At 73.4% G+C, this 56,089-nt stretch carries 54 protein-coding genes (1 of these 54 cut by a window edge); 33 read left to right on the top strand and 21 right to left on the bottom strand.

Features of this window, described 5'->3' with window-relative positions; genetic code table 11:
• The first annotated feature begins 22 nt into the window (after positions 1-22).
• Genes eccB through NYF13_RS25955 form a run of 3 tightly spaced genes read left to right on the top strand, consistent with a single transcriptional unit; the run spans position 23 to position 2,789 of the window.
• Positions 23-1,438 (top strand): type VII secretion protein EccB, encoded by a 1,416-nt coding sequence (eccB, locus tag NYF13_RS25965; protein WP_315660251.1) that lies wholly within the window; start codon positions 23-25, stop codon positions 1,436-1,438.
• A gap of 14 nt (positions 1,439-1,452) precedes the next feature.
• Positions 1,453-2,139 carry a response regulator transcription factor gene (locus NYF13_RS25960; protein WP_315660250.1) on the top strand — a complete coding sequence of 229 codons (687 nt, stop codon included), beginning with the start codon at positions 1,453-1,455 and terminating at the stop codon, positions 2,137-2,139.
• Positions 2,136-2,789, top strand: coding sequence for a response regulator transcription factor (locus NYF13_RS25955; protein WP_315660249.1), 654 nt, complete (start codon positions 2,136-2,138; stop codon positions 2,787-2,789). The genes NYF13_RS25960 and NYF13_RS25955 overlap by 4 nt, the downstream gene beginning before the upstream one ends.
• 72 nt (positions 2,790-2,861) lie before the next feature.
• Here NYF13_RS25955 and NYF13_RS25950 read toward each other — a convergent pair whose 3' ends face one another.
• Positions 2,862-3,917, bottom strand: coding sequence for a YafY family protein (locus tag NYF13_RS25950; RefSeq protein WP_315660248.1), 1,056 nt, complete (start codon positions 3,915-3,917; stop codon positions 2,862-2,864).
• Between the two features lie 133 nt (positions 3,918-4,050).
• The gene (locus tag NYF13_RS25945; protein WP_315660438.1) at positions 4,051-4,845 is read right to left on the bottom strand and encodes a carbon-nitrogen hydrolase family protein; all 795 of its coding nucleotides are present in this window, start codon (positions 4,843-4,845) and stop codon (positions 4,051-4,053) included.
• Positions 4,846-4,929: 84 nt separating this feature from the next.
• Between NYF13_RS25945 and hisD the strand changes: the two genes are divergently transcribed.
• From hisD to NYF13_RS25925, 4 genes are all read left to right on the top strand, one after another.
• A complete protein-coding gene (hisD, locus tag NYF13_RS25940) occupies positions 4,930-6,255 on the top strand; it encodes a histidinol dehydrogenase (RefSeq protein WP_315660247.1) in 1,326 nt (441 codons plus the stop codon).
• Positions 6,252-7,391, top strand: a complete 1,140-nt coding sequence (locus NYF13_RS25935) for a histidinol-phosphate transaminase (protein ID WP_315660246.1) — start codon at positions 6,252-6,254, stop codon at positions 7,389-7,391. Before hisD ends, NYF13_RS25935 begins: the two co-directional genes overlap by 4 nt.
• A complete protein-coding gene (gene hisB / locus NYF13_RS25930) occupies positions 7,388-8,005 on the top strand; it encodes an imidazoleglycerol-phosphate dehydratase HisB (RefSeq protein ID WP_315660245.1) in 618 nt (205 codons plus the stop codon). Before NYF13_RS25935 ends, hisB begins: the two co-directional genes overlap by 4 nt.
• Before the next feature lie 70 nt (positions 8,006-8,075).
• Entirely contained in the window at positions 8,076-8,234 is a 159-nt protein-coding gene (locus NYF13_RS25925; RefSeq protein ID WP_315660244.1) for a hypothetical protein, read from the top strand.
• A gap of 93 nt (positions 8,235-8,327) precedes the next feature.
• Here NYF13_RS25925 and NYF13_RS25920 read toward each other — a convergent pair whose 3' ends face one another.
• Complete coding sequence (locus NYF13_RS25920; protein WP_315660243.1) at positions 8,328-10,511, bottom strand: MMPL family transporter; 2,184 nt, start codon at positions 10,509-10,511, stop codon at positions 8,328-8,330.
• A 209-nt stretch (positions 10,512-10,720) separates the two neighbouring features.
• Here NYF13_RS25920 and NYF13_RS25915 point away from each other — a divergent pair, with 209 nt between their 5' ends.
• Positions 10,721-11,320: a TetR family transcriptional regulator gene (locus tag NYF13_RS25915; RefSeq protein WP_315660242.1), complete on the top strand. Its 600-nt coding sequence runs from the start codon at positions 10,721-10,723 to the stop codon at positions 11,318-11,320.
• 346 nt (positions 11,321-11,666) lie between these two features.
• Here NYF13_RS25915 and soxR read toward each other — a convergent pair whose 3' ends face one another.
• Positions 11,667-12,128, bottom strand: a complete 462-nt coding sequence (gene soxR / locus NYF13_RS25910) for a redox-sensitive transcriptional activator SoxR (protein ID WP_315660241.1) — start codon at positions 12,126-12,128, stop codon at positions 11,667-11,669.
• 53 nt (positions 12,129-12,181) lie between these two features.
• On the opposite strand from soxR, the gene NYF13_RS25905 reads away from it, so the two are divergent.
• Positions 12,182-12,862 (top strand): thiamine pyrophosphate-dependent enzyme, encoded by a 681-nt coding sequence (locus NYF13_RS25905; protein WP_315660240.1) that lies wholly within the window; start codon positions 12,182-12,184, stop codon positions 12,860-12,862.
• A 5-nt stretch (positions 12,863-12,867) separates the two neighbouring features.
• A complete protein-coding gene (locus NYF13_RS25900) occupies positions 12,868-13,758 on the top strand; it encodes a transketolase (protein WP_315660239.1) in 891 nt (296 codons plus the stop codon).
• A gap of 3 nt (positions 13,759-13,761) precedes the next feature.
• On the opposite strand, the gene NYF13_RS25895 is transcribed toward NYF13_RS25900, so the two are convergent.
• Positions 13,762-14,934, bottom strand: a complete 1,173-nt coding sequence (locus NYF13_RS25895; protein WP_315660238.1) for an acyl-CoA dehydrogenase family protein — start codon at positions 14,932-14,934, stop codon at positions 13,762-13,764.
• Positions 14,935-14,995: 61 nt separating this feature from the next.
• On the bottom strand, positions 14,996-15,172 hold the full coding sequence (locus NYF13_RS25890; protein WP_315660237.1) for a hypothetical protein: 177 nt from the start codon (positions 15,170-15,172) through the stop codon (positions 14,996-14,998).
• A gap of 149 nt (positions 15,173-15,321) precedes the next feature.
• Between NYF13_RS25890 and hisH the strand changes: the two genes are divergently transcribed.
• Entirely contained in the window at positions 15,322-15,942 is a 621-nt protein-coding gene (hisH, locus tag NYF13_RS25885) for an imidazole glycerol phosphate synthase subunit HisH (protein WP_315660437.1), read from the top strand.
• A gap of 45 nt (positions 15,943-15,987) precedes the next feature.
• The gene (gene priA / locus NYF13_RS25880; protein WP_315660236.1) at positions 15,988-16,719 is read left to right on the top strand and encodes a bifunctional 1-(5-phosphoribosyl)-5-((5-phosphoribosylamino)methylideneamino)imidazole-4-carboxamide isomerase/phosphoribosylanthranilate isomerase PriA; all 732 of its coding nucleotides are present in this window, start codon (positions 15,988-15,990) and stop codon (positions 16,717-16,719) included.
• Positions 16,720-16,778: 59 nt separating this feature from the next.
• On the opposite strand, the gene NYF13_RS25875 is transcribed toward priA, so the two are convergent.
• The 3 genes from NYF13_RS25875 to NYF13_RS25865 are packed head-to-tail and all read right to left on the bottom strand — an operon-like array spanning position 16,779 to position 18,731.
• Complete coding sequence (locus tag NYF13_RS25875) at positions 16,779-17,174, bottom strand: PPOX class F420-dependent oxidoreductase (protein ID WP_315660235.1); 396 nt, start codon at positions 17,172-17,174, stop codon at positions 16,779-16,781.
• Between the two features lie 28 nt (positions 17,175-17,202).
• A complete protein-coding gene (locus NYF13_RS25870; RefSeq protein ID WP_315660234.1) occupies positions 17,203-18,189 on the bottom strand; it encodes a hypothetical protein in 987 nt (328 codons plus the stop codon).
• Complete coding sequence (locus NYF13_RS25865) at positions 18,186-18,731, bottom strand: SigE family RNA polymerase sigma factor (protein ID WP_315660233.1); 546 nt, start codon at positions 18,729-18,731, stop codon at positions 18,186-18,188. Before NYF13_RS25865 ends, NYF13_RS25870 begins: the two co-directional genes overlap by 4 nt.
• A 51-nt stretch (positions 18,732-18,782) precedes the next feature.
• Here NYF13_RS25865 and hisF point away from each other — a divergent pair, with 51 nt between their 5' ends.
• From hisF to NYF13_RS25850, 3 genes are read left to right on the top strand one after another with little or no spacing between them, the layout of a single operon-like run.
• A complete protein-coding gene (hisF, locus tag NYF13_RS25860) occupies positions 18,783-19,556 on the top strand; it encodes an imidazole glycerol phosphate synthase subunit HisF (RefSeq protein WP_315660232.1) in 774 nt (257 codons plus the stop codon).
• Positions 19,553-19,918: a phosphoribosyl-AMP cyclohydrolase gene (gene hisI / locus NYF13_RS25855; RefSeq protein WP_315660231.1), complete on the top strand. Its 366-nt coding sequence runs from the start codon at positions 19,553-19,555 to the stop codon at positions 19,916-19,918. Before hisF ends, hisI begins: the two co-directional genes overlap by 4 nt.
• Positions 19,915-20,277 carry a DUF1304 domain-containing protein gene (locus tag NYF13_RS25850; protein ID WP_315660230.1) on the top strand — a complete coding sequence of 121 codons (363 nt, stop codon included), beginning with the start codon at positions 19,915-19,917 and terminating at the stop codon, positions 20,275-20,277. The genes hisI and NYF13_RS25850 overlap by 4 nt, the downstream gene beginning before the upstream one ends.
• Positions 20,278-20,290: 13 nt before the next feature.
• Here NYF13_RS25850 and NYF13_RS25845 read toward each other — a convergent pair whose 3' ends face one another.
• A complete protein-coding gene (locus NYF13_RS25845; RefSeq protein WP_396287673.1) occupies positions 20,291-20,905 on the bottom strand; it encodes a TetR family transcriptional regulator in 615 nt (204 codons plus the stop codon).
• Positions 20,906-20,992: 87 nt separating this feature from the next.
• Here NYF13_RS25845 and NYF13_RS25840 point away from each other — a divergent pair, with 87 nt between their 5' ends.
• The 11 genes from NYF13_RS25840 (at position 20,993) to NYF13_RS25790 (ending at position 38,133) form a co-directional block, all read left to right on the top strand.
• Entirely contained in the window at positions 20,993-22,555 is a 1,563-nt protein-coding gene (locus tag NYF13_RS25840; RefSeq protein ID WP_315660228.1) for an anthranilate synthase component I, read from the top strand.
• A 64-nt stretch (positions 22,556-22,619) separates the two neighbouring features.
• Complete coding sequence (locus NYF13_RS25835; RefSeq protein WP_315660436.1) at positions 22,620-23,132, top strand: Trp biosynthesis-associated membrane protein; 513 nt, start codon at positions 22,620-22,622, stop codon at positions 23,130-23,132.
• Positions 23,133-23,294: 162 nt separating this feature from the next.
• The gene (gene trpC / locus NYF13_RS25830) at positions 23,295-24,104 is read left to right on the top strand and encodes an indole-3-glycerol phosphate synthase TrpC (protein WP_315660227.1); all 810 of its coding nucleotides are present in this window, start codon (positions 23,295-23,297) and stop codon (positions 24,102-24,104) included.
• Positions 24,105-24,109: 5 nt separating this feature from the next.
• Positions 24,110-25,336 carry a tryptophan synthase subunit beta gene (gene trpB, locus NYF13_RS25825; RefSeq protein ID WP_315660226.1) on the top strand — a complete coding sequence of 409 codons (1,227 nt, stop codon included), beginning with the start codon at positions 24,110-24,112 and terminating at the stop codon, positions 25,334-25,336.
• Positions 25,333-26,124, top strand: coding sequence for a tryptophan synthase subunit alpha (gene trpA, locus NYF13_RS25820; RefSeq protein WP_315660225.1), 792 nt, complete (start codon positions 25,333-25,335; stop codon positions 26,122-26,124). Before trpB ends, trpA begins: the two co-directional genes overlap by 4 nt.
• Before the next feature lie 229 nt (positions 26,125-26,353).
• On the top strand, positions 26,354-27,493 hold the full coding sequence (locus tag NYF13_RS25815; protein ID WP_315660224.1) for an amidohydrolase family protein: 1,140 nt from the start codon (positions 26,354-26,356) through the stop codon (positions 27,491-27,493).
• Entirely contained in the window at positions 27,490-28,665 is a 1,176-nt protein-coding gene (locus NYF13_RS25810) for a M20 family metallopeptidase (protein ID WP_315660223.1), read from the top strand. Before NYF13_RS25815 ends, NYF13_RS25810 begins: the two co-directional genes overlap by 4 nt.
• A 97-nt stretch (positions 28,666-28,762) precedes the next feature.
• Positions 28,763-29,854 (top strand): prolipoprotein diacylglyceryl transferase, encoded by a 1,092-nt coding sequence (lgt, locus tag NYF13_RS25805; protein ID WP_315660222.1) that lies wholly within the window; start codon positions 28,763-28,765, stop codon positions 29,852-29,854.
• Between the two features lie 623 nt (positions 29,855-30,477).
• Positions 30,478-35,028: a glutamate synthase large subunit gene (gene gltB, locus NYF13_RS25800; protein ID WP_315660221.1), complete on the top strand. Its 4,551-nt coding sequence runs from the start codon at positions 30,478-30,480 to the stop codon at positions 35,026-35,028.
• A 65-nt stretch (positions 35,029-35,093) separates the two neighbouring features.
• The gene (locus NYF13_RS25795) at positions 35,094-36,602 is read left to right on the top strand and encodes a glutamate synthase subunit beta (RefSeq protein ID WP_315660220.1); all 1,509 of its coding nucleotides are present in this window, start codon (positions 35,094-35,096) and stop codon (positions 36,600-36,602) included.
• 139 nt (positions 36,603-36,741) lie between these two features.
• On the top strand, positions 36,742-38,133 hold the full coding sequence (locus NYF13_RS25790; protein WP_315660219.1) for a class II 3-deoxy-7-phosphoheptulonate synthase: 1,392 nt from the start codon (positions 36,742-36,744) through the stop codon (positions 38,131-38,133).
• Between the two features lie 71 nt (positions 38,134-38,204).
• Here NYF13_RS25790 and NYF13_RS25785 read toward each other — a convergent pair whose 3' ends face one another.
• From NYF13_RS25785 to pknB, 3 genes are all read right to left on the bottom strand, one after another.
• The gene (locus NYF13_RS25785; protein WP_315660218.1) at positions 38,205-38,939 is read right to left on the bottom strand and encodes a hypothetical protein; all 735 of its coding nucleotides are present in this window, start codon (positions 38,937-38,939) and stop codon (positions 38,205-38,207) included.
• Positions 38,936-39,142: a hypothetical protein gene (locus NYF13_RS25780; RefSeq protein ID WP_315660217.1), complete on the bottom strand. Its 207-nt coding sequence runs from the start codon at positions 39,140-39,142 to the stop codon at positions 38,936-38,938. The genes NYF13_RS25785 and NYF13_RS25780 overlap by 4 nt, the downstream gene beginning before the upstream one ends.
• Positions 39,143-39,280: 138 nt before the next feature.
• Positions 39,281-41,317, bottom strand: a complete 2,037-nt coding sequence (gene pknB, locus NYF13_RS25775) for a Stk1 family PASTA domain-containing Ser/Thr kinase (RefSeq protein ID WP_315660216.1) — start codon at positions 41,315-41,317, stop codon at positions 39,281-39,283.
• 101 nt (positions 41,318-41,418) lie between these two features.
• Here pknB and NYF13_RS25770 point away from each other — a divergent pair, with 101 nt between their 5' ends.
• Entirely contained in the window at positions 41,419-41,787 is a 369-nt protein-coding gene (locus NYF13_RS25770; RefSeq protein ID WP_315660215.1) for an Rv2175c family DNA-binding protein, read from the top strand.
• Here the strand turns inward: NYF13_RS25770 and NYF13_RS25765 are convergent.
• Positions 41,756-42,907 (bottom strand): MFS transporter, encoded by a 1,152-nt coding sequence (locus tag NYF13_RS25765; RefSeq protein ID WP_315660214.1) that lies wholly within the window; start codon positions 42,905-42,907, stop codon positions 41,756-41,758. The genes NYF13_RS25770 and NYF13_RS25765 overlap by 32 nt on opposite strands.
• Before the next feature lie 23 nt (positions 42,908-42,930).
• Here NYF13_RS25765 and NYF13_RS25760 point away from each other — a divergent pair, with 23 nt between their 5' ends.
• Positions 42,931-43,488, top strand: coding sequence for a CGNR zinc finger domain-containing protein (locus NYF13_RS25760; protein WP_315660213.1), 558 nt, complete (start codon positions 42,931-42,933; stop codon positions 43,486-43,488).
• Positions 43,489-43,509: 21 nt separating this feature from the next.
• On the opposite strand, the gene NYF13_RS25755 is transcribed toward NYF13_RS25760, so the two are convergent.
• From NYF13_RS25755 to NYF13_RS25740, 4 genes are read right to left on the bottom strand one after another with little or no spacing between them, the layout of a single operon-like run.
• A complete protein-coding gene (locus NYF13_RS25755) occupies positions 43,510-44,298 on the bottom strand; it encodes an LLM class F420-dependent oxidoreductase (RefSeq protein ID WP_315660212.1) in 789 nt (262 codons plus the stop codon).
• A complete protein-coding gene (locus tag NYF13_RS25750; RefSeq protein ID WP_315660211.1) occupies positions 44,295-45,233 on the bottom strand; it encodes a phytoene/squalene synthase family protein in 939 nt (312 codons plus the stop codon). The genes NYF13_RS25755 and NYF13_RS25750 overlap by 4 nt, the downstream gene beginning before the upstream one ends.
• A complete protein-coding gene (gene crtI / locus NYF13_RS25745) occupies positions 45,230-46,708 on the bottom strand; it encodes a phytoene desaturase family protein (protein ID WP_315660210.1) in 1,479 nt (492 codons plus the stop codon). The genes NYF13_RS25750 and crtI overlap by 4 nt, the downstream gene beginning before the upstream one ends.
• Entirely contained in the window at positions 46,708-47,799 is a 1,092-nt protein-coding gene (locus NYF13_RS25740; protein ID WP_315660209.1) for a polyprenyl synthetase family protein, read from the bottom strand. The genes crtI and NYF13_RS25740 overlap by 1 nt, the downstream gene beginning before the upstream one ends.
• Positions 47,800-48,262: 463 nt before the next feature.
• Between NYF13_RS25740 and NYF13_RS25735 the strand changes: the two genes are divergently transcribed.
• On the top strand, positions 48,263-49,147 hold the full coding sequence (locus NYF13_RS25735; protein ID WP_315660208.1) for a methylenetetrahydrofolate reductase: 885 nt from the start codon (positions 48,263-48,265) through the stop codon (positions 49,145-49,147).
• Between the two features lie 42 nt (positions 49,148-49,189).
• Positions 49,190-50,875, top strand: a complete 1,686-nt coding sequence (locus tag NYF13_RS25730; protein ID WP_315660207.1) for a DUF885 domain-containing protein — start codon at positions 49,190-49,192, stop codon at positions 50,873-50,875.
• Between the two features lie 231 nt (positions 50,876-51,106).
• On the opposite strand, the gene NYF13_RS25725 is transcribed toward NYF13_RS25730, so the two are convergent.
• Both NYF13_RS25725 and NYF13_RS25720 read right to left on the bottom strand, forming a co-directional pair.
• Positions 51,107-51,679 (bottom strand): GNAT family N-acetyltransferase, encoded by a 573-nt coding sequence (locus NYF13_RS25725; protein ID WP_315660206.1) that lies wholly within the window; start codon positions 51,677-51,679, stop codon positions 51,107-51,109.
• Positions 51,676-52,200 carry a YbaK/EbsC family protein gene (locus tag NYF13_RS25720; protein WP_315660205.1) on the bottom strand — a complete coding sequence of 175 codons (525 nt, stop codon included), beginning with the start codon at positions 52,198-52,200 and terminating at the stop codon, positions 51,676-51,678. Before NYF13_RS25720 ends, NYF13_RS25725 begins: the two co-directional genes overlap by 4 nt.
• 222 nt (positions 52,201-52,422) lie before the next feature.
• Between NYF13_RS25720 and NYF13_RS25715 the strand changes: the two genes are divergently transcribed.
• The 3 genes from NYF13_RS25715 (at position 52,423) to NYF13_RS25705 (ending at position 55,803) form a co-directional block, all read left to right on the top strand.
• A complete protein-coding gene (locus tag NYF13_RS25715) occupies positions 52,423-52,887 on the top strand; it encodes an SAV_6107 family HEPN domain-containing protein (protein ID WP_315660204.1) in 465 nt (154 codons plus the stop codon).
• A complete protein-coding gene (locus NYF13_RS25710; RefSeq protein ID WP_315660203.1) occupies positions 52,877-53,644 on the top strand; it encodes a maleylpyruvate isomerase N-terminal domain-containing protein in 768 nt (255 codons plus the stop codon). Before NYF13_RS25715 ends, NYF13_RS25710 begins: the two co-directional genes overlap by 11 nt.
• Positions 53,645-54,720: 1,076 nt before the next feature.
• Positions 54,721-55,803: a GNAT family N-acetyltransferase gene (locus NYF13_RS25705; RefSeq protein ID WP_396287668.1), complete on the top strand. Its 1,083-nt coding sequence runs from the start codon at positions 54,721-54,723 to the stop codon at positions 55,801-55,803.
• A 78-nt stretch (positions 55,804-55,881) separates the two neighbouring features.
• Here NYF13_RS25705 and def read toward each other — a convergent pair whose 3' ends face one another.
• A protein-coding gene (def, locus tag NYF13_RS25700) for a peptide deformylase (protein ID WP_315660202.1) crosses the window boundary here: on the bottom strand, positions 55,882-56,089 show its 3' end. It continues 293 nt past the right edge of the window; 208 of the gene's 501 nt are visible here — the last part of the coding sequence; its start codon lies beyond the right edge, outside the window — the gene reads right to left on this strand; the stop codon is at positions 55,882-55,884.

Here is a 56,089-nt window from a genome sequence, read left to right as displayed (position 1 = left end):
CAACAAGAGGGGCCGGGACAGCGTGTGGACGCAGCGGGACCAGATCCAGGCGTACCAGTTCCTGCGGCGCCGGCTGGTCTCCGCGCTGGTCGCGGCCGATGCGAACCATCCCACCTCGCCCAGCCGGCGGCTGGTCCTCGGCACGGTGCTGGGGCTGGGGGTGGCCGTCCTGGTCACCGCGGTGTTCGGGGTGATCGGGCTGCTGAACCCGTCCGGGGGCAAGGACTGGCTCGCGGGCGGACGCGTGATCGTCGAAGACGGCACGGGCGCGCGGTTCGTGCTCGGCGCTGACGGGGCCGTGCATCCCGTGCTCAACTACGCCTCCGCCCGGTTGCTCGCGGGCGGCAACGGTGATGCGACCGTCTCCGTCTCCTCCGCCAACCTCGGCACCGCGCCGCGCGGGCCGCAGATCGGCATCCCCGGCGCTCCCGATTCGCTGCCCGCCGCCGCGGTGCTCGCCACCACGCCGTGGAGCAGTTGCAGCCGCACCACGCAGGATGCGCCCGCGTCGGCCGAACCGCTGGTGGCGGTGCTCGTGGGCGTGCCGGGGAACGGGGTCGAGCTTCCCCGTGACGCGGGGGTGATCGTCCGGCTGCCCGCAGGCGACCGGTACCTCGTGACCGGCGGACGGCGGTACAAGCTCAGCAACGAGGCCGCCGCCGCGCTGCAGTTCGACAGCTACCCGACCATCGCCGTCTCCTCCCGGTGGATCGACACCGTGCCCGCGGGACGCGACCTCGGCGCGATCCCGGTGCCGGGCGCCGGCGAACCCGGGCCTCGGGTCGGGACGGCGGGCACCCGCGTCGGTGAAGTGCTCGCGGTCGTGGACGCGATGGCCGCGCCCGGCGCCGCGAACTCCTACTACCTCGTGCTGAGCGGGGGTCTCCAGCCGATCGGCCAGACCGAGGCGAGTCTGCTGGTCACCACCTCTGCCAACGAAGCCGCGTACGACGGCCGCCCCGCCCCTGTGTCCGTACGGGCCGCAGACGTCGCTTCGGTTGCGAAGGTGGCGGAGCCGCGTACAGCGGACCCGGCCGCGTACCCCGACCGGATTCCCGGGAAGGCGCCGATCACCGGTAATTCCGTGACCCTGTGCGCCCAGGGCGGGAGGATTTTCGTCTCCGCGGACTTCCCGCTGCCCTCCGGTGGCCGCGCGATCACCGCGGCCGGCCGTGGTGACGCCCGGGTCGCCGACCAGGTCTTCGTGCCGCCGTCCGGGGGAGCGGTGGTCACGGACGCGGGTTCCGGCACGACCTACCTGGTCACGGACATGGGCCGGAAATATCCGGTCGCGAGCGCCCCGGCGCTGGCTTCGCTCGGTTACGGTTCCGTGGCCGGGTCGCCGCTTCCGAGCGGGTTACTGGCACTGGTGCCGACAGGCCCCGCGCTGGACCCGGCCGCGGCCGGGCAGCCGGTTCCGTCGGGTGGAACGGGGTGAGTGGGTCGGTGTCGATGACTGAAGCAGTGGCTGGAGAACTGGTGGAGCCCGGTCCGGTCCGGGTCCGGGTGGCCGTCATCGAGGACCACCCGCTGTACCGGCGGTCGGTGGAGCGCGTGCTCGAAGAGGCGCCGGACGTGGAGCTGGGCGCGGTGGTCGACTCCGTCGCCCGCTTCCACGTGCAGCAGCAGCCGGCGGGCAGCGTCGTCCTGCTGGACCTGGGGCTGCCCGGGGTCGCGGGCGCGGCGGCGGTGCTGGAGGTCTGCGAGCTCGGGCACCACGTGCTGGTGGTTTCGGCGCAGGCGGAGTCGGAGCAGGTGCTGGGCGCGATCGCCGCCGGGGCCAAGGGCTTCCTGTCCAAGGACGTGGACGTCGACGAGTTGCTGATCGCCATCCGCGCGGTGGCCGAGGGCGGCGCGTACGTCTCGGCCGTGGTCGCCGGGATGATCATCAAGGACAACACCGAGCGTTCGGCGCCGCGGGCGGAGATGGAGCTTTCCCCGCGCGAGGAGCAGGTGCTGCGCCTGGTCGCGGCGGGTGAGCGTGACATCGACATCGCCCGGATCCTCGGCATCGGCGTGCGCACCGTGCGCGGCTACCTGGACCGGATCCGGGACAAGACGGGGGAGCGGCGGCGTCCGGGTCTGGTGAAGGAGGCCATCCGCCGTGGCCTCGTGGGCAGCCCGGGGAGGAAGGCGTGACGGTCGAAGACGGCCAGGAGCAGCCGGCGCGGATCAACGTCGGCGTGATCGAGGACCACCCGCTCTACCGGGACGCGGTCGCGCGGGTGCTGAACGAGGCGCCGGACATCGAGCTGGGCGCGGTGGCCGATTCCGTCGCGCGCTTCGCCGTGCAGGCCCAGCCGCGCGGGAGCGTGGTGGTGCTGGACCTCAAGCTGCGCGGCGTGCAGGACGCCGCGGCGGTGCTGGAGGTTGGGCAGATGGGGCACAAGGTGCTCGTGGTGTCCGCGCACGCCGAGCAGCCGGAGGTGCTGGGCGCGATGCAGGCGGGCGCCAAGGGCTTCCTGTCCAAGGACGTCGACGGTGACGAGCTGCTGCGCGCGATCCGCACCATCGCCGAGGACAACGCCTACGTCTCGCCGACGCTGGCCGGGATGATCATCCAGGACAGCGAAGACCGCCACGCCGGGCCGAAGATCGTCCTGTCCGAACGCGAGCGGCAGGTGCTGCGCCTGGTCGCCGCGGGCGAGCGCGACGTCGACGTGGCCGAGATCCTGAACATCAGCGTCCGCACGGTCCGCTCCTACCTCGACCGGATCCGGGACAAGACGGGGGAACGGCGGCGCGCGGGCTTCGTGCGCGTGGCCATCCGCGAAGGTCTGCTGCGCTAGGTCTCGTCGACTCGGGCTTCCGCGGCTGGGAGGATTGGTGACCGGGCTGGTCGGCGATCGAGCCGCGAACACTCACGAGTCCTGGTCGCGGGGTGGGCGCGCGTCGGCGTTCTCGGCCAGCCTTCGCGCCAGCGCGTGCACGTGGTCGCGCAACTCGTCGGGCTGCTCGATCACGAAGGGGTGGTCGAGGCGCGCGAGCACGCCCGGGATCCAGTCCAGCCGTTCGGCCCGCAGGCGGACCCGCACCCACCCGGCGGCCGCCGGAATTCCCCGCACCGTGGCGATCCCGGCGGGGAACCGGGCGCGGACGTCTTCCGCGGCGCCGTGGACCTGCAGCGAGACCTCGTGCCGGTAGGGCACCTCGGCCAGCCCGGAGAGCACGCGCTCGCCCGGGTCGAACCCGGCGGGCACCTCGAACTCGCCCGCCAGCACGGTCGCCGCCCCGATCCGGTCCAGCCGGAAGGTGCGGACCTCGCCGCTGGCCGAGTCGGCGCCGGTCACGTACCAGCGCCCGGAGTGCGCGACGATCCCGTACGGGTGCACGGTCCGCTCACTGCGCCGCCCGCCCCAGGCGGTGTAGGCGAACGCGACCGGACGGCGTGCCCGCGCGGCTTCCGCGAGCGTGAGCAGGACCCCGGTTTCGGGGCCGGGCGGGGCAGCGGGCCCGGTCGTGGTGGCCTCAGCCGCGGCTGCGCTCGGCTCGGCGGTGGTCCCGGAACTGGTGGTCCCGGAACCGGTGAACTCGGCCGTGGCCAGCAGCGCGTCCAGCCGGCGTCCGAGCTTCCCGGGCAGCACCCTCCGGATCTTCGCGGTCGCGCTCTCCACCGCGGTCGCCGGGGCGGGCACCAGCCGGTCGCGCCCCGCGGCGACCAGGCCGAGCAGCACGGCGACCGCCTCGTCGTCGGTGAGCATCAGCGGCGGCATCCGGAAGCCGGGGGCGAGGCGGTAGCCGCCGTATCGTCCCCGCACCGACCGGACCGGCACGTCCAGGTCGGTCAGGTGCTCCGCGTACCGCCGGACGGTGCGCTCGTCCACCCCGAGCCGTTCCGCCAGCTCGGCGGCGGTGCGGGTGCCGCCGGACTGGAGGATCTCCAGCAGCGCCAGCACCCGGGCGGTCGGCCGGGTCATGGCCGTAGTGTGCCACGGATACCGGGCCGAATCTGTCCGGTATTCGCGACGGCGGGGCCGGAACAACACCGAAACCGGCGGCCGGGCCCTTCCACGCGACCCGTCCCAGCTCGACCGGCCCCGGGCGTCGGACCTACAGCCGCCGGTTGGCCAGCGCCCCCGTCGCGGTCCGGGCCGTCCCGGCGACGGCCGGGTCGAGATCGAGCACCGCGGTTTCCGGCCCGTCGCGCAGCTGGGCGGTCACGCGGCCGAAGCCGTCGGCCACCGTCGACCAGCCGATGCCGGTCGGGGCCTTCGGGTTGACCTCGGTGCCGGTGGCCGCGGGGTCGGCCTGGCCGCAGGCCGCGACCCAGCAGCCCGAGTCGAGCGCGCGGGCGCGGACGAGCACCTCCCACTGGTCGCGCTTGCCCTCGCCCGCGCCCCAGGACGCCGGGACCAGGACCACGTCCGCGCCGTCGTCGGCGAGGCGGCGGAACAGCTCCGGGAAGCGCAGGTCGTAACAGGTGGCGACGCCGAACACGGTGCCCTCGGCCTCGAACGTCAGCGGCGCGGCGCCCGGTGCGACGGTGTCGGACTCGGCGAAGCCGAACGCGTCGTAGAGGTGGATCTTGTCGTACCCGAGGTGGTGCCCGAGCCCGGTGACCAGCAGCGTGTTGCGCACGCGCCCGTCCTCGGCCGGGGTGAACATGCCCGTGACCACCAGCACCCCGTGCTCGGCCGCGATCGCCGCGACGGACCGGGCCCACGGGCCGTCGAGCGGCTGCGCGACCGGGGCCAGCGGGCGGCCGAAGCGCGCCATGGTGGCCTCCGGGAACACGATCACCCGCGCGCCGTCCGCGGCCGCGGCCTCGACCCCGGAGCGAACCAGTTTCAGGTTGGCCTCCGGATCGTCGCCCGACGTGAGCTGGCACAACCCGATCCGCGGCACCGCGGCCTCCTCGTCCTCCGGACAACTGGTCGTCACCGAGTATCCCTGCCCGGACTGTCGGGGCCACCTCGTACCCTGGTGCCCATGCTGAACCGCACCGACCTGCGAGGGCAGGTCCCGTCCGCTGCCGAACTGCGTGCCGCGCTGCCACGCGCCGAATACGACGTGGACGCGGCGCTGCACCACGTGCGGCCGGTGGTCGAGGCGGTGCGCGATCGCGGGGTGGAAGCCGTCCTCGAGTACACCGAGAAGTTCGACCGGGTCCGGCCGGCCACGGTGCGCGTGCCGGCCGCCGAGCTGACCCGGGCGCTCGGCGAGCTCGACCCCGAGGTGCGCGCCGCGCTGGAGGAGTCGATCGAGCGCGCCCGGAAGGTGCACCCCGACCAGCGCCGCCAGGACGTGACCACCGAGGTGGTCGAGGGCGGCACGGTCACCGAGCGCTGGGTGCCGGTCGACCGCGTCGGGCTCTACGCGCCGGGCGGGCTGGCCGTGTACCCGTCCACCGTGGTGATGAACGTCGTCCCGGCGCAGCTCGCGGGCGTGCGCTCGCTGGTGGTGTGCTCGCCCCCGCAGGCCGCCTTCGGCGGGCTGCCGCACCCCACCATCCTGGCCGCCGCCGCCCTGCTGGGCGTCGACGAGGTGTGGGCCGTGGGTGGCGCGCAGGCCGTCGCGCTGGTCGCCTACGGCGGCACGGACACCGACGGCGCGGAGCTGGCCCCGGTCGACATCGTCACCGGGCCCGGCAACATCTACCTCACCGCGGCCAAGCGGATGGTCCGCGGGGTGATCGGCATCGACTCCGAGGCCGGTCCCACCGAGATCGCCGTCCTGGCCGACGAGACGGCCGATCCGGCGCACGTCGCGGCCGACCTGATCAGCCAGGCCGAGCACGACCCGCTCGCGGCCAGCGTGCTGGTCACCACCTCCGAAGAGCTGGCCGACTCGGTGGAGCGGGAGCTGGCCGGCCGGATCGCCGCCACCAAGCACGCCGAGCGGGTGAGCGAGGCCCTGGGCGGCAAGCAGTCCGGCATCATCCTGGTGTCCACTGTGGATGACGGGCTGCGGGTGGTCGACGCGTACGCCGCCGAGCACCTGGAGATCCAGACGGCGGACGCGCGGGCGGTCGCCGCCCGGGTGCGCAACGCCGGGGCGGTCTTCGTCGGGGCGTACGCGCCGGTTTCGCTCGGCGACTACTGCGCCGGCTCGAACCACGTGCTGCCCACCGGCGGGTTCGCCCGGCACTCCTCGGGGCTGTCCGTGCAGAGCTTCCTCAAGGGCATCCACGTGGTGGACTACAGCGAGCAGGCGCTGCGCGAGGTGGCCGGCCGCGTGGTCGCGCTGGCCAACGCCGAAGACCTGCCCGCGCACGGCGAGGCGGTCACCGCCCGTTTCGAGGGGGAGCGACGATGACCGAGAACACCACCGGCACCACCGATGCGGCCGGAGCCGTCCCGGGGGCCGAAGTCACGCTCGAGGCGCTGCCGCTGCGGGAGGACCTGCGGGGCAGGAGCCCGTACGGCGCGCCGCAGCTCGACGTGCCCGTCCGGCTCAACACCAACGAAAACCCGTACCCGCCCCCGGACGAGCTGGTGGCCGACGTCGCCGAGGCGGTGCGCGCCGAGGCCGCCTCGCTGCACCGGTACCCGGACCGCGACGCGGTGGCGCTGCGCACCGACCTGGCCGATTACCTCACCGTGTCCACGCGGGTGGTGCTGTCCGAGGCGAACGTCTGGGCGGCCAACGGGTCCAACGAGATCCTGCAGCAGATCCTGCAGGCGTTCGGCGGCCCCGGCCGCAGCGCGCTCGGCTTCGAGCCCTCGTACTCGATGCACCCGATCATCGCCTCCGGCACCCGCACCGACTGGGTGCCGGCCCCGCGCCGGCCCGACTTCGCGCTGGACACCGCGGGGGCGGCCGAGCTGGTGGCCGAGCGGCGGCCGGACATCGTGTTCGTGACCAGCCCGAACAACCCGACCGGCGGTTCGATCCCGCCGGACGGGCTGCGCGCGGTGCTCGAAGCGGCGCCGGGCGTCGTCGTGGTGGACGAGGCGTACGCGGAGTTCTCCTCGCAGCCCAGCGCGGCCGGGCTGATCCCGGAGTACCCGGCGAAGCTGATCGTCTCGCGCACGATGAGCAAGGCCTTCGCCTTCGCCGGCGGGCGGCTGGGCTACCTCGCGGCCGCGCCGGCGATCGTCGACGCGCTACAGCTCGTGCGGCTGCCCTACCACCTCTCCAGGCTCACGCAGGCGGCCGCGCGTGCCGCCCTGCGCCACGCCGATGCCACCCTCGCCACCGTGCACAAGCTGGCGGCCGAGCGCGAACGCGTGGTGGAGTCGTTGCTGGGCCTGGGCTTCGCCCCGGTGCCGAGCGACGCGAACTTCGTCCTGTTCGGACGGTTCGCCGACGCGCCGGCCAGTTGGCAGTCCTATGTGGACCAAGGTGTGCTGATCCGCGACGTCGGCATCGAAGGCCACCTGCGGGTGAGCATCGGCACCCCGGAAGAGAACGACGCTTTCCTCGAAGCCAGCAAGGAGGTACCGCGATGAGCGAATCGACCGCCACCGCGCGGGTCGGCCGGGTGGAGCGCACCACCCGGGAGTCCTCGATCCTGGTCCGGCTGGACCTCGACGGCACCGGACAGGTCGAGATCAGCACCGGCGTGCCGTTCTACGACCACATGCTGACCGCGTTCGGGGTGCACGGCTCGCTGGACCTCGAGGTGGAGGCGACCGGTGACGTCCACATCGACGCCCACCACACCGTCGAGGACACCGCGATCGTGCTCGGCCAGGCCATCCGGCAGGCCCTGGGCGACAAGAGCGGCATCCGCCGGTTCGGCGACGCCTGGATCCCGATGGACGAGACCCTGGCCCACGCCGCGATCGACGTCTCGGGGCGCCCGTACTGCGTGCACGTGGGCGAGCCGGAGCAGTTCACCACGTTCACCATCGGTGGCAACTACCCGTTCGTGCTGACCCGGCACGTGTTCGACTCGCTGTCGTTCCACGCCCAGCTGGCCCTGCACGTCCGCGTGATCCACGGCCGCGACCCGCACCACATCGCGGAGGCGCAGTACAAGGCGGTCGCCCGGGCGTTGCGCGCGGCCACGGAGCCGGATCCGCGGGCCGGCGGCATCCCGTCGACCAAGGGCGTGCTGTAGCGGCGGCCGCGCTTGCGGGCGAAGCGGCCTGGTACCGGCGCGGCGGAGGCCGTGTGGCACGCTGACCGGCGTGAGCAAAGAGGTCATCGCCGTACTGCTGCTGGCGCTCGGCGGCTTCCTGATCGGCGGGGTCTACTCGACCTGGAAGACGGCCAAGTTCGTCGCGATCGCGCTGGGCGTGGCCGCGGTCCTCGCCGTCGGCGGCGCCATCGCCTGGCTGGCCGGCTGAGCCGTCGCCGCACCGCCGGTCCCCGGCCCGAAGCCGGTCAAGGCCCCTTCACCCCGTCCGTTGCGGGTGAGGGGGCCTTGACCGCGTCCGGGCTCACGCGTGGGTCAGCTCGTGGTCCCCGGGTGCGTCGAGCTGCTTGGTCAGGCCCTCGCCCTCCACGTCGACGTTCGGCAGGATCCGGTCGAGCCAGCGCGGCAGCCACCAGGCCCCGCGGCCGAGCAGGGACATCACCGCGGGCACGATCGTCATCCGGATCACGAAGGCGTCCACCAGCACGCCGAAGGCGAGCGCGAACCCGATCGACTGGATCAGCGTCGACTCGGCCAGCACGAAGCCCGCGAACACGCTGATCATGATCAGCGCCGCCGCCACGACCACCCGCGCACCGTGCCGGAAACCGGTGACCACGGCCTCCTGCGGGTCGGCGCCGTGCACGTGCTCCTCGCGCATCCGCGTCACCAGGAACACCTGGTAGTCCATCGCGAGTCCGAACAGGACGCCGATCAGCAGGATCGGCAGCATGCTCATGATCGGCCCGGTCGACTCGACGCCCAGCAGACCGGTCAGCCAGCCCCACTGGAACACCGCGACCACGGCGCCGAACGTGGCCGCCACGGAGCCGAGGAAGCCCAGCGTCGCCTTCAGCGGCACCACGACCGAGCGGAACACCAGCATCAGCAGGATGAACGCGAGCCCGACGATCAGCGCGAGGTAGGGCAGCATCGCGTCGGACAGCTTGTCGGAGACGTCGATGTTCGCGGCGGTCTGGCCGGTGACGGCGAGGCTCGCGCCGGTCGTCTCGTGCAGGGGCCCGGACTGCGCCCGGATCGCCGCGACCAGGTCCTCGGTCTGCTGGCTGCTCGGCCCGCTCTTCGGGATCACGCTCAGCAGCGCGGTGTCCCCGGAGGCGTTCACGTTCGGCGGCGTGACCGCGGCGACGTCCGGCAGGGTGCTGATGCCGGCGACCGCCTGCTTGAGCGCCGCGGGGCTGTGGTTCACCCCGGTGTCGATGACCACCAGCAGCGGGCCGTTCGCGCCTTCGCCGAAGCTCCGGCTGACCAGCTGGTAGGCCTTGTGCTGCGTCGACTCCGGCGGGGCGGTGCTGTCGTTCGGCAGGCCGAGCTGCATGCCCAGGGCGGGCAGCGCGACGACCACGAGCCCGGCCAGCGCCGCGAGCAGCACGGGCCCGCGATGCCGGGCGACGAACCGGGCCCAGCGCTCGCCGTGGGTCGCGGCCGGCGCGGAAGGCTTACGGCGCAGGCGGATCCGGTCGCCGAGCACGCGAGGGCCGGCGAAGCCGAGCACGGCGGGCAGCAGCGTCAACGCGATCAGCACGGCCACTGCGACGGTCACCGCCGCGGCGACGCCCATCTGGCCGAGGAACGGGATGCCGACCACGGTCAGCCCGGCCAGCGCGATGATCACGGTGAGCCCGGCGAACACCACCGCGGACCCGGCGGTGCCGGCGGCGCGGCCGGCCGCCTCCTCGGGTTCGCGCCCGAGGCTCAGCTCGTGCCGGTAGCGCGAAACGATGAACAGCGCGTAGTCGATGCCCACGGCGAGGCCGATCATCAGCGCGAGGATCGGGGTGTTGGAGTTCAGCTCCAGGAAGCCGGAGGCCAGGGTGATGCCCGCGAAGCCGATGCCGACGCCGATCAGCGCGGTGAGCAGCGGAATGCCCGCGGCGAGCAGCGAGCCGAAGGTGATGATCAGCACGACGGCCGCGACGGCGACACCGAGGCCCTCGGTCGCACCGGTCTCGGGGATCGCTTGCGCCGCGTCGCCGCCGTACTCGACGTCGTAACCGCTCCGCTTGGCGTTGTCGCCGCTGCTGAGCAACGCTTGACGGTCACTGTCAGTGAGTTCGAAGCCCTTGACGGTGTAGCTCGCCTGGGCGAGCGCGAGGTGGCCGTCGGGGGAGATGGTCTTGGCCTGAAACGGGTCGACCACGGACGCCACCTTCGGCGCGGCCTTGAGGTGCGAGACCACGGTCTCGACCGCGGCCCGGCCGGCCGGATCGGCGATGGTGTGGCCCGGCGGTGCGGCGATCACCACCCGCGCGGTCGCGCCACCGGCCGAGGCCTGTGGGAACTTCTCCGCGAGCCGGTCGATGGCCTGCTGGGACTCCGTGCCCGGGATGGTCACCGAATCCGAAAGCTGCCCGGACAGGGTCAGCGCGCCGAGGCCGAGAGCCACGAGGACGGCCGCCCACACGGCCGTGACGAGGGCTCGCCGCCGGAACGACAGCCGGCCGAGCCGGTAGAGGAAAGTCGCCACGGGTGTTGTCTCCGTTTCGCCCGAATAGGGTCTACGTCACTCGTACTGGTGATATCAAAGCTAGCCGATCGGCAAGGTTCGCGCCAAGCCGATCGGCAAGGGTGTGACTGGCCGCACGGCTAGGATTGGGCTAGCCGATCGGCAGGGAATCCGGTTTGCCGGTCGGCTGGGCGTGACGTAAGCTCCCCCCGCTTCGACGAGGAGGAACGATGACGACCGCCGCCCGGGCCGAGGACACGCGCACGCGGTTGCTGGGCACCGCGCTGAGGCTGTTCGCCGAACACGGCGTGGAGGGCACGTCGCTGCAGATGATCGCCGACGCGTTGGGCGTGACCAAGGCGGCCGTGTACTACCACTTCAGGACCAAGGCCGAAATCACCGAGGCGGTGGCCGAGCCCGGTATCCGCGAGCTGGACGTGCTGGTGGTCGAGGCGGCCGGGCACCGCCGCCGCGGGGCGCAGGTGGACCACCTGCTCGACGGTTTCGTGGACCTCGTGGTGCGCCACCGGGTGCTGGTCGCGCTGTTCTCCAGCGATCCGGGCATCAACCGCGCGATCGAGAAGTCGGCGCACGGGATGGAGGGTTTCAAGGACGCCTTCATCGGCATCCTGGCCGGCCCGGACCCGGACGTCGCGGCCCGGGTGACCGCGATGGTGGCGCTGACGGGCATCGCCATGGCCGGTGGCTCCCCGGACCTGGCCGAGCTGGACGACGAGACCCTGCGCCACGAACTGGTCGACGTGGGTCGACGGCTGATGGGGCGGCCCCGGCGGCATCGAGGGGCGCCGACCGGCACCGGCCGGTACTGACCGGCACCGGCCGGTACTGACCGGCACCGGCCGGTACTGACCGGCACCGGCCGGTACCGACCGGCACCAGCAGCGCCGACCGGCACTGCCAGCACTGACCGGCACCAGCAGCGCCGACCGCTACCCCGGTACTGACCGGCGTCAATGGACGCTGACGGTCACCAACCGGTACCGGACAGCGTCAGCCAGCACCAACCAGCGCTGGCCGCGCCCGTGTGAGTCGGCCGGTCGCGGCACCGGCCGGGTTCACGGCCGCGGACAGGTGCACAACGTCGCAGCGGGCGCAGCCCCTCGGCGAAGACTGCCGAGGCGAAGCGGGTCGCGGTGCCGGACGCGCCGGCGACAATCAGATGCCGCCCTCCGCGACCGGGCGGAGTTTGCCCGCGCCGGGGCCGAATCGGGCCAGCTCGTCGTCCGCGTTGTACAGACCGCAACTGCGCAGGGAAAGGCAGCCGCAGCCGACGCAGCCGGTCAACCGGTCCCGCAGGCGCTGCAGCGCGTCGATCCGGGCATCCAGCTCGTCCTGCCACTCGCGCGACAGACGGGCCCAATCGGCCTTCGTCGGCGCGTGGTCGTCGGGCAGGGTGGACAGGGCCTGGCTGATGTCCTCCAGCGAGAGCCCCACCCGTTGCGCGGCGCGCACGAAGGCGATCCGCCGCAGCACCGAGCGCGGGTACCGGCGCTGGTTGCCCGCCGACCGCTCCGAGCTGATCAGCCCCTTCTCCTCGTAGAACCGCAGAGCCGTGTGCGGGACCCCACTCCGCTCGGCCACCTGCCCGATGCTCAGATGCTCGGCCAACCTCGTCATTGGTCCAGGTTAACCCTTGACCTGGACATTGGTCGAGGTTGCAGGCTGGACCGATGACCACCGCCGATTACGCGGATCTGCCCCGGCTGATCTCGCTGATGACCGGGGACGGTAAGCACGCCGCCGCCGCACAGTCCACAGTAGACGTCCTCTGGGTACTCTACGACCGGGTGCTCGACCTGACGCCCGAGACCTTCCGCGAGCCCGGCCGCGACCGGTTCCTGCTCTCCAAGGGCCACGGCCCGATGGCCTACTACGCGGTGCTCACCGCCAAGGGCTTCCTGGACGAGGCGGAGCTGGCCAGCTGGTCCTCGGCCCGCTCCCGGCTGGGCCACCACCCGGACCGGCGCCGCGTGCCCGGGGTCGAGATCTCCAGCGGCTCGCTCGGGCACGGGCTGCCGATCGCCGTCGGCACCGCGCTCGGTGCCCGGGCCCGCGGCCACACCGGGCGCGTGGTGACGCTGATCGGCGACGCCGAGTTCGACGAAGGCTCCAACCACGAGGCCGTCGTGCTGGCCGGGCGGCTGGGGCTCGAACAGCTCACCACCGTGGTCGTGGACAACCAGTCGTCCTCGCACGGCTGGCCCGGCGGGATCGCCCGGCGCTTCGAAGTCGAAGGCTGGCAGGCACGCACCGTCTCCGGCCGAGATCACGAAGCGCTGTACGAGGCGTTCACCACCGCTCACCCGGGCCGGCCGCTCGCCGTGGTCGCCGTCGTGGAACCGAAGGGCTGAAAGACATGCTGAACATGCGGGACACCTTCCTGGCCACCGCCGAGGAGATCGTCGACGCCGACCCGGACGTCGCGGTGGTGCTGGCCGAGATCTCCGCGGCGCAGCTGGCCGGCGCGGCGCGCCGGCACCCGGACCGGGTGCTCAACGTCGGGATCCGCGAACAGTTGCTGGTCAGCGTCGGCGCGGGCCTCGCGCTGGCCGGGCTGCGCCCGATCGTGCACACGTTCAACGCGTTCCTGGTGGAGCGGGCGTTCGAGCAGATCAAGCTCGACCTCTCGCACCAGGAGGCGGGCGCGGTGCTCGTCTCCTACGGTGCCTCCTACGACATGCCCGCGGAAGGCCGGACGCACCAGGCACCGGGCGACGTCGCGCTGATGGACTCGCTGCCCGCCTGGACGATCCACGTGCCCGGTCACCCGGACGAGGCGCGCCGGCTGCTGCTCGACTCGATGCCGGGGGACAGCCACGTGTACCTCCGGCTTTCCGCGCAGCAGAACGCTTCGCCGCACCTCGGCGTCGGATTCCAGACGCTGCGCCAAGGCTCGCGCGGGGTGGTCGTGGCGGTGGGCCCGATGCTCGACCGGGTGCTGGCGGCGACCGAGGGCCTGGACGTCACGGTGCTCTACACCGCCACCGTGCGCCCGTTCGACGCCGCGGGCCTGCGCGCGGCGGCCGGTGACCCGGCGGACGTCGTGCTGGTCGAGCCGTACCTGGCGGGCACCTCGGCCCACTGCGTCGCCGATGCGCTGCTCGACCGGCCGCACCGCCTGCTCAGCCTGGGCGTGCGGCGGGACCGCGAGGTCCGCGGCTACGGCGAGCTCGCCGACCACGATCTGGCGCACGGACTGGACGCGGGCTCGATCGCCTTGTCGCTGAAGGACTTCCTGCGGTCGTGACGGTCAGCGGAACGCCGCGATCCCGGTCACCGCCTGGCCGAGGGAGAGCGCGTGCATCTCCTCGGTGCCTTCGTAGGTGAGCACCGTTTCGAGGTTCACCATGTGCCGCATCACCGGGTACTCCAGCGAGATCCCGTTCGCGCCCAGCATCGAGCGCGCGGTGCGGGCCACTTCGATGGCCGAGCGCACGTTCGCCAGCTTGCCGAAGCTGACCTGGTCGCGGTGCAGCTTCCCGGCGTCCTTGAGCCGGCCGATCTGCAGCGCGACGAGTCCGGCCCGGTTGACCTCCACCAGCAGGTCCGCGAGCTTGCGCTGGGTCAGCTGGAACGAGGCCAGCGGCTGGCCGAACTGCTCGCGGGCCAGCGTGTACTCCAGCGCCGAGCGGTAACAGGCGCGCGCCGCGCCGACCACGCCGAACAGGATCCCGTACCGCGCCTCGTTGAGGCACGAAAGCGGCCCGCGCAGGCCGCGGACCTCGGGGAAGGCGGCCGAGCCGGGAAGCCGGACGTCTTCGAGTACCAGCTCCGCGGTCAGCGACGCGCGAAGCGAGAGCTTGTGCTTCACCTCGTTCGCGGTGAAGCCCGGGGTGGAGGTCGGGACCACGAACCCGCGCACGCCCTCGTCGGTCTGCGCCCAGACGACCGCGACGTCGGCCACGGTCCCGTTGGTGATCCACATCTTGGTGCCGTTGAGCACCCAGTCCGAGCCGTCGCGCACGGCCCGGGTGCGCATGCCGCCGGGGTCGCTGCCCGCGTCCGGCTCGGTCAGGCCGAAGCAGCCCAGCGCCTCGCCGGCGGCCATCCGCGGCAGCCACTCCGTCCGGTGGTCCTCGGTGCCCCAGCGGTGGATCGCGAACATCGCGAGCGAGCCCTGCACCGAGACGAAGCTGCGCAGCCCCGAGTCGACGGCTTCCAGCTCGCGGCACGCGATGCCGTATGCGACCGCGCTCGTTCCGGCACAGCCGTACCCTTCGAGGTGCATCCCCAGCAGCCCCAGCTCGCCGAAACCCTTCGCGAGTTCTCGCGCGGGTAGCGAACCGGACTCGTACCAGTCGGCGACGTGGTCGAGCAGGTGGTCGCGCGCGTAGCCGCGCACGGCGTCCCGGATGGCCCGGTCCTCCTCGGTGAGCTCGGCGTCGAGGTCGAGGAAGTCGTGCGGATCCGGGGCGCTGCTCATGCGGTTCTCCTACGGGTTCGCGGTGGGCGGTCTCCGCAGGAAAGCACAACCGGACCGCGAATCAGTGCGTGGTCTTGGTCACCAGCGGGTCGTCGTTCTCGCGGCGGTACCGGGCGTCGACATCGGCGCGCGTGGTCTGCGGCGGGATCCGGGGTACGGTGAACTGCGGGAACGGGACGCTGTCGATGTCGTCCCTCCACGCCTGCAGCAGGTCGCACAGGAGGTCTGAATCGGCCATTCGCCCTCCGCGCCGGTCCGGAGGCGCCGGCCGCGCCTCATGCGTATGAGTGTTTACCCGTTCGGCGGCACGGCCAAACGGGGGACCGGCGGCGAGGGCATGGCCCCGCCGGGTCCCCGGGTCCCGGCTAGGCTGGTCCGGTGCCTCGTGTGGTGATCCTCGACTACGGTTCCGGCAACCTCCGCTCCGCCGAGCGCGCCGTCGCGCGCGCGGGCGCCGAGGTCGAGGTGACCGCCGACCCGCACGCCGCGGTCGAGGCCGACGGACTGGTCGTCCCGGGGGTGGGCGCGTTCTCCGCCTGCATGGCCGGGCTGCTCGGCGTGGCCGGGCACCGGATCATCGGCAAGCGGCTGGCCGGCGGGCGGCCGGTGCTGGGCATCTGCGTGGGCATGCAGATCCTGTTCAGCCGCGGCGTCGAGCACGGCGAGGAGACCGAGGGCACGGGGGAGTGGCCCGGCACGGTCGAGCGGCTGGAGGCCGAGGTGCTGCCGCACATGGGCTGGAACACCGTCCGCGCGCCGGCCGGCTCGCTGCTGTTCTCCGGGATCGACCCGGGGGAGCGGTTCTACTTCGTGCACTCCTACGCCGCGCGCCGGTGGGAGCTGGATTCCGGGCTGTCCGGCCGTCAGCCGGTGGTGACCTGGGCCGACCACGGCGGGGACTTCGTCGCGGCGGTGGAGAACGGCCCGCTGTGGGCCACGCAGTTCCACCCCGAGAAGTCCGGCGACGCGGGCGCGCACCTGCTGCGCAACTGGCTCGCCACGCTGTGAGCCCCGCCTCGGCCGGGTGGTGACCACGGCCCTTAGGCTGTCCGCGTGACTTTCACGCTCCTTCCCGCAGTTGACGTGGCCGATGGCCAGGCCGTGCGCCTGGTCCAGGGCGAGGCCGGCACCGAGACCTCCTACGGCAGCCCGCTCGAGGCGGCGCTGGCCTGGCAGCGCGACGGCGCCGAGTGGATCCACCTGGTGGACCTCGACGCCGCGTTCGGCCAGGGCAGCAACCGCGAGCTGCTGGCCGAGGTCGTCGGCCGGCTCGACGTGCAGGTGGAGCTCTCCGGCGGCATCCGCGACGACGCCTCGCTGGAGGCCGCGCTGGCCACCGGCGCCCGCCGGGTCAACCTCGGCACCGCCGCGCTGGAGGACCCGGACTGGACCGCGAAGGTCATCGCCTCCCACGGCGACCGCGTCGCGATCGGCCTGGACGTGCGCATCACCGAGGCCGGCCACCGGCTCTCGGCCCGCGGCTGGACCTCCGACGGCGGCGACCTGTGGGAGGTCCTGGACCGCCTCGACCGCGACGGCGCCACCCGCTACGTGGTCACCGACGTCAGCAAGGACGGCACCCTGCGCGGCCCCAACCTCGACCTGCTGCGCGAGGTGACCGCCCGCACCGACGCCCCGGTGATCGCCTCCGGTGGAGTGTCCAGTGTGGACGACCTGCGCGCGCTGGCCGCGCTGGCCGGTGACGGGGTGGAGGGGTCGATCGTGGGCAAGGCGCTGTACGCGGGGGCGTTCACGCTGCCCGAGGCGCTGGCCGCGGTGCGCTGAAACCCCCGGGCCGGAGGCGGGGGCCGGGCTCGAACTCGGCGGCGGTGGCGCCGCCGGGTTCAGGCGGCCGGCTCGTCCACGGTGATCGCGATGCCGATGGTGCGCCGGGAGCCGCCGCGCAGGCGGCTGAATGTCATCGTCACCCGGCCGATCAGCCCGTACTTCCGGGCGATGGCGCGGCGGACGCGCTCGCTGCCCTCGTCGTCGAGCAGCCGGGCGGTGCCGGTGGCCTTGGCGCCGTGGGTCTGCTTGCCGCGCAGGTCGCAGGCCTGCAGCTCGACGCGGCCGCTGTGGCGGATGCGCTTGACCTTGCCGGCTTCGCGTTCGGACCAGACCACCAGCTCGGCCCCGTCACGGGCGGCCCAGACCGGGGACGGCACGGCCCGGCCGTCGCGGCGGAAAGTGGTCAGCACGACGTACTTCTCCGCCGCCAGGCGCTCCAGCTCCGAGGACATGCGTCCACAGTAGCCGGATCGGTGCGGTTCAGCCGCGGCCGAGCCAGCCGTAGTCCGGCGCCGGGTCGAGGACCACGGCATCCGCGACCGAAACCAGTTCGTCGCGCGGCTGACGGCCCGAGACCGTCAGCCAGTGGCCCGAAGGCAGGGCCACGGCGACCATCCCGTCGAGCGGACCGGCCGGGGCGCGGTAGGCGCCGGTGACGCCGCGCACGGGGACCGGCGTCGTGCCGCCGAGCCCGGGGGAGCCCGCGCCGGCCGTCACGCGCAGGACGGCAACTCGCGGGGCCGCGGGCGTGCTCGCGGTGAACTCCGTGCTGCCGGTTCCCGGGGCGGAACCCGCGACGGTGGTCGAGAACTCCTGCAGGCCGCCGGGCAGCGGGCCGAAGCGGGCCTCGCCGCGGACGCGGACCGGCTCGTCGGTGGTCACCGATCCGGCGATCTCCTGGGCCGCCCACCGGGCGCCAGGCACGGCCTCGACGTCCACCGTGAGCACGTGCTGCGCGTCGGCCATCCAGGTCAGCAGCGCGGCCGTGCCGGTGTCGCCGGTGACCATGCCCACGCGGCCGTCGATCACGACCTGGTCCGGCAGCGCGGCGATGCGCAACGCGGTCTGCGACCACTCCGGGTCCGCGGTGGAGTGGGCCGAGAGCGTGATCCGGCCCTCGCCGGCGAGCCAGCGCCGGACCTGCGGCGTGCTGCCCGGACCGGACGAGCGGTACTGCTCGGTGAAGCCGTCCGGCAGCCAGCCCGGGGTGAACGACACCACCGGGCGGCCCGCGGCGGCGGTCACCCGGTCACCGGAGAGGGAGTCGAGCGCCACCGGGACGCCGGCGAGCACCAGGATCACCGCGGCGGCCACCGCGGCCAGCGCCAGCCGCGGGCGGGAGCGGCGGCCCTGGCGGGCGCGGGCCAGCGCATTGCGGACGTCGTGGCCGTCGGGCGCTCGCTCGGCGAGCCGTTCGAGGCCCTCGCGCAGCAGCGTCTCGGTCTCGTGCTCGGAAAGCTGGTTCATGCTCCGGCTCCGGTGGTGAGGACGGCGGGCATCGGGCTGACGCAGGCGCGCAGGGTGGCCAGGGCGCGGGAGATCTGGCTGCGCACGGTGGAGGCGCCGCAGCGCAGCACCTCGCCGATCTCGGCGTCGGAATAGCCCTCGTAGTAGCGCAGCACGATCGCCGCGCGCTGCTTGCGTGGCAGCGTCGCGAGCAGCGCGAGCATCTCGTCGCGCGCGTCGTAGGCGGCGCTGGGATCGGCCTCGGGCGGGCTGAGCGAGTCGAGCACTTCGTGGCTGGACGGGACCACGCGCCGCACCGCGCGCCGCCGCCAGGACAGGTACTCGTTGGTGATCATGCGGCGCACGTAGGTGGGCGGCGAGTCGATCTTCTCCCAGCGCTGCTGGGCCCGCACCAGCACCTCCTGGACGATGTCCTGCGCCAGGTGCGGATCGTCGGTGAGGACGGTCGCGTACCGCAGGAGCCCGTCGAGACGGTCCTCGGCGAACTCCTCGAAACTGGTGGTCACCTCCTCCCGACGCGCGAGGGGCCCGTTCTGCTGCATCGGGTCTCCTCCCGGCGTGGACGCTGGCCGCCCAACGCTAGGCTGGACCGCATGTCTGTCGCGGTCAGGGTCATCCCGTGTCTCGACGTCGACGCGGGCCGGGTGGTGAAGGGGGTCAACTTCACCGACCTGCGCGACGCCGGCGACCCGGTCGAGCTGGCCCGGCTCTACGACGCCGAAGGGGCCGACGAGCTGACGTTCCTCGACGTCACCGCCTCCTCGGGCCACCGGGAGACCACCTTCGACGTGGTCCGCCGCACGGCCGAGCAGGTGTTCATCCCGCTCACCGTCGGCGGCGGCGTCCGGTCCACCGAGGACGTGAACCGGCTGCTGCGCACCGGCGCGGACAAGGTGAGCGTCAACACCGCCGCGATCGCCCGCCCGGAGCTGCTGCGCGAGGCCTCGCGCCGGTTCGGGGCCCAGTGCATCGTGCTGTCGGTCGACGCGCGGCGCGTGCCCGAGGGCGGCGAGCCGACCGCCTCCGGCTTCGAGGTGACCACCCACGGTGGCCGCCGGGGCACCGGCATCGACGCGGTGGAGTGGGCCGCGCGCGGCGAAGAGCTGGGCGTCGGCGAGATCCTGCTCAACTCGATGGACGCGGACGGCACCAAGTCCGGCTTCGACCTGGGGCTGATCGGGATGGTCCGCGCGGCCGTGCGGGTGCCGGTGATCGCCAGCGGCGGCGCGGGCGAGGCCGGGCACTTCCTGCCCGCGGTGACCGCCGGTGCCGACGCGGTGCTGGCGGCCAGCGTGTTCCACTTCGGACAGGTGAAGATCGGCGAGGTCAAGGCCGCGCTGCGCGCGGGCGGGGTGGTCGTGCGATGAGCCTCGACCCGGCCGTTTCCGCGCGGCTCAAGCGCAACGCCGACGGGCTGATCGCCGCCGTCGTGGTCGAGCACTCGAGCTCGGCCGTGCTGATGATGGCCTGGATGAACGACGAGGCGCTGGCGGCGACGCTGAGCACCCGCCGCGGCACGTACTTCTCCCGCAGCCGCCAGGAGCTGTGGGTCAAGGGCGAGACCTCGGGCCACGTCCAGCACGTCCGCGAGGTGCGCATCGACTGCGACGGCGACACCGTGCTGCTGCGCGTGGACCAGACCGGACCGGCCTGCCACACCGGCAGCCCCAGCTGTTTCGACACCGAAGAGCGCCTGCTGCTCGCCGAAGAGAGTGAGAACACCCGTTGACCGTCGTCGCGAACGTCCTGGTGGGCCTCGTCGCCCTGATCCACGGGTACATCGTGGTGCTGGAGATGTTCCTCTGGACCACGCCGCGCGCCCGCGCCGCGTTCGGCACCACCGAGGCGTTCGCCCGGGAGAGCCGGCCGCTGGCCGCGAACCAGGGGCTGTACAACGGCTTCCTGGCCGCCGCGCTGGTCTGGGGCCTGATCGCCACCGACCCCTCCGGCTTCCAGCTGAAGCTCTACGGCCTGGCCTGCGTGATCGTGGCCGGGCTCTTCGGGGCGGCGACGGCGTCGAAGCGGATCCTGTTCGTGCAGGTCCTGCCCGCGGCGCTGGCGCTGGTGTTCCTGCTGCTCTCGCGCTGACCCGCGGCCGGCCTCAGCCGATCGGCCCGGTCAGGTACCGCTGCAGGTTCGGGGCCACGGCCGTGACCAGGGTCTCCACCTCGGCCGAAGCCAGTGGCTCGAAGCGGGCGATGTAGCGGATCATGCCCAGGCCCACCACCTGGGAGGCGCACAGCGTGGTGCGCAGCTCGGCCTGGTCCGAGCCGAGGCCGCGGATCAGCTCGGCGAAGAAGCCGCCGAAGAACTCGCGGAGCATGGCCGCGGCCTCCTCGTGCGAGGCCACGCTGCGGACGAGTGCCTGGAAGACGTGCCCGCCGGCGCCGTCCCAGCGGGTGAGGAAGGTGCGGGCGATGCGCTCGCCGAACTGCTCGTCCGGGCCGTCGCGCAGGGCTTCGGCCAGCTCCAGCGGGCTGAACGGGAGCTGGAGCACGGCCTGGGCGAACAGGCCCGCCTTGCCGCCGAACCAGTGGTTGACCATGGCCGCGTCCACGCCGGCGCGCGCGGCGATCGAGCGGACGGTGGCGCGCTCGTAGCCGTGCTCGGCGAACACCGCGCGGGACGCCTCGAGCAGCGCGGTGCGGGTGTCCTGCCCGGCCGGGCGCCGGCCGCGGCGGCGGGAGGTACTGTCTTCGGTGCTCACGGGGTCCATCCTGACCGCCGCCCGGCAGAAATTCAACATTCCATGAATTTCAGGCCCGCCCTCGGCCCGTTCCGGCCGGAGCGGCACAATGAGCCCATGGTCAGCTCAGCAGCAGGCAAACCGGCCGGTCCGGGTCCGGTCAGCCCCTCCCGGGCGGAGTTCCGCACCCTGGCCGAGGGCCGGCGCGTGATCCCGGTGGTGCGCACGGTGCTCGCCGACGGCGAAACCCCGCTCGGGGTCTACCGCAAGCTCGCCGCGGACCGGCCGGGCACCTTCCTGTTCGAATCGGCGGAGAACGGCGCCTCCTGGTCGCGGTGGTCGTTCGTGGGCGTGCACAGCCCGGCCGCGCTGACCGTGCGCGACGGCCGGGCGGTCTGGACCGGCACGCCGCCGGTCGGGCTGCCCGTCGAAGGCGACCCGCTGCAGGTCCTGCGCGCCACCGTCGAGGCGCTGCACACCGAGCCGCTGCCCGGGCTGCCGCCGCTGACCGGCGGCATGGTCGGCTACGTCGGCTACGACTCCGTGCGCTGGCTGGAGAAGCTGCCCGAGCTGGCCGAGCGCGACCTCGACATCCCCGAGCTGACCATGCTGCTGGCCACCGACCTGGCCGCCTTCGACCACCACGAGGGCACCGTCACGCTGATCGCGAACGCGGTCAACTGGGACGACTCGCCCGAGCGCGTGGACGCGGCCTACGACAGCGCGCTGGAGCGCCTTTCGGCCATGACCGAGCAGCTCCGCGTGCCCGCGCCGCCGACCGTGGCGACGTTCGACCGGCCCGCGCCGGAATTCACCCGGCACCGCGACCAGGCGGACTTCCACGCCGCGGTCGACCGGGCGGTGGAGGCGATCAAGGCTGGTGAGGCGTTCCAGGTGGTGCCTTCGCAACGGTTCGAGATCCGGACCGGAGCCGACGCGCTGGACGTCTACCGCGTGCTGCGCAACTCCAACCCGAGCCCGTACATGTACCTGCTGCGCCTGGACGGCTTCGACATCGTCGGGTCCAGCCCGGAGTCCCTGGTCACGGTGCGGGACGGGCGCGCGACCACGCACCCGATCGCGGGCACCCGCTGGCGGGGCGCCGACCCGGCGGAGGACGCGCAGCTGGCCAAGGACCTGCTGGCCGACGACAAGGAGCGGGCCGAGCACCTGATGCTGGTCGACCTCGGCCGCAACGACCTGGGCAAGGTCTGCCGTCCGGGCACCGTGCGGGTGGTCGACTTCTTCCAGATCGAGCGCTACAGCCACGTGATGCACATCGTGTCCACCGTCACCGGCGAACTGGCCGAGGGCCGGACGGCGTTCGACGCGGTCACCGCCTGCTTCCCGGCCGGCACGCTGTCGGGGGCGCCGAAGGTGCGCGCCATGCAGCTGATCGAGGAGCTGGAGCCGGTGCGTCGTGCGCTGTACGGCGGCATCGTCGGCTACCTGGACTTCGCCGGCGACGCCGACACGGCCATCGCCATCCGTACCGCGCTGATGCGCGACGGCGTGGCGTACGTGCAGGCGGGCGGCGGAGTGGTGGCCGACTCCGTGGCCGACTACGAGGACACCGAATCGCTCAACAAGGCGCGCACGGTGCTCTCCGCCGTGGCCGCGGCCGAGACCATGGTGGCGGCGCGGCGGCTCGACCCGGCCGAGGACGCGGCCGGTGTCTGAAGCGCCCGAGGCCGTGGAACCCGGTGCCGGGGCCGCCGAACGGCCCGCTCGTCGTCCACTGTGGATGATCGTGCTGGCCCTGCTGGCCGGCGCGCTGGCGCTGTGGGGCGCCTCCCGGCTGGCCTGGTTCGCCGAGTTCCGCGACGAGGGCGTCCGCGGCACCGTGCTGCACACCGAGAACGGCGAGCAGCGGGCCACGGCGCTGGTGCCGCTCGCGCTGCTGGCGCTGGCCGGCGTGGCGGGCGTCGTCGCGACCGGCGGCTGGGCCCGCCGCGGGCTCGGCGTCGTGCTGGTGCTGGCCGGCGTCGCGGGGATCTGGAGCGGGGTGGCCGGGGTGGAGTTCGGCGGGTACGCCGCCGGGCTGCCGGTGACCGAGATGCTGGTGGGCCGGGGGATCGCGGTGCTCGGGGGAATTCTCGTCGCCCTCGGCGGGTTGGCCGCGATCAAGGGCGCGGGGACCGCGCGGCGGCTCGGGGCCCGGTACGCGGCCCCGGGGGCGAAGAAGGCCCGCCGCGATCCGGACGTCGAGCTGTGGGACGCGCTGTCCGAGGGCGAAGACCCCACCGCGGGCCGCTGATCTCCCGGCGGGGGAACGAACCCGGCCGCGGCGCCCACCCGGGACGGCCCGGTCCGCGTGCGGGGGTTAGCATCGTTTCGGCGGGAAGGGGAAGGTTTTTGTGAGCGACCTAGCGAAGGAATCGACCGGCTCGACGGCCCCGGCACCGGGTGGGGGCACCCGGTGAGCGTGCTCGAAGACATCGTCGCCGGTGTGCGGGAGGACCTCGCCGTGCGCGAGGCCGCCCTGCCGTTCGACGAGCTGAAGGCCCGCGCGGCCAAGGCCCCGCAGCCCCGTGACGTGATGGCCGCGCTGCGCGAGTCCGGCATCGGCGTGATCGCCGAGGTGAAGCGGCGCAGCCCGTCGAAGGGCGAGCTGGCCGACATCCCCGACCCCGCGGCCCTGGCCAAGGACTACCAGGACGCGGGCGCGCGCGTGATCAGCGTGCTCACCGAGCAGCGCCGCTTCGGCGGTTCGCTGGCCGACCTCGACGCCGTGCGCGCCACCGTGGACATCCCGGTGCTGCGCAAGGACTTCGTGGTCAGCCCGTACCAGGTGCACGAGGCCCGGCTGCACGGTGCGGACATGGTGCTGCTGATCGTCGCCGCGCTGGAGCAGAACGCGCTGGCCGCGCTGCTCGACCGGGTCGAATCGCTCGGCATGACCGCGCTGGTGGAGATCCACAACGCCGAAGAGGCCGACCGCGCGCTGGAGGCCGGCGCCAAGGTGATCGGGGTCAACGCGCGCAACCTGCACACCCTGGAAGTGGACCGGGACGTGTTCTCCCGCCTCGCCCCGGGCCTGCCGTTCGAGGTGTTCAAGGTGGCCGAGTCCGGGGTCCGCGGACCGGGCGACCTGATGTCCTACGCCGGCCACGGGGCCGACGCCGTGCTGGTGGGCGAGGGTCTGGTGGCTTCGGGCGACCCGAAGGGCGCGGTCGTGAAGCTGGTCACCGCCGGTTCGCACCCGGCCTGCCCGAGGCCTTCGCGGTGACCGGGATGAGCGGGGAGACCGGGAAGCACGACCCGGACGAGCGCGGCTACTACGGGCCCTACGGCGGCCGGTTCATGCCGGAGGCGCTGATCGGCGTGGTGGACGAGGTCGCGGCCGAGTACGACAAGGCGCGCCACGACCCGGAGTTCGCGGCCGAGCTGAACCGGCTGCTCCGGGACTACGCGGGCCGCCCGTCGCTGCTGACCGAGGCCCAGCGGTTCGGCGAGCACGCGGGCGGGGCGCGGGTGTTCCTCAAGCGCGAAGACCTCAACCACACCGGTTCGCACAAGATCAACAACGTGCTGGGCCAGGCCCTGCTGACCAAGCGCATGGGCAAGAAGCGGGTGATCGCGGAGACCGGCGCCGGCCAGCACGGCGTCGCCACCGCCACCGCGTGCGCACTGCTCGACCTGGACTGCATCGTCTACATGGGCGAGGTCGACACCGAGCGGCAGGCGCTGAACGTGGCGCGGATGAAGCTGCTCGGCGCCGAGGTGATCCCGGTCAGGACCGGTTCGCGCACGCTCAAGGACGCGATCAACGAGGCCCTGCGCGACTGGGTGGCCAACGCCGACACCACGCACTACCTGTTCGGCACCGCGGCCGGCCCGTACCCGTTCCCGATGATGGTGCGCAACTTCCACCAGGTGATCGGGGCCGAGGCCCGGGCGCAGGTGCTGGAACAGGCCGGGCGGCTGCCCGACGTCGTCGCGGCGTGCGTCGGTGGCGGTTCGAACGCCATCGGCATCTTCTCCGGCTTCTACGACGACCCCGGGGTGCGGCTGGTCGGGCTCGAACCGGGCGGCGAGGGCATCGACGGCAACCGCCACGGCGCCACCCTGACCAAGGGCAGCCCGGGCAACCTGCACGGCGCGATGTCGTACCTGCTGCAGGACCAGGACGGCCAGACCGTCGAATCGCACTCGATCTCGGCCGGGCTGGACTACCCGGGCGTCGGTCCCGAGCACGCCTGGCTGAAGGACTCCGGCCGGGCCGAGTACCGGCCGGTCACCGACGCCGAGGCGATGGACGCGTTCCGGCTGCTCTCGCGCACCGAGGGCATCATCCCGGCGATCGAGTCGGCGCACGCGCTCGCGGGCGCGGTGGTGCTGGGCCGCGAGCTGGGGCCGGACGGGCTGATCGTGGTCAACCTCTCCGGTCGCGGCGACAAGGACATGGACACCGCGGCGAAGTGGTTCGACCTGGTGGACGACCCCGAGGGGGACAAGTGAGCGCCCTGGACGAGGTCTTCGCGGCGACCCGGGCGCAGCGCCGGGCCGCGCTGGTCGGCTACCTGCCCGCTGGCTTCCCCTCGGTCGAGGGCTCGAAGGACCTGCTGGCCGCCACCGTGGACGGCGGCGCCGACCTGGTCGAGGTCGGCGTGCCCTACTCCGACCCGGTGATGGACGGCCCGACCATCCAGGCCGCCGCGGAATCGGCGCTGGCCGGGGGCTTCCGGCTCAAGCAGCTGTTCGAGGTGGTGGAGTCGGTCTCGGCGCGGGGCGGCCGGGCCGTGGTGATGACGTACTGGAACCCGGTGCACCGCTACGGCGTGGACGCGTTCGCCCGCGACCTGGCCGCGGCCGGCGGGCTGGGGATGATCACCCCGGACCTGATCCCGGACGAGGCCGACGAGTGGCTGGCGGCTTCGGCCGAGCACGGGCTGGACCGGATCTTCCTGGTCGCGCCTTCCTCGTCGGAAGAGCGCATCGCCAAGACGGTCGAGGCCTCCTCGGGCTTCGTGTACGCCACGGCGGTCATGGGGGTGACCGGCGCCCGCGACGCGGTGGGGGTGCACGCGGAGGATCTGGTCCGCCGCGTGCGCACGCACACCTCGCTGCCGATCGGGGTGGGGCTCGGCGTCCGGTCCGGTGACCAGGCCGCCCAGGTGGCCGGTTTCGCGGACGCGGTGATCGTGGGTTCCGCGCTGGTCACGGCGGCGGCTTCGGGCCCGGACGGGGTTCGTGCGCTGGCCGGAGAGCTGGCCGAAGGCGTGCGCCGGGCGGTCGCCCCGGCTTGAGCCGCCGGTTCGCCGGTTTCTGTCGGTGGTCGTTCCTACACTCTCGGTGTGATGATCAACCGAGCGGGCAGGACCGGGTATCTGGTGCGGCGAATGGGGCGGTGGCGCGAGATGGCGGCTTCCGCCGTGCTCGAATTCCGGATGGCGCACCGGCTGGGAAGAACGAAGGCGGAGGGCTGGAGCCGTTCGTGTCGTGAGTGGATCTTCGGGGCCGAGCTGGAGGAAACCCATGACCGAGCTGTTGCCCTTCGTCGCCGAACTGCCGTTGGTGGACCACCACTGTCACGGCGTGGTCACCGGAGAAGTGGACCGCGACGGGTTCGAGCGGATGCTCACCGAGGCCGGGACCGTCTCCCCGCTGGGGACTTCGCTGTTCGACTCGCTGATCGGCCTGGCCGTGCGCGAGCGGTGCGCGCCCCGGCTCGACCTGCCGAAGCACTCGCCGGCCGACGACTACCTGGCGCGGCGGGCCGAACTGGGAGCCGAGGAGGTCAACCGGCGGTTCCTGCGGGGCACCGGGACCACGGACTTCCTGCTGGACGGCGGGTTCCGGCCCGAATCGCTGACTTCGACCGCGGAGTTCGCCGCGCTTTCCGGGGCCCGGGCCCATGATGTGGTCCGGCTGGAGCAGGTCGCCGAGGACGTGGTGCGGGCCGGGACCACGGCCGCCGGGTTCGCCGCCGACTTCGCCGGCGAGCTGGGCCGGCGGGCGGCGGGCGCGGCCGGGTTCAAGTCGATCGCCGCCTACCGGGTGGGGCTGGAGCTGTCCGGGCAGCGGCCGTCGGAGGCCGAGGTGGCCGGGGCCGCCGGGCGGTGGCTCGCTCGGGTGGACGGTGGCGCGCCGGTCCGGCTGGCCGACGAGGTGCTGCACCGGCACCTGGTCTTCACCGGCCTCGACTTCGGCCTGCCCCTGCAGTTCCACGTGGGTTACGGCGACTCCGACGTGGACCTGCACCGCTGCGACCCGCTGCTGCTGACCGGGCTGCTGCGCGCCACCCGGGGCCTCGGCGTACCGGTCCTGCTGCTGCACAACTACCCGTTCCACCGCCAGGCCGCCTACCTGGCCCAGGTCTTCGAGCACGTCTTCGTCGACGCCGGGCTGATCACGCACAACACCGGCTTCCGCGCGCCCGCGGTGCTGGCCGAGGTGCTGGAGCTGGTGCCGTTCGGCAAACTGCTGTTCTCCACCGACGCGTTCGGCCTGGCCGAGCTGTACCACCTGGGCGCGGCGCTGTTCCGGCAGGGCCTTTCGGACTTCCTGCGCGGCGCGCTGGCGGCCGACGCACTGTCCGAAGTGGACGCCGTCCGGCTGGCGAAGCTGGCCGGGCACGAGAACGCCGCCCGCATCTACCGCCTGGAGCCACGATGAGCGAACTGTTCGAGAGCTGGCGCGCGGCGCTGGCCGAAGAGCTGCCCGCGGCGGTGGAGCTGCGGCACCGCCTGCACGCCGACCCGCGCGCGTCCGGCGACGAGGACGACACCGCGCGGGCGGTGGCCGCGGCGATCGGGCTGGGCGAGGGCGAGCGCGTGGCCAAGACCGGCCGGCTGATCCGGCTGCCCGGCGGCCACCCCGGCCCCGCGGTCGCGCTGCGCGCGGAGATGGACGCGCTGCCGGTGCACGAGCGCACGGGCGTGCCGTGGGCGTCGCGCTCCGGGCTGATGCACGCGTGCGGGCACGACGTCCACCTCGCGGCGCTGGCCGCCGTCACGCGCGCCGCGCGGCGGCTGGACCTGCCGCGACCGCTCGTCGCCGTGCTACAGCCGCGGGAGGAGACTTCGCCGTCCGGGGCGCTGGACATCGTCGAGTCCGGTGTCCTGGAGCAGCACGACGTCGACACGGTGATCGGCGCCCACGTCCAGCCGCGGCTGGCGCGCGGCGTGGTGTCGGCCGTGCCGGGCCCGGTGAACGCCTCGACCGACGAGTTCGAGGTCGTGCTGCACGGGCAGGGCGGCCACGCGGGCTACCCGCACCTGCTGCGCGACCCGGTGCTGGCGCTGAGCCAGCTGGTGGTGAGCCTGCAGCAGCTCGCCAGCCGCCGGATCGACCCGGTGCACGGCGCGGTCTGCTCGATCGGCCGGATCCAGGCCGGCACGGCCGCGAACGTGGTGCCCAACACCGCCACCGCGCTCGGCTCGCTGCGGCTGATGCGCGCGGTGGACCGCGGGCGCGCCCTGGACGGGCTGGCCGAGATCGTGCACGCCACCGCCCAGGCCCACGGCTGCACCGCCGAACTGCGGATCAGCCCGTGCGAGCCGGTGCTGGTCAACGATCCGGCGCTGGCCGAGGCCGCGCAGGGCTGGCTGCTGCGCGGCGGCGCCGGCGTCGACCAGGATTTCCGCTCCTTCGGCGCCGACGATTTCGCGCACTACTGCGGCGGGGAGAGCCGCGGGCTGATGCTCTTCGTCGGCCTCGGCGAAACCGCGGGCGCGCCCAGCCTGCACGACGAGGTCTTCCTGCCCGGCGACGACTCCGTGGCCCAGGTCGCGGGCGCGCTGATGGCCGGTTACCTGGCCGCGCTGGAGCCCGGCGGGCCGGGCTGACCCCCGAGCCCCCCGGCACCCCCGGGCCACCTGCTCGTCACCAGGGCTTCGGTGGCTCCCCGACCACGGAGGACGGCCGACGCGCTACGGTGGCCGCGTGTATTCCGCCTCGGCAGCCTTCCTGGCCACGATCCCGAGCCCCGACCGCGGGGTCTGGCACCTGGGGTTCATCCCGATCCGCGCCTACGCCCTGTGCATCATCGCCGGCATCATCGTGGCGATCTGGTGGGGGGAGCGGCGCTGGGTGGCCCGCGGCGGCACCAAGGGCACGGTGATCGACGTCGCGGTGTTCGCCGTGCCGTTCGGCCTGGTCGGCGGCCGGCTCTACCACGTGATCACCGATCCCGAGCTGTACTTCACCGCGGGCCGCAACCCGTGGAACGCCTTCGCCATCTGGGACGGCGGGCTCGGCATCTGGGGCGCGATCGCCCTGGGCGCGGTCGGCGCGCTGATCGCCTGCCGCCGCAAGGGCATCCCGCTGCCGGCGCTGGCCGACGCGATCGCCCCCGGCATCGTCACGGCGCAGGCCATCGGCCGGATCGGCAACTACTTCAACCAGGAGCTCTACGGCGCGCACACCGACCTGCCGTGGGGGCTGGAGATCTACCAGCGCTTCAACCCGGCCAACCCGGACGACACGCTCAACGGCGTCGCCACCGGGCACATCCCGCTGCCGGACAGCCCGGTGCAGCCGACCTTCCTGTACGAGCTGATCTGGAACCTGCTGATCGCCGGGCTGGTGGTCTGGGCCGACCGCCGGTTCAAGCTCGGCCACGGCCGCGCGTTCGCGCTGTACGTCGCCGGCTACACCGTGGGCCGCTGCTGGATCGAGCTGCTGCGCACGGACACGGCCAACCACATCCTCGGCCTCCGGGTGAACGTGTGGACCTCGATCCTGGTGTTCCTCGGTGCGGTGATCGCCATGCTGCTGGCCCGGCGCCGAGGGCCGCGGGAGCGGCCGGAGACGCTGCGCAGCCGCGGCGACGAACGTGATGCCGAAACCGGGGAGGCGCCGGCTGAGGGCAGCGCCGCCGCGGAACCGGCCGAGGCGAAGGCCGCCGAAACGGGCATGGCCGAGGCGCCGGCCGCCGAGGCTCGCGACGAGGTCACAGTGGACGCCGGATCCCCAGCCGCTCCGTCGACGCCCGCCGCTTCGGCCTCGGAGGCGGAGAAGCCCGAGAAGTCCTGACCCGGTCCGGTCCAGTCGGTCCCGTCCCTTTCACAGGGGCGGGACCGCTTGCGTCGACGGTCCGGCGGCCCGGGCCACCCGGCTCGAAGGCCGGGCGGACCACGGCCATGGCGACGTTCTCGGGCTCGCCGATCCGGCGCAGCGGGGCGGCCAGCTCCGTCTTCGCGCGGATCTCTTCGTTGCCCACCACCAGTTCCAGCCCGGATCGCGGTGGCCACCGCGATCCGGCCGGTGGGAACCGGCCGAGCCTCAAACGGCGGACGACCACCCTTTCCCGATGCCCGGGGCAGGGCGAGGAGATGAACGCCGTGCCACCCTGCGATCACGCTGTGTCACAAAAATCGTGCCGACCGGCCCCGATCGGAGGCCACCGGTTAAACTGGTCGGCACCCACCCGGATCGGGTGCTTAGCCGGGCGAACTACTATCGCCCCATCAGGAACTGTGTCGTTCCGCGCAGTCAGATCGTTACCGTTCACCGGTGTTCGGGGTCCTCCGAGAGGCTGCTGGGGTGTTTCCCAGGTGTTAAAGTCGCGCTAACAAGCGGGCCATCGTCGTCCCGTGCGCTCCCCACGGCCGGCGCGCCGGCCACCGCACGAAGACGACGAAGGAGGTCCCTTCTCCATGATCTTCTCCGCCAATCCCGGCCAGCAGGGTCTTTACGACCCGGAGACCGAGCAGGACTCCTGCGGTGTGGCCATGGTGGCCGACATCCAGGGCCGGCGCTCCCACGGCATCGTCACCGACGGGCTGACCGCGCTGACCAACCTCGACCACCGCGGCGCCGCGGGGGCCGAGCCGACCAGCGGCGACGGGGCCGGGATCCTGCTGCAACTGCCCGACGAGCTGCTGCGGGCCGAGGCGGACTTCGCGCTGCCCGCGTTCGGCGCGTACGCCGCCGGTATCGCGTTCCTGCCCGCCGACGCCGGTCAGCGCCGCAAGGCGGTCGAGCTGACCGAGCGCATCGCCGGCGAGGAGGGCCTCGAGGTCCTCGGCTGGCGCGAGGTGCCGGCCGACGCCGGCCGGGCCGGCATCGGCCCCACCGCGCGCTCGGTGATGCCGTACTTCGCCATGCTCTTCGTCGCCTCGCAGCACGAGGAGACCGGCCTGGAGCTGGACCGGCTCGCGTTCTGCTTGCGCAAGCGCGCGGAGCACGACACCGCGACCGGGGACTGCGGGACGTACTTCCCCTCGCTGTCGGCCCGCACGATCGTCTACAAAGGCATGCTGACCCCGGAGCAGCTGCCGCGGTTCTTCACCGACCTCACCGACCCGCGGCTGGCCAGCGCGATCGCGCTGGTGCACTCGCGCTTCTCCACCAACACGTTCCCGTCCTGGCCGCTCGCGCACCCGTTCCGGTTCGTGGCGCACAACGGCGAGATCAACACCATCCGCGGCAACCGCAACCGCATGCGGGCCCGCGAGGCGCTGCTCGAGGCCGACCTGATCGCCGGCGACCTGACCCGGCTGTTCCCGATCTGCTCGCCCGACGCCTCGGACTCGGCCTCGTTCGACGAGGTGCTGGAGCTGCTGCACCTCGGCGGCCGGTCGCTGCCGCACGCGGTGCTGATGATGATCCCGGAGGCGTGGGAGAACCACGCCACGATGGACCCGGCGCGGCGCGCGTTCTACCAGTTCCACGCCAGCCTGATGGAGCCGTGGGACGGACCGGCCTGCGTCACCTTCACCGACGGCCGCCTGGTCGGCGCGGTGCTGGACCGCAACGGCCTGCGCCCGGCCCGGTGGTGGCGCACGGCCGACGACCGCGTGGTGCTGGCCAGCGAGGCCGGGGTGCTCGACGTGGCCCCGCAGGACGTGGTGGCCAAGGGCCGGCTCAAGCCCGGCCGGATGTTCCTGGTGGACACCGTGGCCGGCCGGATCGTCGACGACGAAGAGGTCAAGTCGGCGCTCGCGGCGAAGCTGCCGTACGAGGGCTGGCTGCACGCCGGCCTGCTCAAGCTGGCCGACCTGCCCGACCGCGACCACATCGTGCAGAGCCACGATTCGGTGCTGCGCCGCCAGCTCTCCTTCGGCTACACCGAGGAGGAGCTGAAGATCCTGCTCGCGCCGATGGCGGCCAAGGGGGCCGAGCCGATCGGCTCGATGGGCTCCGACACCCCGGTGGCCGTGCTGTCCCAGCGGTCCCGGCTGCTCTACGACTACTTCAAGCAGAACTTCGCGCAGGTGACCAACCCGCCGCTGGACGCCATCCGCGAGGAGCTGGTCACCTCGATGGCGCGGATCATGGGCCCGGAGCGCAACCTGCTCGCGCCCGGCCCCGCCTCCTGCCGGCACCTGAACCTGCCGTACCCGGTGATCGACAACGACGAGCTGGCCAAGCTCATCCACATCAACGACGACGGCGATCTGCCGGGCTTCGCCTGCAGTGTCCTTTCCGGACTGTACGAGGCCGACGGCGGCGCCGAGGCGCTGGCGTCGGCGATCGAGCGGGTGCGGCGCGAGGCGTCCGAGGCGATCGCGGCCGGGGCGCGCACGCTGGTGCTGTCCGACCGCGACTCCGACCACCGGATGGCGCCGATCCCTTCGCTGCTGCTGGTTTCCGCGGTGCACCACCACCTGGTGCGCACCAAGGAGCGGCTGCGCGTGGCGCTGGTGGTGGAGAGCGGCGACGCCCGCGAGGTGCACCACGTCGCGCTGCTGCTGGGCTACGGCGCCGCCGCGGTGAACCCGTACCTGGCCTTCGAAACGATCGAGGACATGATCGGGCAGGGCGCGGTGACCGGCATCGAGGCCCCGAAGGCGATCCGCAACTACGTGCAGGCGCTGGTGAAGGGCGTCCTGAAGATCATGTCCAAGATGGGCATCTCGACCGTCGGCGCGTACACCGCGGCGCAGGTCTTCGAATCGCTCGGGCTGAGCCAGGACCTGCTGGACGAGTACTTCACCGGCACCTCCTCGAAGCTCGGCGGCGCCGGGCTGGCGGTGCTGGCCGAGGAGGTCGCGCTGCGGCACCGCCGGGCCTACCCGGACAACCCGACCGCCCGGGTCCACCGTGGACTCGAAACCGGTGGCGAGTACGCCTACCGCCGCGAGGGCGAGCTGCACCTGTTCACCCCGGAGACGGTGTTCCTGTTGCAGCACGCGGGAAAGACCGGCCGCGAGGACGTCTACCGCAAGTACACCGAAGAGGTGCACCGGCTCTACCGCGAGGGCGGCACGCTGCGCGGGCTGTTCAAGTTCCGCGAGCGCGAGCCGGTGCCCCTGGACGAGGTCGAGCCGGCCGAGGCGATCTTCAAGCGCTTCAACACCGGGGCCATGTCCTACGGCTCGATTTCGGCCGAGGCGCACGAGACGCTGGCCATCGCGATGAACCGGATCGGCGGCCGGTCCAACACCGGCGAGGGCGGCGAGGACCCGGAGCGGCTCTACGACCCCGAGCGGCGCAGCGCGATCAAGCAGGTCGCTTCGGGCCGCTTCGGCGTCACCAGCGAGTACCTGGTCAACGCCGACGACATCCAGATCAAGATGGCGCAGGGCGCCAAGCCGGGCGAAGGCGGGCAGCTGCCGCCGAACAAGGTGTACCCGTGGATCGCCCGCACCCGGCACTCGACTGCGGGCGTCGGGCTGATCTCGCCGCCGCCGCACCACGACATCTACTCCATCGAGGACCTGGCCCAGCTCATCCACGACCTGAAGAACGCCAACGAGCACGCCCGCGTGCACGTGAAGCTGGTGTCCTCGCTCGGGGTCGGCACGGTCGCGGCGGGGGTGTCCAAGGCGCACGCCGACGTGGTGCTCATCTCGGGCTACGACGGCGGCACCGGCGCGTCGCCGATGAACTCGCTCAAGCACGCGGGCACACCGTGGGAGATCGGCCTGGCCGAGACCCAGCAGACCTTGCTGCTCAACGGTTTGCGCGACCGGATCACCGTGCAGGTGGACGGGGCCATGAAGACCGGCCGCGACGTGGTGGTGGCGGCGCTGCTCGGGGCCGAGGAGTACGGCTTCGCCACGGCGCCGCTGGTCGTGGCGGGCTGCATCATGATGCGCGTCTGCCACCTCGACACCTGCCCGGTCGGGGTGGCGACGCAGAACCCGCAGCTGCGCGAGCGCTACACCGGCCAGGTCGAGCACGTGGTCAGGTTCTTCGAGTTCGTCGCCCAGGAGGTCCGGGAAACGCTGGCCCAGCTCGGTTTCCGCACCCTGGACGAGGCCATCGGGCACGCCGAGGTGCTCGACACCGACGAGGCCGTGGCGCACTGGAAGACCGAGGGGCTGGACCTCCGGCCGATCTTCGAGACGCCCTCCACCGAATCCTCCCCCCACCGGCCCCACGGCGGCGCCCGGCGGCGGGTCCGGGGTCAGGACCACGGCCTCGAGCACGCTCTGGACCGCACGCTCATCCAGCTCGCCGAGGCGGCGCTGGAGGACGCGCACCCGGTGCGGCTGGAGCTGCCGGTGCGCAACGTCAACCGCACGGTCGGCACCCTGCTCGGTTCGGAGGTCACCCGGCGCTACGGCGGGCAGGGCCTGCCCGAGGACACCATCCACGTGCTGCTCACCGGCTCGGCCGGGCAGTCGCTGGGCGCGTTCCTGCCCAGCGGCATCACGCTCGACATGGTGGGCGACGCGAACGACTACGTCGGCAAGGGCCTGTCCGGCGGCCGGATCGTGGTGCGCCCCGACCCGGCGGCCTCGTTCGCGGCCGAGCGCCAGACCATCGCGGGCAACACCCTGGCGTACGGGGCCACCTCCGGTGAGATGTTCCTGCGCGGCCAGGTGGGCGAACGGTTCTGCGTCCGCAACTCCGGCGCCACCGTGGTCGCCGAGGGGGCGGGCGACCACGCCTTCGAGTACATGACCGGCGGCCGGGCCGTGGTGCTCGGGCCGACCGGGCGCAACCTGGCGGCCGGCATGTCCGGCGGAACCGCGTTCGTGCTTGACCTCGACCTGGCCAAGGTCAACCGGGACATGGTGGACCTGCTGGCCCCGGACGCCGAAGACCTGGCCTGGCTCAAGGAGACGGTGCGCAGGCACCACGACCTCACCCGCTCGGCGGTGGCCGCGTCGCTGCTCGGCGACTGGACGCGGCGCTCGGCGGCGTTCACCAAGGTGATGCCGCGCGACTACCAGCGGGTCCTCGACGCGGCGAAGGCGGCCCGCGCCGCCGGCCGCGACGTCGACGAAGCGATCATGGAGGCCGCTCGTGGCTGATCATCGTGCAACCGGTCACGAGGGCCGACTGGGTGCGGGTGTCCCGCAGGAAACCGAGGCCGCTCATGGCTGACCCGACGGGTTTCCTCAAGCACCGGCGCGAGGAGCCGAAGAAGAAGTCCAAAGAGGACCGTCTCGCCTCCTGGGGCGAGGTCTACGCGGAGACCGAGCCCGGCGAGCGCAACAACGCCGTGCGCACGCAGGCTTCGCGCTGCATGGACTGCGGCATCCCGTTCTGCCACTCCGGTAGCTCCGGCTGCCCGCTCGGCAACCTGATCCCGGAGTGGAACGACCTGGTCCGCCGCGGCGACTGGGCCGCGGCCGGCGACCGGCTGCACGCGACCAACAACTTCCCCGAGTTCACCGGGAAGCTGTGCCCCGCCCCGTGCGAGGCGGGCTGCGTGCTGTCGATCTCGCCCGGCTCGGGCGGACCGGTGGCGATCAAGCGGGTGGAGCAGGCGATCGCCGACCAGTCCTGGGAAGCCGGGTACGTGCAGCCGCAGGCGGCCGAGGTCGCCACGGGCCAGCGCGTGGCCGTGGTCGGCTCCGGACCGGCCGGGCTCGCCGCCGCGCAGCAGCTCACCCGGGCCGGCCACGAGGTCACCGTGTTCGAGCGCGACGACCGGCTCGGCGGGCTGCTGCGGTACGGCATCCCCGAGTTCAAGATGGAGAAGAAGGTCCTCGACCGGCGCCTGGCGCAGTTGCGCAAGGAGGGCACGAAGTTCGTCACCGGTTGCGAGGTCGGGGTCGACCTCACCGTGGCGGACCTGCGGGCGCGCTACGACGCCGTGGTGCTGGCCGTGGGCGCCCTGCGGGGCCGCGACGACACGACCACCGAGGGCCGCGGGCTGGCCGGGGTGCACCTGGCCATGGAGCACCTGGTGCCGGCCAACAAGTTCGTCGAGGGCGACGGACCGCCGTCGATCGACGGACACGGCAAGCACGTGGTCGTCATCGGCGGCGGCGACACCGGCGCGGATTCCTACGGCACCGCGACCCGCCAGGGCGCGCTGTCGGTGACGCAGCTCGACCAGTACCCGATCCCGCCCTCCACCCGTGACGACGAGCGCTCGCCGTGGCCGACCTGGCCGTACGTCCTGCGCACCTACCCGGCGCACGAGGAGGCGGGGGAGCGCAAGTTCGCGGTGGCGGTGAAGCGGTTCGTCGACGACGGCGCCGGTCACGTCAAGGCGGTGGAGCTACAGCAGGTCCGGGTGGTCAAGGACCCGGAGACGGGCCGCCGCGAGGTGGTGCCGACCAGCGACGAGGTCGAGGTGCTGCCCGCCGACCTGGTGCTGCTGGCGATCGGCTTCGAGGGCGTGGAGGAGATGCCGCTGCTGGAGGGCCTCGGCCTCTCGCTCACCCGCCGCGGCACCTTGTCCTGCGGCGCCGACTGGCAGACCTCCTCCCCGGGCGTCTTCGTCTGCGGCGACGCCCACCGCGGCGCCTCGCTCGTGGTGTGGGCCATCGCGGAGGGCCGCTCGGTCGCGAACGCGGTCGACGCCTTCCTCACCGGCGCCTCGGACCTGCCCGCACCGGTCCACCCGACGGCTCTGCCGCTGGCGGTCGTCTGAGCCCGTCCCCCTGATCGCAGGCCCCGGTGCACTGGCGCACCGGGGCCGGTTTTCGCTCCGGGACCTGAACTGCGCTCGGGTCGGTGACCCCGGCTGCCCGCTCGCGGCGCCGCAACCGGCGGACCCTATCCTGAGACCCGTGAACTGGACAGTGGACGTTCCCGTCGACACGCTTCCCGAACTCCCGCCGCTGCCGCCGGAGCTGCGCGCGCGTCTCGACGCGGCGCTGGCCAAGCCGGCCGCGCAGCAGCCCGAATGGCCGGACCGCGAGCTGGCCAACCGGGTGCGGGGCGTGCTGGAGAGCGTGCCGCCGATCACCGTCCCGGCCGAGATCGACCGGCTGCGCGGGCGGCTGGCCATGGTCGCCAACGGCGAGGCCTTCCTGCTGCAGGGCGGCGACTGCGCGGAGACGTTCGAGTCCAACACCGAGCCGCACATCCGCGCCAACCTGCGCACGCTGCTGCAGATGGCCGTGGTGCTCACCTACGGCGCGAGCCTGCCGGTGGTCAAGGTCAGCCGCATCGCCGGGCAGTACGCGAAGCCGCGCTCTGCAGGCACCGACGCGCTGGGCCTGCCGGTCTACCGCGGCGACATCATCAACTCGCTGGTGCCCAAGCCCGAGCTGCGGGTGCCGGACCCGGGCCGGATGATCCGCGCGTACGCCAACGCGGGCGCGGCGATGAACCTGGTCCGCGCGCTCACCGGCGCCGGCATGGCCGATCTGCACCAGGTGCACGACTGGAACAAGGACTTCGTGTCCTCCTCGCCCGCGGGTGAGCGGTACGAGGCGCTGGCCGGGGAGATCGACCGCGGACTGCGGTTCATGAACGCCTGCGGCGTCTCCGACACCTCGCTGCACTCCACCGAGATCTTCGCCAGCCACGAGGCGCTGCTGCTCGACTACGAGCGCGCGCTGCTGCGGCTGGACAACGCCGACGCGACGAACCCGAAGCTGTACAACCTGTCCTCGCACTTCCTGTGGGTCGGTGAGCGGACCCGTCAGCTCGACGGCGCGCACATCGCGTTCGCCGAACTGCTGGCCAACCCGATCGGGCTCAAGATCGGCCCGACCACCACGCCCGAGCAGGCGCTGGAGTACGTGGAGCGGCTCGACCCGCGCAGCGAGCCGGGCCGGCTCACGCTGATCTCGCGGATGGGCAACGGCAAGGTCCGCGAGGTGCTGCCCGCGATCGTCGAGAAGGTCGAAGCCTCCGGCCACAAGGTCATCTGGCAGTGCGACCCGATGCACGGCAACACCCACGAGGCTTCGACCGGCTACAAGACCCGCCACTTCGACCGCATCGTCGACGAGGTCCAGGGGTTCTTCGAGGTGCACCACAAACTGGGCACCTACCCGGGCGGCATCCACGTGGAGCTCACCGGCGAGGACGTCACCGAATGCCTCGGCGGCGCGCAGGAGATCTCCGACATCGACCTCTCCGGCCGCTACGAGACCGCCTGCGACCCGCGGCTGAACACCCAGCAGTCGCTCGAGCTGGCCTTCCTGGTCGCGGAAATGCTGCGAGGCTGAAGCCCCGCCGGGTGTCGCGGCGTGGTTTCGCTGCCGGGCCAAGGAAAGCCGGGCGAGGATTCGCCGCGGGTTCAGGCGCCGGAGGAATCGCGGGGCTTGCGCTGCGGCAGCGGTGAGGACCCCGGAGGGCGCGAGGGCCGCACCGCCGGCACCGTGGAGAAAGCGGTGGCACCGGAGGAGGCGGCCGGGCGGACCGCGGCGACGCCGTTGCCCGGCCGCTTGGGCAGCCCGGGCCACAGCTCACCGGCGTCGCCGGCGGCGGCGCGGATCGCGGCCCCGTCGAGGGCGGTGTGGGTCTCCTCGATGCCCCGGTCGAGCCACTGCACCACCAGGGTCAGCGTCCCGTCCCGCGGCAGCGGCCAGACGAAGACCTCGTGGTCGAGGTGGAACGCGCTGCCCCCGCCGCCGGAGGCGCGCAGCACGGGCTGGTCCGGCTCCGCGGCCGAGGGCACCGAGATGGTCTCCGAGCTGGCCCGGCGGCCGTTCGGGTAGAGCACGCCGATCAGCAGCGCGTGGTAGTCCGGGACGCGGCGGTGGCCGATCAGCGTGCCGGCGCGGCCGTCGTGCAGGCTGTCGCGCGAGTACACCGCGAGCCGCAGTGTCATCGCCTGCGGCCACACCTCGATGCCCCGCAGCGCGACGATCGTGCGACCGGAGCGGCCGAGCGGCCGGGCCCACGGCAGCAGCGCCGGGACGATGTGGTCGCCCGGCGGGCCCGTCCACGGACGGCCCTCGTAGCCGAACAGCTCCTGCTCCGGTACCGGGAACAGGGGCCGCTCGCGAGGACCGTCGGTGAAGAAGCTCATGCCTGCCCGCGCGCCGAAAGGCTGTCGCTCTCCGGCGAGGAGCCCACGGCCGGCGCCTGCCGGGCGGGGGAACCGCCCGGCTTCTCCGCCTCGCCGCCGCCCCGGGCGTCCGTCGGCTGCCGGTCCAGGCCGAGGCCCGAGCCCCCGAGGGGGAGCGCCTTGGCGAACATGTCCGACACCCCCTCCGCGCCGTTCAGGACCACCAGGTGGTCGACGTTGCCGAACGCCCACGCGCCCGCCGGGACCGCTTCCGGCCGACGCTCGCCCGTTGCTGTGCTACCACAGCTTCCGGGTTCTCCGCCAGTGCGGCGATTCGGGCCGGCCCAGAGCGCGGCGGCCGGTCACCCGCCGAACCCGCGGATCTTGACCTTCGTGCCCTTCGGGACCATCGAGCCCGGCTGCGGGTCCTGCTGGAAGACGAAGTCGAACGGGCCGCCGTGGCCGTGCCCGCCGCCGTCGCCCCCGCGGTCGGCTTGCAGCCCGGCACCGGAGAGCATCTGCTCGGCCTGGTCGAACGACTTGAACCGGACGTCGGGCACCGGCACGGCGTTGGAGACGAAGACCTTCACCGCCTTCTTGCCCGGCGAGTTGGCCGGCGGGTCGGTGCGGGTGACCGAGCCGGCCGCGACGCTCTGCGAGAACTCCTCGCCGCCGTCCTGCGGCTGGAACCCGGCCTGCTGCAGGATCGCGAACGCCTCGTCCTTCGACCGGCCGCCCACGTCGGGGATCGGCGGCAGCGGCTCGGGGCCCTTCGACAGCACCAGCGTGACCTGGCCGCCGAGGTCGACCGGCGTGCCGGCGGCCGGGGAGACGCTCAGCACGGTGCCCGAAGCCACGTTGTCGCTGTAGGCCGGGGTGCCCTGCGCGACCACGAGCTGCTGGTCCTGGATCGCCTTGGTGGCCTCGGCCAGCGGGGTGCCGACCTGGATGTCCGGCACCGCCGGGCGGCCCTTGGACACGACCACGGAGACGGTCGCGTTCGGCTCCAGCGGGGTGCCCTCGGCCGGATCGGCCTTGATCACCGTGTTGGCCGGGACGGTGTTGCTGAACTCCTGGCTGTACTGCGGGGTCAGCTTGGCCGACCGCAGCGCGTCCCCGGCCGCGGCCTGGCTGAGCCCGGCGAGCTTCGGCACGGCCGAGGTGTTCGGGCCGGAGTCGTTGAGGATGAACGCGAACGCGCCGATCAGCCCGCCGAGCACGAGCACCCCGAGCGCGACCAGCGCGATGAGCTTGCGCCGGTCGCGCGGTGGTTTCTCCGCGGCGGGGGCCGGGGGCCGGGATGGCAGCGGCCCGGTCTGCGGCCGGGCGGTGGGGGGCGGCACCGGCGGCCCGGGCCGGTGGCCCGGTACCGGCACGGCCCGGGTCAGCGCGCGGGTGCCGCGCGGGCCGGAGACCGGCATGGTCTGCTCGACCGCCGGGATGCGCGGCTGGGTGCGTTCGGCGTCGGCCACGCCGTCGCCGTCCGGCGGGGGCGGGATCGGCACGCCGACCAGGCCCAGTCCCAGACCGGCCCGGACCGCCTGCAGCTCGGCGAGGAATTCGCCGGCGTCGGCGGGGCGCAGCCCGGGGTCGCGCCGGGTGACCCGCAGGATCAGCTCGTCGAGGGCGGGCGGCAGGCCGGGCCGCAGCTCACTCGGGCGCGGCACGTCGTCGTTCACGTGCCGGTAGGCCACCGAGAGCGCGGTGTCGCCGGTGTAGGGCACCTGGCCGGTGAGCATCTCGTACAGCAGGATCCCGGCCGAGTAGACGTCGCCGCGCGCCGTGGCGGCGCCGGTGGTGACCTGCTCGGGGGAGAGGTAGGCGACGGTGCCGAGGATGACGCTGGAACTGGTGGTCCCGGCGCTGGCCACGGCGCGGACCAGGCCGAAGTCGCCGACCTTGACCACGCCGCCGGTGATCACCGTGCTGCTGCGGCCGATCAGCACGTTCTCCGGCTTGACGTCGCGGTGCACCAGCCCGGCCGCGTGCGCGGCGGCCAGCGCGGAGAGCACCGGTTCGGCGATGCTCAGCGCGAGCGCCACGTCCAGCGGCCCCTGCTCGGCCATCAGGTCGCGCAGCGTGCCGCCGTCGACCAGCTCCATCACCAGGAAGGCCAGCCCGGACTCCTCGCCGGAGGGGGCGTCGAAGCCCTGGTCGTGCACGGCGACGACGTTCGGGTGGTGGAGCTGGGCGGCGGAACGGGCCTCGCGCACGAACCGCTCGACGAACGAGCGGTCGTCGGCGAAGCGGGGATCCATGATCTTGATCGCCACCTGCCGGTCGAGCCGGGTGTCGAGCCCCCGGTAGACCGACGACATCCCCCCGCGGGCCAGCAGCCGGTCCACGCGGTAGCGGCGTTCGAGCAGCGTTCCGACCAGGCTCGGATGCGTCCGTGTCACGGCTGAATCGTACGTAATCGCCGGGCCGGTCCGGAGGTGACCTGGCGGGTCACCCGTGCGTACCAGTGGGGCGGCCGGGCGAATGTGGCACAGTGTCACCTGTGAGTGGAATACCTGTCGCCGACGACGTCCTGGACACCGCGGTCGCGGTCCTTCCGCTGGCGGAGGTGGCGAAAGCGCTCGGGACCTCGGCCAACAAGGTGCGCCAGATGCTGCGCGAAGGCCAGCTGATCGCGGTGAAGCGCGGCGGTGAGCTGTGCGTGCCCGAAGCCTTCTTCGTCAAGGACGGGGTGGTCAAGGGCCTGGCCGGGACGATCACCGTGCTCGCGGACTCCGGCTTCAGCCGCACCGAGATGCTGCGCTGGCTCTTCGCCGAGGACGACACGCTGCCCGGCACGACCCCGGTGAACGCCCTGCGCACCAGCCACGGAACCGAGGTCAAGCGCCGCGCGCAGGCGATGGCCTTCTGATCCCCGCCGAACACACCAGGTAACCGGACGCCGCCGCGAGCTGCAGGCCCGCGGCGACGCAGAGACACGCCGCCGGCGAGGTCCCGGCGAACGGCCCCGCCAGTGCCGTGCCCGCGGCCATCCCGCCGATCTTCACGCTCGCGGCGGTGGTGAACACCTGGGCCCGCCCGGCCGCGGGCGCCTCCCGGTGCCGGACCTCGAACACGGCCGCCAGCTGCGGCCCCTCGCCGAACCCGGTCAGCGCCACGGCCGCGATGAGCAGGACCACCCCCGATGCCGAAGCGGCGGCGAGCAGGCCCAGCCCGATGACCACGGTGCTCAGCAGCACCGCGGTGTCCGGCGGCCCGGGCCGCGGCAGCGTGGTGGCGACCAGTGAGGCCACGGCCATCGCGGTCAGCAGCAGCGTGCCGGGGCCCGCGCCGCCGAGCCGGTGGACGCCCAGCACCGGGTAGCAAACCGTGGCCATGCCGATCCCGGCGTAGGACAGCGTGGTGGTCACCGTCGCGCGTCGCAGCGCGCGGTTGCGGAGCAGGAGCAGAGCGGCGGCCCGGAGCTTCGGTGGGGCCGGCGGCCGCTCGGTGCGGCGCGGCAGGCCCCAGGCGACCGGGACGGCCGCCGCGATCAGCGCACTCGCGGCGGCGAGCGCGAGCGGCGCCCCGGCCAGGGTGGCCAGCACCCCGGCCAGCCCGGGCCCGGCGAGGCTCGCGGCGGTGAACGTCATCGCGTCGAGCCGGCTCGCCCGGGGCAGGCGTTCGCGCAGGACCAGCGGGGGGAGTTGGGCGGTCCAGCCGCCCGCGACCGCCGGGTTGAGCAGACCGGCCAGCATCGCCGTCGCCAGCACCAGCGCGAACGGCATCCGGCCGAAGGCCACCGTGACCAGGGCCAGCCCGGCGGCATACCCGGCGAGCGCCCCGGCCAGCACCCGGCCGGGGGAGCGGGCGCGGTCCAGTGCCGCCCCCAGCAGCGGACCCCCGGCCGCCGCCGCGATGGTCAGCCCGGCCAGCAGCGCCGAGCCCGGAACCGCGTTCGACGAGCCCAGCCCCAGCAGGAGCAGCGCGGGACCGGAGGACTCGTCACCGGTACGGGCGGCGATCACCCCGGCCCAGTAACGTCTCAGCATCTCCAAGACGTTACAGTGATGGCGTGACTTTCCCGCAGCCGGATTTCGCCGGTGGCCGCACGGCCGTGCGCCGGGCCGTGGACCTGCTCGAAGTGCTGCTGCCCGCCGCGCCCGACCCGGCGCGGGTGGCCGAGGTGCTGGTGGCGCACGGGGAACCGGACCCGGTGCTGTCCGCCGCCGGACTGGCCGAGCTGCACGCCGCCGCGCTCGAACTGCGCGAGGTGTTCGCCGCGCCGGACGCCGCGTCCGCCGCGCAGGTGCTGAACCGCCTGTTCGCCGCGTACGCGGGGCCGCCGCGGCTGACCGCGCACGATGAGGGCTTCGGCTGGCATTTGCACGTCGACGCCGCCGACGAAGGGCCGTGGGGCGCGTGGTTCGTGACGTCCTCGGCGCTCGCGCTGGCCGGACTGCTGGCCGAACGGCAGGGCCCGCCGGGTGGCTTGTGCGCGTCGCCCCCGTGTGGCCTCCCGTTCGCGCACCTGGGCGGCGGCAGCCCCCGCCGTTACTGCTCGCCGCGCTGCGCCACCCGCGAGCGCGTGGCGGCGCACCGGGCCAAGACGAAGGCCCCCTCACCGCGGTGAGGGGGCCGGGAAACCGCCGGATCAGCCGTTCTGCCGGTCCCGCCAGGCGAGCCACGGCTTGAGCGGGCTCAGGTCGTAGTCCGGACCGGTGACCCCGACGGTGAACAGGGACACGCCCAGCTCGACCAGCTTCGGGCCCACCTCCTCCGGGTCGCCCTCCACCGCGCAGGAGCGCTGGATCTCGGCCGGGTCGCGGCCGACGTCGGCGCAGTGCCGGTCGAGGATCCCCACCTTGCGCTCGACGACCTCGGCGTCGCCGAAGCCGTGCCAGATGTCGGCGTGCTTCGCGACCAGCTTGAGGGTCTTCTTCTCGCCGCCACCGCCGATCAGCACCGGGATCTTGCGCGTCGGCGCGGGGTTCAGCTTGCCCAGCCGCGATTCGATCCGCGGCAGGGACTCGGCCAGCGTGTTCAGCCGCCCGCCCGCGGTGCCGAACTCGTAGCCGTACTCGTCGTAGTCCTTCTCGAACCAGCCGGAGCCGATGCCGAAGATGAGCCGCCCGCCGGAGATGTGGTCGACGGTGCGCGCCATGTCGGCGAGCAGTTCGGGGTTGCGGTAGCTGTTGCAGGTCACCAGCGCGCCGATCTGCACGCGGGAGGTGGCCTCGGCCCAGGCCCCGAGCATCGTCCAGCACTCGAAGTGCTTGCCCTCGGGCTCGCCGTAGAGCGGGTAGAAGTGGTCCCAGTTGAAGATGATGTCGACGCCGAGCTCCTCGGCCTCGGCGGCCGCGCGGCGGATGCTGTCGTAGTCGGCGTGCTGCGGCTGGATCTGGACGCCGACCTGGAGCCGATGGTTCGAAGCAGTGGTCATGTTCGCAGCGTAAGCCCGTGACCACGGCTCGCGCTGAACCAGGCGCGGGCCAGTTCCGGCAGGGCGACCGCGAGGCGCCGCCGCCGGCCGACGACGGCGCGGCGGTTCAGCACGTCGTAGTCCAGCGCCTCGATCTCGTCCAGGATGCCTTCGTACAGCGTGATCGCGGTCCGCACGCACGGCCGGGACTCCGGGCGCAGCAACGGGATCCCGGCTTCGGCGCGGCGGTAGACCGCGCGGTTGCGCGAAACCGCGACGGCCAGCGCGCGGCGCACCCGCGGGTCCGGCACCCGGCGGCGGCGCGACTCGGCCAGCAGCGCCCGGTCCACGCCGAACGCGGCCAGCTCCTCGGTGGGCAGGTACAGCCGTCCGCGGTCGAGGTCTTCGCCGAGGTCACGCAGGAAGTTGGTGAGCTGGAAGGCCTCGCCCAGCGCGGCGGCGCTCGGGGCGGCCTCCGCGAGCGGCCCGGCCGTGCCCAGCACCGGCAGCATCTGCAGCCCGATCACCCGGGCCGAGCCGTGCACGTACTCGGCGAGGTCGGCGTAGGTGGCGTACTCGGTGACCGTCAGGTCCATCCGCATCGAGTGCAGGAACGCGTCCACCAGCCCGCGCTCGATGCCGTAGCGGCGGACGGTGTCGGCCAGCGCGGCGAGCACCGGGCCGGCGGGCACCCCGCCGCCGTAGACCTCGTCGACCAGGCCCGCGACCTTGTCCAGCGCCACCGCCGGGTCGGTGCCCGGCGACGGGACGTCCACCAGGTCGTCGGCCATCCGAGCGAAGCCGTACAGCGCGTGCGCCGCCGGCCGCGCCCGGGCCGGCAGCAGCCGGGTGGCGAGGAAGAACGTGCGGCCGTGGCAGGCGTTGATCCGGCGGCACTCGGCGTAGGCGGCGCGCAGGGCGGGGCCGGTGATGCCGGCGGCGTCGAGTTCGTTCACCGGCCGGTGATCCTTTCCGCGGCGAGTCGTCCGGAGATCAGCACCGGCGGGATGCCGACGCCGGGGGTGGTGCCGCAGCCCGCGAGCACCACGTTGCCCGCGGCCCGCACCAGGTTGGCGGGCCGGAACGGGCCGGTCTGGGCGAAGGTGTGCGCCAGGGAGAACGGGGTCCCGGCGCCGAGCCCGCGCGCCGCCCAGTCCGCGGGCGTGATCTGCTCGTCCAGGGTGAACTCCCCGCCGAAGCCGGTCAGCCCGCGCGCCTCCAGCGTGCGCAGCAGCTCTTCGCGGTAGGCGTCGCCGACGCGCGGCCAGTCGATCCGGCCGAGGCGCAGGTTGGGGGCCGGGGCGAGCACGGAGACGATCTCACCGCCGTCTTCGGCCAGGCCCGGCTCGGTCGCGGTCGGGCGGGTGACCAGCAGCGAGGGGTCGCTCATCAGCTTTCCCTCCCGGACGATCTCGGCGAACGTGCGCGCCCAGGCGTCGCCGAAGAAGATCGTGTGGTGGCCCAGCTCCGGCCACGAGCGCCCCGTCCGCCCGTGCAGCACCACGGCCGAAGGCGAGTACCGCAGCGGCAGCACCCGCCGGGGGCGCGCGCCGAGCAGCCGGTACGCCGTGGTCAGCTCGGTCGCCAGCACCACCGCGTCGCACTCGATCCGCTCGCCCGAGCGCGTCCGGACCGCGCGCACCCGTGACGAGACGCGCTCCAGCCACGCGGCTTCGGTGCCGAACCGCAGTTCCGCCCCCGCGCGCCCGGCGGCACCGGCCATCGACCGGGAAATCTCCCCCATGCCGCCGCGCGGGTAGTACACGCCGCCGACGGTGTCCATGTACGCGATGACGCCGTACGCGCCCATCGCACGCGCCGGGTCGAGACCCGCGTACAGCGACTGGAACGAGAACAGCCGGCGGACCCGCTCGTCGCGCAGGAAGCCCTCGACCTTCGGGCCGAGCCGTCCGAAGCCGCCGAGCGCCGCGAGCTTCACCAGCTCCGGCCGGACGAGGCTGAGCGGCGAGTCGAAGTTCGCGCCGATGAAGTGGTCCTTCTGCGCGGCGTACAGCTCGGTGAGCCAGGTCCGCAGCCGCCGGTAGCCCCGGGCCTCCTCGGGACCGGCGAACGCGCGGACCTCGGCCTCCATGGCGTCGCCGTCGGTGTGCAGCGCCAGCGTGCTGCCGTCGGCGAACCGCGCCCGGTACGCCGGGTCGAGCCGGGTCAGCGCCACCGTGCCGGCCAGCGACTCGCCCACCGCGTGGAACGCCTCGTCGAGCAGTTCGGGCATGGTCAGCACGCTCGCGCCGGTGTCCACCGCGTTGCCGCCGAAGTCCTGCTGACCGGCGCGCCCACCGGGGGTCTCGGCCTGCTCCAGCAGCGTGACGCGGCGGCCGGCGCCGAGCAGGTGCAGCGCGGCCGAGAGCCCGGCCAGCCCGGCCCCGACCACCACCACGTGGTCGGTGGCCCCGGTGACGGTCCGGGTCATCAGGAGGTCCGCTGGGTCGCCAGGCCGGTCAGCTCGGTCAGCGCCGCCGGGGCCGGCTCGGCCAGGCGGGCGCGTTCGAGCGCAGCCATCGCCGAGGCGGTGAGCTCGGTGATGCGCTGCTCGACGGCGTCCACCGCGCCGACCTCGGTCAGCGCGTCGCGCACGGTGTCCACGCCGGCCTCGGTCAGGTCGGCGGCGCCGATCGCCCTGGCGATCACCCCGGCCGCGGACGGCTCACCGCGCTCCCGCGCCAGCTCCAGGCCGAGGGCGACGAGCAGGGTCCGCTTGCCCTCGCGCAGGTCGTCCCCGGCGGGCTTGCCGGTCACCGACGGGTCGCCGAACACGCCCAGCAGGTCGTCGCGAAGCTGGAACGCCACGCCGACGTCGCCGCCGAACTCCAGCAGCGTGCCGATCAGCCGCTCGTCCGCACCGGCCAGCGCGGCACCCAGGTGCAGCGGGCGCTGCACGGTGTACGCGGCGGTCTTGAGCCGGTCGATGCGCAGCGCGGCCTCGGGGGAGGCGTCGCCGACGGCCTGCGTGCGGACGTCGAGGTACTGCCCGGCGAGCACCTCCGTGCGCATCGCGCGCCAGGCGGGGCGGGCCGCGGCGAGGGTCTCGGCGGCCAGCGGCGCCTCGGCGAACATGTCGTCGGCCCAGGCCAGGGCCAGGTCGCCGACCAGCACGGCGCTGGCCAGCCCGAACATCGCGGGGGAGCCGAGCCAGCCCTGGTCGGCGTGCTGCTTGGCCGAGGCGATGTGCACGGTCGGCTTGCCCCGGCGGGAGTCGGAGGAGTCGATCAGGTCGTCGTGGATCAGCGCGCAGGCCTGGATGAGCTCGAGGCTGGACACCACCTGCAGCGCGCCCTCGGCGGCCGGGCCGGAGGCCGCGCCGCCGGCCCCGCGCCAGCCCCACCAGGCGAACGTCGGCCGGATCCGCTTGCCGCCGCCCAGCACGAACCCGGACAGGGCCTCGATCCCGGCCGCCACGCCGGGCTCGGTGCGCACGATCTGCTCCCCGGCCCGGCCCAGGAACGCGGCCAGCGCCCCCTCGACACGGGCGGGCAGGTCGGCGTCGAATCCGGGCTCGTCCATACCGCCATCCTGCGGGACCACCGGCGGTTCCGCCGCGCCGGGTGCCCCGGATGTGGTGCACGAGACCCCGCCCCGGCCCGGTCCGCCCGGCGCCGCGACCGCCGGGCGGACCGGCGCGGCGAGACCGGATACGGACTCCTTGGCCGTGCCGGATTTCCCCGGCCCATCCGTCCACACCGGACTCATCCCGCACCGGGCTCCTCACGAGACACCCCGCGGCACCGGGCCGGTGGGCCGCGCTCGGTCCCGCAGCCGGGCACCGGGGTGCGCGCCACCCGCGGTGCGCCCGAGCCCGGCGAATGTCCACTCGCCCGTCCGCGCCGGGCACCGCGTCCCGGCGCTCGTTCACCCATCAGTGCGCTCGACCGCTGCTCTTGGCGCGGTGGTGCCCCGGCCGGGCCCGTGGTCAAGGCCACGCGCGGGGGCTCCCGGCGCCCGGTTCCGCCCACTACCATTTCCTTCCATGACGTCGGTGATCGAGCGGTTGCGGGGGGACGCGCCCGCGTTCTCCATCGAGTTCTTCCCGCCCCGGGACGAGGCCGACGAGGCCGTGCTCTGGAAGGCCGTGCGCGAACTGGAGCCGCTGGACCCCGCGTACATGTCCATCACCTACGGCGCGGGCGGCTCCAGCCGCGACGGCACCATCCGCAGCATCGCCCGCGTCGCCACGGAGACCACGCTCTGCCCCATGGCGCACCTGACCGCCGTCAACCACTCGGTCGCGGAGCTGCGCAACGTGATCGGCTGGTACGCCGCGGTCGGCGTCCGCAACATCCTCGCCGTGCGCGGGGACCCGCCGGGCGACGTCTACGGCGACTGGGTCCCGCACCCCGAAGGGCTCCAGTACGCCGAGGAGCTGGTGGAACTGGTCCGCTCGCTCGGCGACTTCTGCGTCGGCGTCTCGGCCTTCCCGTACGGGCACCCGCGCTCGCCGGACCTGGAGACGGACACGAAGTACCTGGTCCGCAAATTCCGCGCGGGCGCCGACTTCGCCATCGGGCAGCTGTTCTTCGAGGCCGAGGACTTCCTGCGGCTGCGCGACCGGGTGGCCGCGGCGGGGTGCGACGCACCCGTGCTGCCCGGCATCATGCCGCTGACCACGCTGCGGACGCTGCACACCACGGTCAGGCTGGCCGGCGTGCCCGCCTCGCAGCGGCTGCTGGACCGGCTGGAACCCCTCGCGGACGACCCCAAGGCGTTCCGCGCCGAAGGCATCGACGTGGTCACCGAGTTGTGCGAGAAGCTGCTCGCCGAAGGCGTGCCCGACCTGCACTTCTACACGTTCAACCGGTCCAAGGCCACGCGTGAGGTGGTGGGCCGGCTGGGACTGGTGCCGGCCCGGGCCTGAGTCCGTGCCGTCCCACCGCGACGGCCCGGTAGCGTGCCCGGCATGGCTTCCACCGAAGAGGGCGTGCGCGAGATCTGTGACCGGTACGTCGACGACTACGCGGCCGTGGACCCGGTCGCCGCGACCATGCTCGGCGTCGACGGCTACGACGACCAGCTGACCGATTACTCGCCCGCCGGGCACGCGGCCCGGGCCGAGCTGGCCGCGCGGGCCCTGGCCGACATCGCCGCCGCCGAGCCCGCCGACGCGGGGGAGCGCGTGGCCAAGGCGGTGTTCACCGAGCGGGTGGGCCTGGACGTCGAGATCCACGAGGCCGGCCTGGACCTGGCCGCGCTGAACGTGATCGCCAGCCCGGTGCAGGACCTGCGGATGGTGTTCGACCTGATGCCGATGGACACCGCCGGGCAGTGGGGGAACATCGCCGCCCGGCTGCGGAAGGTGCCCGCGGCGCTGGCCGGGATGCGCGCGTCGCTGCTGGCCGCGGCGGACGACGGCCACGTCTCGGCGTTGCGGCAGGTCGGCAAGGTCGCCGAGCAGTGCGAGACCTGGGCCGGGCTCAAGAACGGTCCGGGCTTCTTCACCGGACTGGTCGGCACCGCGGGGGAGGCCGCCGCCGGGCTGGAGGACGAACTCGCCGCGGGCGCGCGCGAGGCGGAGGAGGCGTTCGCGGAGTTCGCGGGCTTCCTGCGGGCCGAGCTGGCGCCGCGCGCGCCGGCCAAGGACGCGGTGGGCGAGGACGTCTACAAGCTGTGGTCGCGCTACTTCACCGGTGCCGAGCTGGACCTGCGTGAAGCCTACGAGTGGGGCTGGGGCGAGTTCGCGCGCATCGACGCCGAGATGCGCGTGGTCGCGGAGCGGATCCGCCCGGGCGCCGGCGTCGCGGAGGCCGCCGCGGTCCTCGACGCCGACCCGCGTTACCGCGTGAAGGGCCGCGCCCAGTTCGAGGCGTGGATGCAGTCGCTGTCCGACGAGGCGCTGAAGTCGTTGCGCGGCAAGCACTTCGACATCCCCGACCGGCTGATGGCGCTGGAGTGCCGGATCGCCCCGCCGGGCGGCGGCGTCGGCGCGTACTACACCGGACCGAGCGAGGACTTCAGCCGCCCGGGCCGGATGTGGTGGTCACTGCCCGCGGACAAGGACGAGTTCACCACCTGGCGCGAGGTCTCGACGGTCTACCACGAGGGCGTCCCCGGCCACCACCTGCAGATCGCCACGGCGGTCAACCAGGCGCGGTCGCTGACCAAGTACCAGCGCCTGATGACCTTCATCTCCGCCCACGGCGAGGGCTGGGCCCTCTACTCCGAGCGCCTGATGCAGGACCTCGGCTACCTCGACGACGACGGAAACCTGCTCGGCATGCTGTCCGAGCAGCTCTTCCGCGCCGCTCGCGTGGTCGTCGACCTGGGCATGCACCTGGAGCTGGAGATCCCGGCGGGCACCGGCTTCCACGAGGGCGAGCGCTGGACCCCGGAGCTGGGCCTGGAGTTCCTGCTCACCCGCACGATCACCGACGAGGCCCACGTCCACGACGAGATCGACCGCTACCTGGGCTGGCCGGGCCAGGCCCCCGCGTACAAACTGGGCGAACGCCTCTGGCTGGCCGCCCGCGACGACGCCCGCCGCCGCCAGGGGGAGGCGTTCGACATCAAGCAGTTCCACACCCGGGCCCTGCAGATGGGCGGCATGGGACTGGACACCCTGCGGGACCAGCTCTCCCGGCTGGACTGACCCGGCCCGCTTCCCCGGAGGCTTCCGCCCCCCTTCGCCGGGTGCGGAGGCCTCCGTCGGCCGGGCGCACCCGGCCCTACGGGCGTCGGCCCCCCGTTTTCACCTGCTGCCTTGCACCACACCGCATCGCGCTGCACCGGGCCGACTCACGTCCTCGCTTCCCTGCGCCCGCCGCTCCATCGCGTCCCACCTGATGGTCGGCGCGCCTTCGCCTGGTCCGGCGCGGTCCTGCTACGGCGCCTCGATCGGCAGCGGACGGCCGAGGATCGCGAACGGTCGCGGGTCGCCGGTGAAGTGGTACTCACGCAGCACGTCGAGGAACCCCATGCGGCGGTACAGCTTCCAGGCCCGGCTGGTGCCCTCCGGAGTGGACAGCAGGACGTGGGCGCTCGGCACGCCGTCGAGCAGCCGCCGCAGCAGGTCCTCGCCGATGCCCTTGCCCTGGTTCCCCGGGCGCACGTGGATCTCGGTCAGCTCGAAGTAGTCCGCGAGCCAGCGGTCGGCCTCATGCGCGCCCTCTCGGCGGGTCAGTCCCTGGCGCACCTGCTCGTGCCACCACTGCCCGGCGCGGCCCTTGTACCCGTAGGCGACGCCGAGCAGTTCGTCGTCGGCGTCGAGGGCGGCCATGCAGCGCCAGCCCGCGCGCAACGCGTGCGTCAGCCACATCGGCGCCCGCTGCTCGGCGGTGCCGTCCGGGTAGCGCATCGCGGTCACGTAGATGGCCAGCGCCTCGGGCAGGCGCGCGCGGAACTCGTCCGCGGAGAGCTGGACGTAGCGGAAGCAGCCGGGGGACGTCGCGGTCACGATCGGTCGTCCTCCGCCTCGGCCGCCAGCCGGCCGGCCGTGCCCCCGGTCAGCCGGACCAGCCCGTCGAAGGTGGTCGGGAAGACCGATTTCGGGTGCCCGGCCGCGGCCCACACCACTTCGTACGCGCGCAGCGCCGTGTCCACCAGCGTCACGAGCTTCGCCGGGTGGCCGACGGGGGCGACGCCGCCGATGGCCTGTCCGGTGTGCTCGCGGACGAACGCCGCGTCGGCCTTGCCCACGTCGGTGAGACCGGAGAGCCCGGCCAGCCGGTCCGGGTCGGCTCGATGGGCGCCCGAGGTGAGGGCGAGCAGGGCCGTGTCCGCGCCGTCGGCGGTGCGGGCGCGGAACACGAGGCTGTTGGCGATGGCGCCGACCGGGACGCCGAGCGCTTCCGCGGCCTGCGCGGCCGTGCGGACCTCGGCCGGCAGCATGCGGACGCCGTCGGCGGCGGACTGCTGGCCCGCCCCGGCCAGCACGGCTGTGACCTCGGCGACGGCGGGATGGTCGAGCGTGCTCATGCGGTTATGAGACCACGCCACCGGCACCGTGTCCCGCGCCACGCCCCCGGAATACACCGGCGGGGTTGAGCAAACGCGGCACCTGGGGTTACTCTGGAAAAAGTTCGAACGTACGTTCGAAACCCGGTGAGCACGCACCGGCCGGTGCCCGGCCCGGGGCGGGGGAAGCGCCTCCGCGCCGGACACCGGGCCGGGGCTCACCCGAGCAGGAGGAGGGTTGTCATGTCCGTCTCGGTCGTGTCCCCCGCGGACCCCGGGCAGCCACAGCTGCCCCTGTCGCTGCGGCCGCCCGCGCCGCCGGCCGCGGTCGCCCTGCTCGCCCAGGCCCGGCGCGGGCTGGGCGCCGCCGAGCGGGAGCGTGACCCGGCGGAGCGCTTCATCGGCGCCTACCTTTCGGCGCTGCGCGGCGCCTCGGCGGTGCTCGCCGCCCGCACCCGCCCGGGCCGTGGCCGGTCCCGCCCGGCCAGCGGCTGGGTCCTGCTCGACGCCGTGGCGCCCGAGCTCCGTGAGTGGTCGGCGTTCTTCGCGGCCAACTCGGCCGCGCGCGCCGCCGCCGAGGCCGGCATCACCGGCCGGGTCACCGCGGAGTCGGCGGCGGACCTGCTGCGTGCCACGTCGCTGTTCCTCGAAGTCGTCCGCCGTGTGGTGCACGGAGAACCGATCACGGGCGAAGCCCATGTCGCGTGAGCTCGGCCCGGTCGACCACGGGCGGTTGCTCGAAGCGCTGGGGATCGAGGCGAGGCTGCTCGGCGAGGTGGCCCACGCGACCTCGCCGGACAGCCCGGTGCCGACCACGCCGGGCTGGACCTCGAGTGAGCTGCTCCGGCACGTCGGCAGCATCTACCGCCTCGCGCGGGGCTGGATGACCGACGGCCGCCGTCCGGCCCACTGGCAGCGCCGCCCCCTGCCGGGCGAGCCGGTTGCCGAATACTTCGACACTGGCCGTGCGGAGCTGCTGGCCGAGCTGTCCGCGCACGACCCGGCCGCCCGCGCGTCCACCTGGTGGCCCGCGGACCCGACCTACGGCTTCTGGCGCCGCCGCATGCTGCACGAAACCCTGATCCACCGCTTCGACGCCGAGCTCGCCGCGGCCACCGCCCACGCCCCGATCCCGGACGACCTGGCCGCCGACGGCGTGGACGAGGTCCTCACCCTGTACTTCGACCAGAAGCTCGCCACCATGGGCCTGGCCGGAACCCGCCACGGCACCGTCGGATTCCGTACCGGCAACCACAGCTGGATCGCCCGCGCGGGCCCCGACGAGACGGTCGCCTGGCGCTGCTCCCCGGCGGAAGCCGCCACCGCGGACGAACTGGTGGAGGCCGAAGCCCCCAAGGTCTACCTGTGGCTGTGGGGCCGCGCCGCCCCGACCGCGGTGACCGTCACCGGCGGCCACGACCTGGCCGCCCAGGTCTGGGCCCTCCTGCGGCTCGCCACCCGCTGAAACCGGAGAGCGGGGAAGCTTTTCCGGTTCCACCGGGCGGCCCGCCACCGGATTTCCGTCGTGCGGCTTGCCGTCGAGTTCCGTCGGGCGGGCTCGTCTCCGGTTGTCTCGGGTGGCTCGCTGCCGATTCCGTTGGGTGGCTTGCTGTCGGTTTCCGTCGTGCGGGCTCGCTTGCGGGTTTCGTCGGGCGGGCTTGTAGCCGGTTGTCTCGGGTGGCTTGCTGCCGGTTCCGTTGGGTGGCTTGCTGTCGGTTTCCGTCGTGCGGGCTCGCTGCCGGATTTCCAGGGAGCGGCTCGCCGCCGGTTCCCTCGGACGGTTCGCTTCCAGGTTCCGGGGGCGGCTCGCCGCCGGTTCTCTCGGACGGCCCGCTGCCGGGTTTCGTCAGGTCGGCTTGCCTGGGGGTTCCCTTGAGTGGTGTGCCGTCGGGTTTCCTCGCGCGGCCTGCCCTTGAGTGGCTTGCCGCCGCAGTGTCCACACTGGACCCGCCGGGGCGGTGCTGGTACCGCCGTGCCAGTACCGGGCCCGCAGCGGCGGACCGGTTGCGGCGCCGCTCCGGCTTGGGGGCGAAGCGCCCGCATCCGGCCCGCCGTTGCATCGGTGGCACCTGACCTGCCGCAGCGGCCACTCCGCTCCGGGTCGCCGCAGGGGCCAACCTCGACTCGCCGCCGCACCACTCGCATCTGGGTGGCCGCAGGGTCTGCACCGGCCCCGCGACCGCGCCGACCGTGCCTGGTGCGGCGGTGACTAGTGCGTTCCCACGGGTTGGCTGCCGTCCTGCAGTCGGCTCCGTCGTGGTCCGGCGGGGCGAGGGCAGACGGTCGCTTTCGCCGGAGCAACCTGCCGCCCGGGATGACTACCGCTGAGGCAGCCGATTGACCTGTGGCGGAGGCTGGTCGAGACGATTCGCGGCGGCGGGGAAGGGGTCGCAGGCGGGGGAGTGCCGAAAGAAACCAGTTCCGCGGGACCGCGCCGCTCTGAGCCTGTGTTTCGAGCGGATAACGGAACCCGGCCGAACGCTGACAAGCGCGAAACACCGCGCGACGGGCCCGGTTACAACCATCGGCAACCGTGAGGGCATGGAAACCTTCCGAGCTCTGCCGGATCGCACGTCGCTGGTGGCCGAGCCGTTGCCCGAGGAGCCGGTCGCGTCCGCGTGGCGCGTGCGGGTCCGGATGGACGACCGGCCCGGCACGCTCGCGCGCATCGCCATCCGCCTGGCCGACCTCGAGTGCAACATCCTGGGCCTCACCGTGCTCCCGGTACCCGGCGGCGTGCTCGACGAGATCGTGCTGCGGCCCGCCACCGGCCTGCCCAAAGAACTGCTCGCCGTCGCCATCCGCGACGAGGGGTGCGAGTGCTCGGGCATCGTCGACGCCGACGTCCGCGAGTTGCGCGACACGGCGTCATTCGCGTTGTCGGCGGCTCGGCGCGCGGTCGATGCTCCCGATCGGCTTGCCGAGGTGCTCCGCGAAGTGCTCGCCGCCGACCTCGTCACCTGCGTTCCGGCGCCGGAGGGCAACCCGGGCCGCACCGAGAGCGGACACCGCGCGGTCTTCCCGCTCGACGCCGCCACAGTACTGGTCGCGCGCCGGCGCTGGTCACCGTTCGTGGAGCTGGAGCTGACCCGCGCGAGCGCGTTGATCACGCTGCTCGCGGCCGCGCGCCACAATCTCTCGGGTGCCGTCGCGCTCGACCGACCGGACGGTGCGGCCGTCGTCCTCCGCCCCGGCACCCCGCGTGACGCCGACGCGGTTTCCGATCTGCACCAGCGTTGTTCGAAGGAAACGCTGTTCCGCCGCTATCACACCGGCGTTCGCACGGTGCCGCGCCGCTGGCTCCACAAACTGCTGATGCCCCCGCGCGGATCGAGCGTCCTCGCGGTCCACGGCCGCGAGGTCGTCGGCCTGGGCCAGCTGATCCCGCAGCCGGACGGAACCGCCGAAGTCTCGCTGCTGGTGGAGGACGCCTGGCAGGGCGACGGCATCGGGACGGCCCTGCTGGCGCGCTTGGTCGCCTTGGCCGTCGCCGCGGGCCACCCGGAACTGACCGCCGTCTGCCTCCCCGGCGACGACACGATGTCCCGGACCGCCGCCCGCGCCGGCCTCCGCACCGAACGGTCCACCACCGACAGCTCGGACCTGCGCCTCTTCCTGCCCTGACCCCGGCACCCCTGAACCTCGACAGCGCTTGAACCGGGACCGAGAACCGCGGTGCTCAGGGCCGGCGGGATCCCTGGGTCAGCGGTTCCAGAACCAGTCCTTGCCTCGGGCTTCGCGCAGCGCCTGCTTCTTGCGGTCGGGGGTGAGGCGGTCGAGGTAGAGCTTGCCGTCGAGGTGATCGGTCTCGTGCTGGAGGCACTGGGCGAGCACGTCCACGCCCTCGACCTCGATCGGCTCGTTGCGCAGGTCGACCCCCCGGACCACGGCGTGCTTCGCGCGGACGGCG

Source organism: Amycolatopsis sp. PS_44_ISF1 (genome assembly GCF_032335455.1).
In the GTDB taxonomy this organism is placed as follows: domain Bacteria; phylum Actinomycetota; class Actinomycetes; order Mycobacteriales; family Pseudonocardiaceae; genus Amycolatopsis.
Note: the sequence above shows the minus strand (reverse complement) of the source record. Positions and strands in the feature narration are given on the sequence as shown.

Excerpts from the sequence above, each read along its gene's own strand:
- NYF13_RS25960 (WP_315660250.1), top strand. The coding sequence starts at position 1,453 with ATGACTGAAGCAGTGGCTGGAGAACTGGTGGAGCCCGGTCCGGTCCGG.
- NYF13_RS25950 (WP_315660248.1), bottom strand. The coding sequence starts at position 3,917 with ATGACCCGGCCGACCGCCCGGGTGCTGGCGCTGCTGGAGATCCTCCAG.
- hisD (WP_315660247.1), top strand. The coding sequence starts at position 4,930 with ATGCTGAACCGCACCGACCTGCGAGGGCAGGTCCCGTCCGCTGCCGAA.
- NYF13_RS25935 (WP_315660246.1), top strand. The coding sequence starts at position 6,252 with ATGACCGAGAACACCACCGGCACCACCGATGCGGCCGGAGCCGTCCCG.
- hisB (WP_315660245.1), top strand. The coding sequence starts at position 7,388 with ATGAGCGAATCGACCGCCACCGCGCGGGTCGGCCGGGTGGAGCGCACC.
- NYF13_RS25915 (WP_315660242.1), top strand. The coding sequence starts at position 10,721 with ATGACGACCGCCGCCCGGGCCGAGGACACGCGCACGCGGTTGCTGGGC.
- soxR (WP_315660241.1), bottom strand. The coding sequence starts at position 12,128 with ATGACGAGGTTGGCCGAGCATCTGAGCATCGGGCAGGTGGCCGAGCGG.
- NYF13_RS25905 (WP_315660240.1), top strand. The coding sequence starts at position 12,182 with ATGACCACCGCCGATTACGCGGATCTGCCCCGGCTGATCTCGCTGATG.
- NYF13_RS25900 (WP_315660239.1), top strand. The coding sequence starts at position 12,868 with ATGCTGAACATGCGGGACACCTTCCTGGCCACCGCCGAGGAGATCGTC.
- NYF13_RS25895 (WP_315660238.1), bottom strand. The coding sequence starts at position 14,934 with ATGAGCAGCGCCCCGGATCCGCACGACTTCCTCGACCTCGACGCCGAG.
- NYF13_RS25890 (WP_315660237.1), bottom strand. The coding sequence starts at position 15,172 with ATGGCCGATTCAGACCTCCTGTGCGACCTGCTGCAGGCGTGGAGGGAC.
- NYF13_RS25875 (WP_315660235.1), bottom strand. The coding sequence starts at position 17,174 with ATGTCCTCGGAGCTGGAGCGCCTGGCGGCGGAGAAGTACGTCGTGCTG.
- NYF13_RS25870 (WP_315660234.1), bottom strand. The coding sequence starts at position 18,189 with ATGAACCAGCTTTCCGAGCACGAGACCGAGACGCTGCTGCGCGAGGGC.
- NYF13_RS25865 (WP_315660233.1), bottom strand. The coding sequence starts at position 18,731 with ATGCAGCAGAACGGGCCCCTCGCGCGTCGGGAGGAGGTGACCACCAGT.
- hisF (WP_315660232.1), top strand. The coding sequence starts at position 18,783 with ATGTCTGTCGCGGTCAGGGTCATCCCGTGTCTCGACGTCGACGCGGGC.
- hisI (WP_315660231.1), top strand. The coding sequence starts at position 19,553 with ATGAGCCTCGACCCGGCCGTTTCCGCGCGGCTCAAGCGCAACGCCGAC.
- NYF13_RS25845 (WP_396287673.1), bottom strand. The coding sequence starts at position 20,905 with ATGGACCCCGTGAGCACCGAAGACAGTACCTCCCGCCGCCGCGGCCGG.
- NYF13_RS25840 (WP_315660228.1), top strand. The coding sequence starts at position 20,993 with ATGGTCAGCTCAGCAGCAGGCAAACCGGCCGGTCCGGGTCCGGTCAGC.
- NYF13_RS25835 (WP_315660436.1), top strand. The coding sequence starts at position 22,620 with ATGATCGTGCTGGCCCTGCTGGCCGGCGCGCTGGCGCTGTGGGGCGCC.
- trpB (WP_315660226.1), top strand. The coding sequence starts at position 24,110 with ATGAGCGGGGAGACCGGGAAGCACGACCCGGACGAGCGCGGCTACTAC.
- NYF13_RS25815 (WP_315660224.1), top strand. The coding sequence starts at position 26,354 with ATGACCGAGCTGTTGCCCTTCGTCGCCGAACTGCCGTTGGTGGACCAC.
- NYF13_RS25810 (WP_315660223.1), top strand. The coding sequence starts at position 27,490 with ATGAGCGAACTGTTCGAGAGCTGGCGCGCGGCGCTGGCCGAAGAGCTG.
- gltB (WP_315660221.1), top strand. The coding sequence starts at position 30,478 with ATGATCTTCTCCGCCAATCCCGGCCAGCAGGGTCTTTACGACCCGGAG.
- NYF13_RS25795 (WP_315660220.1), top strand. The coding sequence starts at position 35,094 with ATGGCTGACCCGACGGGTTTCCTCAAGCACCGGCGCGAGGAGCCGAAG.
- NYF13_RS25785 (WP_315660218.1), bottom strand. The coding sequence starts at position 38,939 with ATGAGCTTCTTCACCGACGGTCCTCGCGAGCGGCCCCTGTTCCCGGTA.
- NYF13_RS25765 (WP_315660214.1), bottom strand. The coding sequence starts at position 42,907 with ATGCTGAGACGTTACTGGGCCGGGGTGATCGCCGCCCGTACCGGTGAC.
- NYF13_RS25755 (WP_315660212.1), bottom strand. The coding sequence starts at position 44,298 with ATGACCACTGCTTCGAACCATCGGCTCCAGGTCGGCGTCCAGATCCAG.
- crtI (WP_315660210.1), bottom strand. The coding sequence starts at position 46,708 with ATGACCCGGACCGTCACCGGGGCCACCGACCACGTGGTGGTGGTCGGG.
- NYF13_RS25740 (WP_315660209.1), bottom strand. The coding sequence starts at position 47,799 with ATGGACGAGCCCGGATTCGACGCCGACCTGCCCGCCCGTGTCGAGGGG.
- NYF13_RS25735 (WP_315660208.1), top strand. The coding sequence starts at position 48,263 with ATGACGTCGGTGATCGAGCGGTTGCGGGGGGACGCGCCCGCGTTCTCC.
- NYF13_RS25730 (WP_315660207.1), top strand. The coding sequence starts at position 49,190 with ATGGCTTCCACCGAAGAGGGCGTGCGCGAGATCTGTGACCGGTACGTC.
- NYF13_RS25720 (WP_315660205.1), bottom strand. The coding sequence starts at position 52,200 with ATGAGCACGCTCGACCATCCCGCCGTCGCCGAGGTCACAGCCGTGCTG.
- NYF13_RS25715 (WP_315660204.1), top strand. The coding sequence starts at position 52,423 with ATGTCCGTCTCGGTCGTGTCCCCCGCGGACCCCGGGCAGCCACAGCTG.
- NYF13_RS25710 (WP_315660203.1), top strand. The coding sequence starts at position 52,877 with ATGTCGCGTGAGCTCGGCCCGGTCGACCACGGGCGGTTGCTCGAAGCG.
- NYF13_RS25705 (WP_396287668.1), top strand. The coding sequence starts at position 54,721 with ATGGAAACCTTCCGAGCTCTGCCGGATCGCACGTCGCTGGTGGCCGAG.